54 protein-coding genes, 4 tRNA genes and 1 pseudogene (2 of these 59 only partly in view) are annotated in these 56,090 nt (G+C 64.8%); 35 read left to right on the top strand and 24 right to left on the bottom strand.

What is annotated here, in order from left to right; all coding sequences use genetic code 11:
* A protein-coding gene (locus BLU88_RS15490; RefSeq protein WP_092015865.1) for a helix-turn-helix transcriptional regulator crosses the window boundary here: on the bottom strand, positions 1-729 show its 5' portion. 153 nt of this gene lie to the left of the window's left edge; the window shows 729 of its 882 coding nt (coding positions 1-729); its start codon is at positions 727-729; the stop codon falls past the left edge of the window.
* A gap of 107 nt (positions 730-836) precedes the next feature.
* On the opposite strand from BLU88_RS15490, the gene BLU88_RS15485 reads away from it, so the two are divergent.
* The 3 genes from BLU88_RS15485 (at position 837) to BLU88_RS15475 (ending at position 3,102) form a co-directional block, all read left to right on the top strand.
* Entirely contained in the window at positions 837-1,178 is a 342-nt protein-coding gene (locus BLU88_RS15485) for a DUF485 domain-containing protein (protein WP_092015862.1), read from the top strand.
* Positions 1,175-2,827, top strand: coding sequence for a solute symporter family protein (locus BLU88_RS15480; protein ID WP_197678148.1), 1,653 nt, complete (start codon positions 1,175-1,177; stop codon positions 2,825-2,827). Before BLU88_RS15485 ends, BLU88_RS15480 begins: the two co-directional genes overlap by 4 nt.
* A gap of 204 nt (positions 2,828-3,031) precedes the next feature.
* Positions 3,032-3,102 (top strand) — tRNA-Gly (locus BLU88_RS15475).
* Between the two features lie 39 nt (positions 3,103-3,141).
* Here BLU88_RS15475 and BLU88_RS15470 read toward each other — a convergent pair.
* On the bottom strand, positions 3,142-3,804 hold the full coding sequence (locus tag BLU88_RS15470) for a potassium channel family protein (RefSeq protein ID WP_092015860.1): 663 nt from the start codon (positions 3,802-3,804) through the stop codon (positions 3,142-3,144).
* Entirely contained in the window at positions 3,797-5,215 is a 1,419-nt protein-coding gene (locus BLU88_RS15465) for a TrkH family potassium uptake protein (RefSeq protein WP_231939739.1), read from the bottom strand. The genes BLU88_RS15470 and BLU88_RS15465 overlap by 8 nt, the downstream gene beginning before the upstream one ends.
* 59 nt (positions 5,216-5,274) lie before the next feature.
* On the opposite strand from BLU88_RS15465, the gene BLU88_RS15460 reads away from it, so the two are divergent.
* The 14 genes from BLU88_RS15460 to ccsB all read left to right on the top strand — a co-directional run bounded on the left by BLU88_RS15460 (position 5,275) and on the right by ccsB (position 19,580).
* Positions 5,275-6,471, top strand: coding sequence for an acetoin utilization protein AcuC (locus BLU88_RS15460; RefSeq protein WP_092017560.1), 1,197 nt, complete (start codon positions 5,275-5,277; stop codon positions 6,469-6,471).
* A 168-nt stretch (positions 6,472-6,639) separates the two neighbouring features.
* Complete coding sequence (locus tag BLU88_RS15455) at positions 6,640-6,738, top strand: 30S ribosomal protein bS22 (RefSeq protein WP_009882927.1); 99 nt, start codon at positions 6,640-6,642, stop codon at positions 6,736-6,738.
* 72 nt (positions 6,739-6,810) lie between these two features.
* Positions 6,811-7,056 (top strand): glutaredoxin family protein, encoded by a 246-nt coding sequence (locus BLU88_RS15450; protein ID WP_092015854.1) that lies wholly within the window; start codon positions 6,811-6,813, stop codon positions 7,054-7,056.
* Positions 7,057-7,083: 27 nt separating this feature from the next.
* The gene (locus BLU88_RS15445) at positions 7,084-7,779 is read left to right on the top strand and encodes a redox-sensing transcriptional repressor Rex (RefSeq protein WP_092015851.1); all 696 of its coding nucleotides are present in this window, start codon (positions 7,084-7,086) and stop codon (positions 7,777-7,779) included.
* Positions 7,776-10,253, top strand: coding sequence for a glutamyl-tRNA reductase (gene hemA / locus BLU88_RS15440; protein ID WP_092015848.1), 2,478 nt, complete (start codon positions 7,776-7,778; stop codon positions 10,251-10,253). Before BLU88_RS15445 ends, hemA begins: the two co-directional genes overlap by 4 nt.
* A complete protein-coding gene (locus BLU88_RS15435; protein ID WP_092015845.1) occupies positions 10,250-11,854 on the top strand; it encodes a bifunctional uroporphyrinogen-III C-methyltransferase/uroporphyrinogen-III synthase in 1,605 nt (534 codons plus the stop codon). The genes hemA and BLU88_RS15435 overlap by 4 nt, the downstream gene beginning before the upstream one ends.
* A 1-nt stretch (position 11,855) precedes the next feature.
* Positions 11,856-12,884, top strand: a complete 1,029-nt coding sequence (gene hemB / locus BLU88_RS15430) for a porphobilinogen synthase (protein ID WP_092015843.1) — start codon at positions 11,856-11,858, stop codon at positions 12,882-12,884.
* Positions 12,884-13,351, top strand: coding sequence for a MarR family winged helix-turn-helix transcriptional regulator (locus BLU88_RS15425; protein ID WP_092015840.1), 468 nt, complete (start codon positions 12,884-12,886; stop codon positions 13,349-13,351). Before hemB ends, BLU88_RS15425 begins: the two co-directional genes overlap by 1 nt.
* Positions 13,352-13,420: 69 nt before the next feature.
* Positions 13,421-14,782 carry a glutamate-1-semialdehyde 2,1-aminomutase gene (gene hemL / locus BLU88_RS15420; protein WP_092015837.1) on the top strand — a complete coding sequence of 454 codons (1,362 nt, stop codon included), beginning with the start codon at positions 13,421-13,423 and terminating at the stop codon, positions 14,780-14,782.
* Entirely contained in the window at positions 14,779-15,420 is a 642-nt protein-coding gene (locus BLU88_RS15415; protein ID WP_092015834.1) for a histidine phosphatase family protein, read from the top strand. The genes hemL and BLU88_RS15415 overlap by 4 nt, the downstream gene beginning before the upstream one ends.
* Positions 15,417-16,016, top strand: coding sequence for a TlpA family protein disulfide reductase (locus tag BLU88_RS15410; protein ID WP_092015831.1), 600 nt, complete (start codon positions 15,417-15,419; stop codon positions 16,014-16,016). Before BLU88_RS15415 ends, BLU88_RS15410 begins: the two co-directional genes overlap by 4 nt.
* The gene (locus BLU88_RS15405) at positions 16,013-16,777 is read left to right on the top strand and encodes a cytochrome c biogenesis CcdA family protein (RefSeq protein ID WP_092015828.1); all 765 of its coding nucleotides are present in this window, start codon (positions 16,013-16,015) and stop codon (positions 16,775-16,777) included. The genes BLU88_RS15410 and BLU88_RS15405 overlap by 4 nt, the downstream gene beginning before the upstream one ends.
* Entirely contained in the window at positions 16,777-18,444 is a 1,668-nt protein-coding gene (gene resB, locus BLU88_RS15400; protein ID WP_231939458.1) for a cytochrome c biogenesis protein ResB, read from the top strand. Before BLU88_RS15405 ends, resB begins: the two co-directional genes overlap by 1 nt.
* A 131-nt stretch (positions 18,445-18,575) precedes the next feature.
* Positions 18,576-19,580 (top strand): c-type cytochrome biogenesis protein CcsB, encoded by a 1,005-nt coding sequence (gene ccsB, locus BLU88_RS15395; RefSeq protein WP_092015825.1) that lies wholly within the window; start codon positions 18,576-18,578, stop codon positions 19,578-19,580.
* Between the two features lie 294 nt (positions 19,581-19,874).
* Here the strand turns inward: ccsB and BLU88_RS15390 are convergent, their stop codons facing one another.
* The gene (locus BLU88_RS15390; protein ID WP_092015822.1) at positions 19,875-20,306 is read right to left on the bottom strand and encodes a PLD nuclease N-terminal domain-containing protein; all 432 of its coding nucleotides are present in this window, start codon (positions 20,304-20,306) and stop codon (positions 19,875-19,877) included.
* 84 nt (positions 20,307-20,390) lie between these two features.
* On the opposite strand from BLU88_RS15390, the gene BLU88_RS15385 reads away from it, so the two are divergent.
* Positions 20,391-20,681, top strand: coding sequence for a DUF4229 domain-containing protein (locus BLU88_RS15385; protein WP_092015819.1), 291 nt, complete (start codon positions 20,391-20,393; stop codon positions 20,679-20,681).
* Positions 20,682-20,745: 64 nt separating this feature from the next.
* Here the strand turns inward: BLU88_RS15385 and BLU88_RS15380 are convergent, their stop codons facing one another.
* Genes BLU88_RS15380 through BLU88_RS15370 form a run of 3 tightly spaced genes read right to left on the bottom strand, consistent with a single transcriptional unit; the run spans position 20,746 to position 23,886 of the window.
* Positions 20,746-21,678 carry a 1,4-dihydroxy-2-naphthoate polyprenyltransferase gene (locus BLU88_RS15380; RefSeq protein ID WP_092015816.1) on the bottom strand — a complete coding sequence of 311 codons (933 nt, stop codon included), beginning with the start codon at positions 21,676-21,678 and terminating at the stop codon, positions 20,746-20,748.
* Positions 21,679-21,716: 38 nt separating this feature from the next.
* The gene (locus tag BLU88_RS15375; RefSeq protein WP_092015813.1) at positions 21,717-22,952 is read right to left on the bottom strand and encodes an AMP-binding protein; all 1,236 of its coding nucleotides are present in this window, start codon (positions 22,950-22,952) and stop codon (positions 21,717-21,719) included.
* Positions 22,953-22,965: 13 nt separating this feature from the next.
* Positions 22,966-23,886, bottom strand: coding sequence for a 1,4-dihydroxy-2-naphthoyl-CoA synthase (locus tag BLU88_RS15370; protein ID WP_092015810.1), 921 nt, complete (start codon positions 23,884-23,886; stop codon positions 22,966-22,968).
* A 113-nt stretch (positions 23,887-23,999) separates the two neighbouring features.
* Between BLU88_RS15370 and BLU88_RS15365 the strand changes: the two genes are divergently transcribed.
* Complete coding sequence (locus BLU88_RS15365) at positions 24,000-25,166, top strand: o-succinylbenzoate synthase (protein ID WP_092015807.1); 1,167 nt, start codon at positions 24,000-24,002, stop codon at positions 25,164-25,166.
* Between the two features lie 6 nt (positions 25,167-25,172).
* On the opposite strand, the gene BLU88_RS15360 is transcribed toward BLU88_RS15365, so the two are convergent.
* A complete protein-coding gene (locus tag BLU88_RS15360) occupies positions 25,173-25,877 on the bottom strand; it encodes a hypothetical protein (protein WP_092015804.1) in 705 nt (234 codons plus the stop codon).
* A gap of 15 nt (positions 25,878-25,892) precedes the next feature.
* The gene (locus BLU88_RS15355; RefSeq protein ID WP_092015802.1) at positions 25,893-27,419 is read right to left on the bottom strand and encodes an alpha/beta hydrolase; all 1,527 of its coding nucleotides are present in this window, start codon (positions 27,417-27,419) and stop codon (positions 25,893-25,895) included.
* Between the two features lie 59 nt (positions 27,420-27,478).
* Here BLU88_RS15355 and menD point away from each other — a divergent pair, with 59 nt between their 5' ends.
* Positions 27,479-29,257, top strand: a complete 1,779-nt coding sequence (menD, locus tag BLU88_RS15350; RefSeq protein ID WP_231939457.1) for a 2-succinyl-5-enolpyruvyl-6-hydroxy-3-cyclohexene-1-carboxylic-acid synthase — start codon at positions 27,479-27,481, stop codon at positions 29,255-29,257.
* A 44-nt stretch (positions 29,258-29,301) separates the two neighbouring features.
* Here menD and BLU88_RS15345 read toward each other — a convergent pair whose 3' ends face one another.
* A complete protein-coding gene (locus tag BLU88_RS15345) occupies positions 29,302-30,672 on the bottom strand; it encodes an isochorismate synthase (protein WP_092015798.1) in 1,371 nt (456 codons plus the stop codon).
* Between the two features lie 82 nt (positions 30,673-30,754).
* On the opposite strand from BLU88_RS15345, the gene BLU88_RS15340 reads away from it, so the two are divergent.
* The 3 genes from BLU88_RS15340 (at position 30,755) to BLU88_RS15330 (ending at position 33,887) form a co-directional block, all read left to right on the top strand.
* A complete protein-coding gene (locus BLU88_RS15340) occupies positions 30,755-31,483 on the top strand; it encodes a demethylmenaquinone methyltransferase (protein ID WP_092015795.1) in 729 nt (242 codons plus the stop codon).
* A 2-nt stretch (positions 31,484-31,485) separates the two neighbouring features.
* Entirely contained in the window at positions 31,486-32,811 is a 1,326-nt protein-coding gene (locus tag BLU88_RS15335; RefSeq protein WP_092015792.1) for a geranylgeranyl reductase family protein, read from the top strand.
* A 65-nt stretch (positions 32,812-32,876) separates the two neighbouring features.
* Positions 32,877-33,887 carry a polyprenyl synthetase family protein gene (locus BLU88_RS15330; protein WP_092017554.1) on the top strand — a complete coding sequence of 337 codons (1,011 nt, stop codon included), beginning with the start codon at positions 32,877-32,879 and terminating at the stop codon, positions 33,885-33,887.
* 238 nt (positions 33,888-34,125) lie between these two features.
* On the opposite strand, the gene BLU88_RS18430 is transcribed toward BLU88_RS15330, so the two are convergent.
* Positions 34,126-34,266 (bottom strand): hypothetical protein, encoded by a 141-nt coding sequence (locus tag BLU88_RS18430; RefSeq protein ID WP_197678147.1) that lies wholly within the window; start codon positions 34,264-34,266, stop codon positions 34,126-34,128.
* Between the two features lie 46 nt (positions 34,267-34,312).
* Between BLU88_RS18430 and BLU88_RS15325 the strand changes: the two genes are divergently transcribed.
* Positions 34,313-34,837: a hypothetical protein gene (locus BLU88_RS15325; RefSeq protein ID WP_197678146.1), complete on the top strand. Its 525-nt coding sequence runs from the start codon at positions 34,313-34,315 to the stop codon at positions 34,835-34,837.
* A 41-nt stretch (positions 34,838-34,878) separates the two neighbouring features.
* Here BLU88_RS15325 and BLU88_RS15320 read toward each other — a convergent pair whose 3' ends face one another.
* From BLU88_RS15320 to rarD, 4 genes are all read right to left on the bottom strand, one after another.
* A complete protein-coding gene (locus BLU88_RS15320) occupies positions 34,879-35,622 on the bottom strand; it encodes a hypothetical protein (protein ID WP_092015789.1) in 744 nt (247 codons plus the stop codon).
* Complete coding sequence (locus BLU88_RS15315) at positions 35,619-36,530, bottom strand: ABC transporter ATP-binding protein (protein ID WP_092015786.1); 912 nt, start codon at positions 36,528-36,530, stop codon at positions 35,619-35,621. Before BLU88_RS15315 ends, BLU88_RS15320 begins: the two co-directional genes overlap by 4 nt.
* Before the next feature lie 3 nt (positions 36,531-36,533).
* Positions 36,534-36,935 (bottom strand): GntR family transcriptional regulator, encoded by a 402-nt coding sequence (locus tag BLU88_RS15310; protein ID WP_092015783.1) that lies wholly within the window; start codon positions 36,933-36,935, stop codon positions 36,534-36,536.
* A gap of 200 nt (positions 36,936-37,135) precedes the next feature.
* Entirely contained in the window at positions 37,136-38,047 is a 912-nt protein-coding gene (gene rarD, locus BLU88_RS15305; RefSeq protein WP_092015780.1) for an EamA family transporter RarD, read from the bottom strand.
* A gap of 181 nt (positions 38,048-38,228) precedes the next feature.
* On the opposite strand from rarD, the gene BLU88_RS15300 reads away from it, so the two are divergent.
* Together BLU88_RS15300 and BLU88_RS15295 are read left to right on the top strand one after the other, a co-directional pair.
* Complete coding sequence (locus BLU88_RS15300; RefSeq protein ID WP_092015777.1) at positions 38,229-39,647, top strand: FAD-dependent oxidoreductase; 1,419 nt, start codon at positions 38,229-38,231, stop codon at positions 39,645-39,647.
* A 200-nt stretch (positions 39,648-39,847) separates the two neighbouring features.
* The gene (locus BLU88_RS15295) at positions 39,848-40,774 is read left to right on the top strand and encodes a GTP pyrophosphokinase (protein ID WP_092015774.1); all 927 of its coding nucleotides are present in this window, start codon (positions 39,848-39,850) and stop codon (positions 40,772-40,774) included.
* 27 nt (positions 40,775-40,801) lie between these two features.
* Here the strand turns inward: BLU88_RS15295 and metE are convergent, their stop codons facing one another.
* The 3 genes from metE to BLU88_RS15280 form a co-directional block, all read right to left on the bottom strand.
* Positions 40,802-43,153 (bottom strand): 5-methyltetrahydropteroyltriglutamate--homocysteine S-methyltransferase, encoded by a 2,352-nt coding sequence (gene metE / locus BLU88_RS15290; RefSeq protein ID WP_092015770.1) that lies wholly within the window; start codon positions 43,151-43,153, stop codon positions 40,802-40,804.
* Positions 43,150-44,190: a methylenetetrahydrofolate reductase gene (locus BLU88_RS15285; protein WP_092017552.1), complete on the bottom strand. Its 1,041-nt coding sequence runs from the start codon at positions 44,188-44,190 to the stop codon at positions 43,150-43,152. The genes metE and BLU88_RS15285 overlap by 4 nt, the downstream gene beginning before the upstream one ends.
* 235 nt (positions 44,191-44,425) lie before the next feature.
* Positions 44,426-44,917, bottom strand: coding sequence for a YajQ family cyclic di-GMP-binding protein (locus BLU88_RS15280; RefSeq protein ID WP_157689155.1), 492 nt, complete (start codon positions 44,915-44,917; stop codon positions 44,426-44,428).
* 160 nt (positions 44,918-45,077) lie between these two features.
* On the opposite strand from BLU88_RS15280, the gene BLU88_RS15275 reads away from it, so the two are divergent.
* Together BLU88_RS15275 and BLU88_RS15270 are read left to right on the top strand one after the other, a co-directional pair.
* Positions 45,078-45,159: transfer RNA gene (locus tag BLU88_RS15275), tRNA-Tyr, on the top strand.
* Between the two features lie 139 nt (positions 45,160-45,298).
* Complete coding sequence (locus BLU88_RS15270) at positions 45,299-45,829, top strand: DnaJ family domain-containing protein (RefSeq protein ID WP_092015764.1); 531 nt, start codon at positions 45,299-45,301, stop codon at positions 45,827-45,829.
* A 229-nt stretch (positions 45,830-46,058) separates the two neighbouring features.
* Here BLU88_RS15270 and BLU88_RS18195 read toward each other — a convergent pair.
* From BLU88_RS18195 to BLU88_RS15255, 3 genes and pseudogenes are all read right to left on the bottom strand, one after another.
* Positions 46,059-46,715, bottom strand: a pseudogene (locus BLU88_RS18195) (acyltransferase family protein); the annotation flags it as partial.
* 285 nt (positions 46,716-47,000) lie between these two features.
* Positions 47,001-48,215, bottom strand: coding sequence for a M20 metallopeptidase family protein (locus BLU88_RS15260; RefSeq protein WP_092015758.1), 1,215 nt, complete (start codon positions 48,213-48,215; stop codon positions 47,001-47,003).
* Between the two features lie 40 nt (positions 48,216-48,255).
* On the bottom strand, positions 48,256-49,428 hold the full coding sequence (locus BLU88_RS15255; RefSeq protein WP_092015755.1) for a hypothetical protein: 1,173 nt from the start codon (positions 49,426-49,428) through the stop codon (positions 48,256-48,258).
* Positions 49,429-49,632: 204 nt separating this feature from the next.
* Here BLU88_RS15255 and BLU88_RS15250 point away from each other — a divergent pair, with 204 nt between their 5' ends.
* The 7 genes from BLU88_RS15250 to BLU88_RS18425 all read left to right on the top strand — a co-directional run bounded on the left by BLU88_RS15250 (position 49,633) and on the right by BLU88_RS18425 (position 53,665).
* Entirely contained in the window at positions 49,633-50,433 is an 801-nt protein-coding gene (locus BLU88_RS15250; protein ID WP_092015752.1) for a glycerophosphodiester phosphodiesterase, read from the top strand.
* Positions 50,434-50,567: 134 nt separating this feature from the next.
* A tRNA-Thr gene (locus BLU88_RS15245) sits at positions 50,568-50,640 on the top strand.
* A 27-nt stretch (positions 50,641-50,667) separates the two neighbouring features.
* Positions 50,668-50,741 (top strand) — tRNA-Met (locus tag BLU88_RS15240).
* A 588-nt stretch (positions 50,742-51,329) separates the two neighbouring features.
* Positions 51,330-51,698, top strand: a complete 369-nt coding sequence (locus BLU88_RS18835; RefSeq protein WP_231939456.1) for an amidohydrolase family protein — start codon at positions 51,330-51,332, stop codon at positions 51,696-51,698.
* A complete protein-coding gene (locus BLU88_RS15230) occupies positions 51,688-52,878 on the top strand; it encodes a M20 metallopeptidase family protein (protein WP_092015749.1) in 1,191 nt (396 codons plus the stop codon). The genes BLU88_RS18835 and BLU88_RS15230 overlap by 11 nt, the downstream gene beginning before the upstream one ends.
* Entirely contained in the window at positions 52,811-53,137 is a 327-nt protein-coding gene (locus BLU88_RS18830) for a hypothetical protein (RefSeq protein ID WP_231939748.1), read from the top strand. Before BLU88_RS15230 ends, BLU88_RS18830 begins: the two co-directional genes overlap by 68 nt.
* Positions 53,138-53,257: 120 nt before the next feature.
* Positions 53,258-53,665, top strand: a complete 408-nt coding sequence (locus BLU88_RS18425; RefSeq protein WP_197678145.1) for a hypothetical protein — start codon at positions 53,258-53,260, stop codon at positions 53,663-53,665.
* A 48-nt stretch (positions 53,666-53,713) separates the two neighbouring features.
* Here BLU88_RS18425 and BLU88_RS15220 read toward each other — a convergent pair whose 3' ends face one another.
* The 3 genes from BLU88_RS15220 to BLU88_RS15210 all read right to left on the bottom strand — a co-directional run.
* Complete coding sequence (locus tag BLU88_RS15220) at positions 53,714-54,295, bottom strand: hypothetical protein (protein WP_092015746.1); 582 nt, start codon at positions 54,293-54,295, stop codon at positions 53,714-53,716.
* 185 nt (positions 54,296-54,480) lie between these two features.
* Positions 54,481-55,737 carry a serine hydrolase domain-containing protein gene (locus tag BLU88_RS15215; protein ID WP_231939455.1) on the bottom strand — a complete coding sequence of 419 codons (1,257 nt, stop codon included), beginning with the start codon at positions 55,735-55,737 and terminating at the stop codon, positions 54,481-54,483.
* Positions 55,738-55,861: 124 nt separating this feature from the next.
* Positions 55,862-56,090, bottom strand: the 3' portion of a protein-coding gene (locus BLU88_RS15210) for a biotin carboxylase (RefSeq protein WP_231939454.1). 1,517 nt of this gene lie beyond the right edge of the window; the window shows 229 of its 1,746 coding nt (coding positions 1,518-1,746); its start codon lies off the right edge, out of view; the stop codon is at positions 55,862-55,864.

Here is a 56,090-nt window from a genome sequence, read left to right as displayed (position 1 = left end):
GACATGCGAGAGGATGTCGGTCTCCCTCGGCGACAGCTTGACGGCGGGGACAGGCGTCTGGAATCTCTCCGGGTTGTGTCCGGAGAGGATATCGGCCAGGCGCGCCTCGACGCCGGTGAGCTTCTCCCGGGTCTCCTCATCGACGATGTCGGAGCGGATGGCACGAAGCTCTGCATAGGTGTGTCGCAGAGCTTCGCGACCCGACGGATCCAGATCCGGGTAGAGCGGTTCCTCCTTGACCGGGACGCGTGGTTCCTGCCGGTAGCCGAGCCGGCCGAGATCGACCGAGAGCTGTCGCACCCGCCGGACGAGATCTCCCGTCTGCGGGGCGGCGGCATTGTAGTCCGCGCGGTGGCCGCAGTAGACCATGCCGGTGACCTCACCGCCGTGCAGGGTGGGGACGGCTACGAGGACGCGGATGCCCTCACCGAGCACCTCCTCGTCGTAGTGATGGGTGATGAGAGGGTCGATCTCGTAGTCGCGGGTGAGCTGCGGAGTGCCCTCGGTCATTGCCCGCCCTCCGAGTCCGCGCCCGGTGCTGACGATGAGGGACGAGAGAAGGTCCTTGTCGGCGCCGGCGACGGCTTCGACAGCCACCGAACCCTCTTCGACCATGCCTCCGAAGACGACGTCACCTGTGCCGCTCTGGTGCAGGGAGTCGACGGCTTCGACGAACAGGCGACGGGTCTCGACTTTGAGAGCCCGCGTTTCCTTGGCGTGCGCATTCATGTGAACAAGCTACCAACTTTCGGTGGTATTCCCTAGCGCATGCTGAACGTTACCTTTGGGTCATGTGATTCAGAACACTGATGTTCTGTCCAATCAAAGGAGAAAGAATGAATGACCCCGTCAACACCGGTGTTGACTTCCTCGCAGAGGAGGAGAAGCCGGAGTTCAAGGCCCTCAAACGCAAACGCTTCTCGGTGGTGATCCCGCTGTCGATCGCGTTCCTCGTCTGGTACTTCCTCTACGTCATCCTCAGTACGTACGCGCATGACTTCATGTCGACGAAGGTCGTGGGGGAGATCAACGTCGGACTCGTATTCGGGCTGCTGCAGTTCGTGACGACCTTCGCGATCACGATGTTCTACGTCTCGTTCGCCAACAAGAAGCTCGACCCTCCCGCGGAAGCGATCCGTGAACGACTGCAGGCCGAATTGGAAGGACACCGCCCATGAGCATTCTGGCAATCGGAGACTTCGTCGCTTCGGGAGTCGACCTCCTCGGCGCAGCGACCACCGAGGTGGAGAACAACCCGGTCCTCAACATCACGATCTTCGCCGCATTCGTCGCGGTCACGATGTTCATTGTTCTGCGGGCCAGCCGCAACAACAAGTCCGCTTCGGACTACTACGCAGGCGGACGGTCGTTCACCGGACCGCAGAACGGTTTCGCCATCTCGGGTGACTACCTGTCTGCCGCGTCCTTCCTCGGCATCTGCGGTGCGATCGCCGTCAACGGCTATGATGGGTTCCTCTACTCGATTGGCTTCCTCGTCGCCTGGCTCGTCGCTCTGCTCATCGTCGCCGAGCTCATGCGCAACACCGGCAAGTTCACCATGGCTGATGTGCTGTCCTTCCGCCTCAAACAGCGCCCCGTGCGCATGGCAGCAGCCCTGTCGACGCTGGCGGTCTGCTTCTTCTACCTGCTCGCGCAGATGGCTGGCGCCGGCGGACTCGTGTCTCTGCTCATGGGCATCGATGGCAAAGTCGGCCAGTCGCTGGTCATCGCCGTCGTCGGCGCGCTGATGATCATCTACGTCCTGGTCGGCGGAATGAAGGGCACCACTTGGGTGCAGATCGTCAAGGCGATCCTGCTCATCGCCGGTGCCTTCGCCATGACCGTCTGGGTACTCGCACTCAACGGCTTCAATCTCTCGACGCTGCTGGCCTCCGCCGTGGACAACGCAGCCGAAGGAGTCGGGGAAGGCGTCCTCAACCCGGGTCTGCAGTACGGTGAGAATCCGCTCGACTTCATCTCCCTGGCACTTGCGCTCGTGCTGGGCACGGCGGGTCTGCCCCATGTGCTCATGCGCTTCTACACCGTCCCCACGGCTAAGGAAGCTCGCCGATCCGTGGTGTGGGCGATCTGGCTCATCGGTGCGTTCTACCTCTTCACCCTCGTGCTCGGCTATGGTGCGGCCGCACTCGTCGGTGCCGACACGATCAAGAACGCTCCTGGCGGCGTGAACTCCGCGGCACCGCTGCTGGCGCTCCAGCTCGGAGGGCCTCTGCTCATGGGCTTCATCTCCGCGGTCGCGTTCGCCACGATCCTTGCGGTGGTGGCGGGCCTGGCGATCACCGCGGCGGCCTCGTTCGCCCACGATATCTACGCCAACGTCATCAAGAAGGGCAAGGTCGAGGACTCCGAGGTGGAGGTCAAGATCGCCCGCCGCACCGTCGTCGTCATCGGTGCTGTCGCGATCATCGGCGGCATCGGAGTGCAGGGTCAGAACATCGCATTCCTCGTGGCCCTCGCCTTCGCCGTCGCCGCCAGTGCGAACCTGCCCACGATCGTGTATTCGCTGTTCTGGAAGCGCTTCACCACTCGCGGTGCGGTGTGGTCGATCTACGGCGGACTGATCTCGGCGATGGTGCTCATCGCGTTTTCGCCGGTCGTCTCCGGCTCTGAGACCGCCATGATCCCCGGTGCCGACTTCGCGATCTTCCCGCTGTCGAACCCGGGCATCATCTCGATTCCGCTCGGCTTCATCCTCGGCTGGATCGCCTCGATCACGGACCGGACAGTGGAGAGCCCAGAGCTTGCCGCAGAGATGGACGTTCGTGCTCACACCGGTTTCGGCGCCGAGGAGGCTGTCGAGCACTGAGTCATCCGCCGACCGCGTGTTCGAAGTGCAGACGGCCTGATTCTGATCAGCGCGAATGCACCTCGAACACGCGGTTGTCGCTGTCTGCGGTCGACCGCTCGACCTTCGCTGCGTTGGAAAGCTGTAGACTGGTTCGAGTCGCCGGCTAAGGCATGTCAGCATCGAGTCTGCTCCTGGTGCATGCCTGCTGACCAGCGGTGGCATGCGGGCGTAGCTTAATGGTAAAGCTTCGGCTTCCCAAGCCGATGACGCGGGTTCGATTCCCGTCGCCCGCTCTCCTGTCGCCTGTCGAAGTGCCCTCGAAGCCCCACAGCCTAGGGGCGACCGGCGAAGCGGCCGAGCAGCTCGACGTGCCCGGCGACGATGAGCAGGTCCTGTTTGCCCACTCGAGTCGTCGGATCGGCGTAGGTGAAGTCGCGGCCGGGACTCTTGATGCCGACGATCGTCACTCCGTACTTGTCGCGGACACCGGACTCGCTGAGGGTGAAGCCCTGGATCTCCCGCGGCGGACGCATCTTCACCACAGCGAAATGGCCCTCATCGAACTCGATGTACTCCATCATCCGGGAGCTGACCAGGTGAGCGACTCGGCGGCCGGCATCCGACTCCGGGTAGAGCACATGGTGGGCGCCGATGCGGTGGAGGATCTTGCCGTGCGACGGAGAGATCGCCTTCGCCCACACCTGCGTGACTCCCAGGTCGACGAGGTTGGCGGTCGTGAGGACGCTGTCTTCGATCGAGGTTCCGATGCCGACGACGGCGGTCGAGAAGTCACCGGCGCCCACCTGGCGCAGAGCATCGATGTTCGTCGAATCGGCTTCGACGACGTGCGTGAGCTTTCCGCTCCAGTCCTTGACGAGCTCGGGATTGTGCTCGATGGCCATGACTTCGCGACCCAGACGGGCAAGAGTCGCCGCAGTCGAGGACCCGAAGCGCCCCAGTCCGATGACCAGGATTGAAGTGTGTTCGTTAGCCAACGACCGGCCTTTCTTCGGGGTAGCGGTACAGGCGCACTGAATCCTGCATGGACAGTGCAGCCGCCAGTGTAATCGTACCGAGGCGACCGATGAGCATGATCACCGACAGAACATAGAGTCCCGTGTTCGGTGAGGTCGCCGACACCCCTGAACTCAGACCCACGGTGCCGAAGGCCGAGATCACCTCGAACAGCACGCGATCGATTGGCTCCGCACTGATCTGCAGCATGGTCAGGGTGCCGAGGAAGACGATCATCGCACCCGTGAGCAGGATCGAGATCGAGAGCTTGATCGTCGACGACGTCAGCCGCCGGCCGAAGACGTGCACATCCTGCAGGCCCCGGGCCTCGGCGTACGCGGCGAGGACGAGCACTGCCACCGTCGTCACCTTGATTCCGCCGGCCGTCGACGACGATCCGCCGCCGATGAACATCATCAGATCCATGAGCAGATGCGAGGCCTGACTCATGTCCGCGATCTCCATCGTCGCGAACCCGCCGGATCGGGGCATGACCGCCATGAACAGCACTTCGACGAAGGTGTGGCCCGCGTTCTTATCGCCCAGGGTCGCCGGGTTGGCCGACTCGAACAGCGCCAACAGCAGCAGTCCGATGGCCAGGATCGTGGTCGTGGTCGTCAGCGTCAGCTTCGTATGCAGGTCCCATCGGCTGGGCCGGTTCCAGAACATTGCGACCATGAGCACGACCGGGAAGCCCAGCGACCCGACGAACACCCCCGCCATGAGCAGGGACAGAATCCACGGATCCGAAGCGAAGTAGGCCGCCCCGCCCTCGTGGATGGTGAACCCGGCGTTGTTGAACGCCGAGATCGAGTAGAACACCGAATACCAGATGGAGTCGCCGAGTGACTCTCCGCGGATGAGGAACCGCGGGAACAGCAGTACCGCGAGGATCGATTCGGCGGTGAAGATGGTGATGACCACGGTCTTGAGCAGCGAACCTACCTGACCCAGATTGAGCGCCGAGGTGGCCTGCTGAGCAATCAGGCGCTGCCGCACTCCCAGCCGCCTGGAAACCGCCATGCCCAGCACCGAGGCGAGGGTGAGGATTCCGAGACCGCCGACCTGGATGCCCGCGGTGATGACCGAGATTCCGAAATCCGACCAGTACTGCTCCGTGACGACGGGGGTCAGTCCGGTGACGCACACGGCCGAGACCGCCACGAACACGGAGTTCGCGATGTGCGTGGCCTGATCGACCGAACCGGGGTCGCGCATGCTCGCCGGCAGCATCAGCAGAATCGCAAACGCCGCGACGACGGCGACGAAGGACCCGATCGCCAGACGCGCCGGTGAAGCCACGGCGAGGTCGTCGACGAAGTCGCGGACCCACCGGCCCGGCTTCAGCAGCCGGTCGTAACGAGGCGAGGAATTCTTGGGCACATGCACCATGGTAGAGCCGGTGGCCCCGGAATCGGCGCAAGTGAGCTGCGCCATATAGCATGGTGGGCATGGCCGAAAATGATGTGTATGTCGTTTGGGACGACGAGGTGACCGGTTACAACTTCGGTCCCAGCCACCCCATGCACCCCCTCAGGCTCGACCTGACAGCGAAGCTCGCCATGGACTTCGGCCTCTTCGAAGCGGAGAACGTCCACGTCAATCCCATCGGTGAGATCGATGAGGCGAAGCTCGCGCGCCTCCACGACTCCGACTACATCGCCGCGGTCAGGCAGGCCGGCACCGAGGAGGGCCTCGACGAGGAGGACGCGAACAGGTATGGGATCGGCACCGAGGATGTCCCGGGGTTCGAGAACATGCACACCCCCTCGGCACTGCTGTTCCAAGGCAGTGTCAACGCCGCGAATGCGATCATCTCCGGGGAATATCGGCGCGCGGTGAACTTCTGCGGCGGAATGCACCACGCGATGCCGGGCAAGGCCAGCGGCTTCTGCGTCTACAACGACGCCGCAGGTGCGATCACCGAATTCCTCGACTCCGGATATGAGCGCATCGTCTACCTCGATACCGACGCCCACCACGGTGACGGTGTGGAGACCTTCTTCTGGGACGACCCGCGAGTGCTCACGATCTCGATCCACGAATCGGGGAAGTTCCTCTTCCCCGGCACCGGATTCCCCGCCGATATCGGGGGACTCAAGGCGGCCGCCTCGGCGGTGAATATCGCCCTGCCCCCGCGATCGGGGGACGCGGACTGGCTGCGCGCCTTCGACGCCACGGTCCCGCAGGTCGTCGCCGCCTTCGAACCTCAGGTCATCGTCTCCCAACACGGCTGCGACGGACACCGCACTGACCCTCTGACCCATATGCGTCTGAGCGTGGACGCCATGCGGATCGCCGCCGAACGCATCCGCGACCTCGCCGTCGAACATGCCGACGGACGCTGGCTGTCCGTCGGGGGAGGGGGATACGCGATCATCGACGTCGTGCCCCGCGCCTGGACGAACCTCCTGGCTGTGGCAGCCGGACGCGATATCGATCCCGGTGCTCGGATCCCCGGGCGGTGGGCCGCCTATGCGCAGACGAAGACCGGACGGGAAGCACCGCTGTCGATGACCGACGGATTCGACGGCTCCTTCGAACCCTGGTCGAAGGGATTCGACCCCGAAGCCGAACTCGACCGGGCCGTGATGGGCACCCGGAAGAACATCTTCCCCTTCTACGCCCTCGACCCCTACTTCGATTGAACTGAGCCGAACCCGATCCCCGCGCCCTCGCGGATCGTCTGCCACCGTCGTTGTGGATCTGGACACAGTTTTGGGAAAGCAGGCGGCCAAGCGATAGAATTGCACGGTTAGTTCAATGGGTGGGCACCTGAAGTTCACCCTCCACCGACAAGCACAAGGGGTACCCGAGTGGGCTCAGTCATCAAGAAGCGCCGCAAGCGTATGTCGAAGAAGAAGCACCGCAAGCAGCTTCGCAAGACACGTCACCAGCGTCGCAACAAGAAGTAAGACCCAACGGTCCTACGCCCCCGCTCGAGTGATTTCTCGGCGGGGTTTGTTGCACCCGATGAGGAGTGAGCCATGGTCGACCTGACCTTTCTCACGCGTGTCGACTGCCATCTGTGCGCCCAGGCGCTGCAGACCGTCACCGAAGTGGCCGCGGGCAGAGACGTGACCGTGACCGAGATCGACATCGACACCGATGACGATCTGGCCGCGCAGTACGGCTGGGATGTTCCGGTCGTTCTTCTCAACGGGCGACAACACAGTTTTCATCGAGTCGATGAGAAACGGCTGTCCAAGGCGCTCGACGCCTTGGGCGCATGAGATCGATTGAAGGAGTGAGGCGGATTCGTGGGCGAGATTCTGTCCGCCAACAGGATTGAGGGTGTCGTTCGCAAGGACGTACCCGAGCGCGTGATATCCCGGCTCCCGATCTATCTGCAGACCGTCGAGACCATTGCCGCCACGGGCCAGGACACAATTTCGTCGGAGGACCTCGCCGCACGCAGTGGTGTGTCCCCGTCGATTCTGCGTAAGGACCTGTCCCAGCTGGGGCGTTCGGGAACTCGCGGCGTCGGCTACTCCTGTCCGGAGCTGGCCGCGACCCTGCGGACGTTCCTCGGCCTCGACCGAGATCGCCGCGTCGCCATCATCGGCGCCGGACGCCTCGGTTCGGCGCTGGCCGACTACGCCGGATTCCGGCGCCGCGGTCTGCGCCTGAACGCCGTCTTCGACATCGACGAGGAGAAGATCGGCACTGCCATCGGTGCTCTGACCGTCTCTTCTCTGGACGAACTGCCCGCCTGGTCCGAACACATCGACCTCGTGGTCATGGCCGTCCCCGCAGCCGCGGCACCTGCGGCGGCCCAGAAAGCCGTCGAAGCAGGTGTGCGCGGCATTCTCAATTTCTCACCCACCGTGCTCGACACACCGGATACCGTTCGTGTCCATCAAGTCGACTTGGCCAGTGAGCTGCAAGTACTCGCATACTATTCGGCGCTGGACACGGCACCGCTCAACCCTGGTTTTGAGGAGCACAGGAATTGACTCTCTTGGTTCTCGGCATTTCACATCAGTCGGCTCCGATCGACATGCTCGATCGGATGGCCTTCGGGGCCGGTGAAGTCGGCACTCTGCGACGGGACGCCCTGGCCGGAGACAACATCGAGGGACTCGCGGTACTCTCGACATGCAATCGCCTCGAACTCATCGCCGACGTCAACGCCTTCCACGGCGGACTGGCAGACCTCGGCAACGCGCTCGTATCCTCGATCGACAAAGAGTGGTCGGACATCGCCGGGCACTTCTACGCCCATTACGACAATCAGGCCATGGAACATCTGCTCAGGGTCGCCTGCGGCCTCGACTCGATGGCCATCGGCGAGGCCCAGATCTTGGGCCAGCTCCGCTCTGCCTTCACGGATTCGCAGTCGGACAAGGCACTGACGTCCGAGCTCTCCCAGGCAATGCAGCAGGCGCTGCGTGTGGGCAAGCGCGCCCATTCGGAGACCGACCTCGGAGACGTCGCTCGATCCCTCTTCGGCGCCGGTCTCGAAGCTTCGGCCGCTCATATCGGATCCTTGCGCGCCGCTAATGCATTGGTCATCGGCGCCGGAGCCATGTCGGGCCTCGTCGTGTCCGGACTGCACAAGGAGGGCGTCGCCCACATCACCGTGCTCAACCGCACCCTCGACAAGGCTGAGCGCCTCGTCGCCGAGGTGGGCGGACGCGCCCGCGAACTCACCCCGCGCATCATGGCCGAAGAGATCGCCGACGCCGACCTCATCGTCTCCTGCACCGGTGCCCGCGGAGTCGTCGTCAGCCGCGACGACATCGTCGCCGGTCTCGCGCAGAACCCCAAGGGCGCCGCGAACAAGGCCTTCATCGATCTCGCCCTTCCGCACGACATCGACCCCAGCGTCCGCGAGTTCGAGAACGTCGCCCTCTTCGGCCTGGGGGAGATCCGCGAACTGCTGCGTGGCTCCGACCGGGAAAGCGATGCGAAGGTCGTCGGCACCATCGACGAAGTCCGCACCATCATCTCCGCAGAACTTGAGAACATCGCCACCGGAAACAAGGAACGGTCCGTCGCCCCGACCGTGACCGCCCTGCGCTCCCACGCCAAAGACGTGCTCGCCTCGGAGACCCAGCGTCTGGAGAAGAAGCTCGGCGACTCCGTCGACGAGAAGGCGTTCGCAGAGATCCGCAAATCTCTGCACCGGGTGGCAGAGAAGCTCATCCACACCCCGACCGTGAAGGTCAAGGAACTCGCAGTGACCGAATCCGAAGTCGACTATGCTCAGGCGCTCATGCAGCTCTTCGACCTGCCCGTGAATAAGGCCGCCCATGCCAAGACCACACCGGAGACGAAGGTCGCCACGGCCGCCAGCGCACACCATGTCGAGGCCGACGGAGTCCGCCCGGTCGCCGATCACACCCTCGACATCGTCGAACCCGAACACTTCACCGGCCGCACCGTGCGTCTGGGCACCCGCCGGTCCCAGCTGGCCCGGTCCCAGTCCACGGCGATCGCTCACCAGATCGCGGCACTGACCGGCTGGCGCGTCGAGATCGTCGAGGTCGTCACCGAAGGCGACGTCAACATGTCGCCCCTGGCCGGCTTCGGCGGCACCGGAGTCTTCGTCTCCGCCGTCCGCCAGGCCCTCCACCAGGGCAAGATCGACCTGGCCGTGCACTCGCTCAAGGACCTGCCCACCACCCCCGAGGCGGGGATCCAGATGGCAGCCATCCCGCCGCGCGTCGATCCGGCAGATGTCCTCATCGGCCGTGACGGGCTGAGCCTGAACGACCTGCCCGCCGGGTCGGTCATCGGCACTGGTTCGCCGCGCCGTGCCGTGCAGCTGCGTGCCGCACGTCCCGATATCGAAGTTCGCGGTGTGCGCGGAAACGTCGACACCCGCATCGCCCACGTCCGCGACGGCCGACTCGACGCCGTCGTCCTCGCCGCTGCCGGCGTGCGTCGCATCGGGCGCCTCGCCGAAGCCACCGATTCGCTCAACTTCGACGTAATGCTCCCGGCCCCGGGCCAGGGCGCCCTGGCCGTTGAGACCCGCAGCGCCGACAGCGGTTATGCGACCACTGCGGACATCCTCGACGGCGACGCCGAGGTGCGGGCCGCTCTGCGTCAGATCCACGATCAGACCACTGACCTCGCCGTAACCTGCGAACGTGCGATCCTCTCCCGCGCCGAAGCCGGCTGCTCGGCACCCATCGGCGCGCTGGCGAAGATCGAAGGCACCGAGTTCATCGTCGACGCCGTGATGGCCGATGATGACGGCAAACTCGCTCGCACCCGTCAGAGTGCTGAACTGCCTGCCCTGCTCGACGCGGACTGGAGCACCGGCAGCGATCAGCAGCTGTCGGTGACCGCGAAGGAACTGGCGCGAGTCGCCGATGAACTCGGCACCGCCGCAGCCGAGGACCTCTTGGGACGCCTCGGCATCGACCCGGCCGCCAGCGCCGATCACCTCACCCCAGTCAAGGTTCAGGAGCAGGGATGAACAGCCAACCGACAACGGGCCAGGTGCAGCCGCGCCGACTCCTGCCGGCAGCACCACGTGTCGTCTTCATCGGCAGCGGACCCGGCGAATCGGGTCTGATGACGATGCGCGGCGCCGAGATCCTCGCCACCGCCGAGACCGTCGTCTACGACGCCGGTGTCCATTCCGAGATCGTCACCGCCTATGTTCCGCAGGCCGCGACCCTCATCGATGCCGCCGACCTCGGAGTCGCCGCTTCCACCCGCGGCCGACGCATGGCCGAACTCGCTCGCCCGGACAAGACCGTGGTGCGGCTGAGCTCGGACGACGGAATCATCTTCACCACTACGACTGCGGAAGCCGGAGTCTGCCGCAAGGAACAGGTCGAGGTCGAGATCGTGCCCGGAGTCGGACTCTCCGCCTCGACGGCGGCCTACACGGGAACCGCTCTGACAACCAACCGCGTCCGGTCCGTGCGCTTCATCGAAGCCGGACCGCAGACCCATGTCGACGTCTCCCGCCACCGCAACACTACGCATGTGCTCACCGGCAGCGCCTCTGCCCACGAACAGGCCATCGAGGCTCTTCTGGGCGACGGCTGGGACGAAGATACGAAGGTCCTCCTCGGGTGGGGAATCTCCACCATCGAGCAGACGAGCGTGGAGACGACCTTGAAACAGGCGCTGTCCATGGCGCAGTCAGGAACTGATCGTATGGTGGTGATCATGGGGCAGGGAGTGGAATCCAGAGGAGAACTCAGCTGGTTCGAATCCAAACCGCTCTTCGGCTGGCAGGTGCTCATCCCGCGGACGAAGGAACAGGGAACCTCCACAGCAGAGGCCCTGGCCGAACTCGGCGCCGTCGGCACTGTCGTCCCGACCATAGCCGTCCAGCCTCCGCGCACACCGACGCAGATGGAGAAGGCGATCCGCGGCCTCGTCGACGGATCCTACGAATGGGTCGGCTTCACCTCGGTCAACGCCGTGCGCGCCGTGCGCATGTGGTTCGAGGACTTCGGACTCGACTCCCGCTCGATGGCCGGAGTCAAGGTCGCAGCCGTCGGCGGTCGTACCGCCGCGGCACTGGTCGACTGGGGAATCACCCCCGACCTCGTCCCCGACGGGGAGCACTCCGCACGTGGACTGGCCGCAGCATGGCCGGACTTCGTCGATGACATCGACCCGATGAACACGGTGCTGCTGCCGCGCGCCGACATCGCCACCGAGGTGCTCGTGGCCGGGCTGCTGGAGAAGGGGTGGGACCCCGACGACGTCACCGCCTACCGCACCGTGCGTGCTTCGCCGCCGCCGGCACCGATCCGAGAATCGATCAAGGCCGGCGACTTCGACGCCTTCCTCTTCACCTCCTCATCGACGGTGCGCAACCTCGTCGGCATCGCCGGCAAACCCGCTCCCACCTCGGTGATCTGCTGCATCGGTCCGGCGACGGCGAACACCGCGGTCGAACACGGGCTGCGCGTCGACGTCCTCGCGGAGGAAGCCAACCTCACCTCGCTCATCGACGGTCTCGTCGAATTCGCACTCACCCAACGCGCCGAAGACGTGGAAGCCGGGATATCCCCGCAGCGTCCGAGTCAGAAGCGGCGCAGAAGGAAGGCCTGACATGTCATTGGTTCCCGGATCCGTCCGTCCCCGCAGGCTGCGGTCGACCCCGGCCCTGCGTCGCCTCGTGTCCGAAGTGCGACTCCACCCCTCGGACCTCATCCTGCCGATGTTCGTCAAGGAGGGCTTGAGCGAACCGCTGCCGCTGGGCGGAATGCCGGGAGTCGTCCAGCACACGCTCGACTCCCTGCTCGAGGCCGCTCGGGAGGCGGTCGCGGCCGGAGTCGGCGGACTCATGCTCTTCGGCATCCCCGAGCACAAGGATGAGATCGGCTCCCAGGCCGACGACCCCGAGGGCATCCTCAACCGGGCGCTTTCGCTGCTGGCTCGCGAGCTCGGCGATGACACGGTGATCATGGCGGACCTGTGCCTCGACGAATTCACCTCCCACGGCCACTGCGGAGTCCTCGACCAGGCCGGGGGAGTCGACAACGACGCCACCCTCGATCGCTACGCCTCGATGGCACTGGCCCAAGCTCGCGCCGGGGCCGAGGTGCTGGGACTGTCGGGCATGATGGACGGCCAGGTCGCCTACTGTCGTGAGGCGCTCGACGCTGCCGGATTCACCGACACCGTCGTCATGGGCTACACCGCGAAGTACGCCTCCGCGTTCTACGGTCCCTTCCGCGAAGCCGTCGACTCCGAACTCAAGGGCGACCGCAAGACCTACCAGCAGGATCCGGCGAACGGACGCGAGGCGCTGCGCGAACTCGGTCTCGACCTCGCCGAAGGCGCCGACGTGGTCATGGTCAAGCCCGGGCTGCCGTACCTCGATGTGCTCGCCGAGGTGGCTCAGGAATCCATCGTGCCCGTGTGGACGTACCAGGTGTCCGGTGAGTACGCGATGATCGAATTCGCGGCCGCCGCCGGCGCCATCGACCGGGAGAAGTCAATCGACGAATCCCTCATCGCCTTCAAACGTGCCGGTTCCGATGCGATCCTCACTTACTGGGCCACCGAGGTCGCCCAGCGTCTCCAAGCCGAGGCCGCAGGTCATCTGCCGAACCGCAATGCAGTCGGAGGCCGGTGATGACCGAACCTCGCTGGCTGTCGGCCGTCGACCAGAAGGCCTGGCGCAGCTACCTCAACGGCTCTCAGCTGCTCAGCACGCAGTTGGACAAGGAGCTGCGTGAGAATCACGGAATCGGCCTGCCCGAATACGAGATCCTCGTGCGTCTGTCCGAGCACGAGGACCGGACGATGCGGATGGCGCTGCTGGCCACAGACACGACCATGTCCCGGTCACGACTGACCCACAGCGTCGCACGGATGGAGAAGCGCGGACTGCTCGAGCGCTCCGCGATCCCCGAGGACGGCCGCGGCGTCAACTGTGTGATGACCGAGGCCGGATGGCAGCTGCTGCGGGATGCCGCCCCCGATCATGTCGCCGGAGTCCGCAGCCACCTCGTCGATCTCCTCGACCCCGAGGAGATGGAGACCCTGGGTCGGATCTTCACCAAAGTCTTCGACCATATGACAGACAACAACGGCTCCTGAGCCGCCCCCATGCGTAACTGAGAACGATCCGGGGACGAAACCCGACCCGCGAAGAATCAGAGGAGAACCATGACGACAGCAGAGACGAACGGTCACACCACTGATCGGTCCGCCGCCCTCTTCACCCGCGCCGAGGCGGTCATCCCCGGCGGAGTGAACTCCCCGGTCCGCGCGTTCAAGGCCGTGGGCGGCACCCCTCGTTTCATCACCGAGGCGACTGGTGCGTGGCTGCGCGACGCCGACGGCAACGACTACATCGACCTCATCGGGTCGTGGGGTCCGATGATCATGGGCCACTCCCGTCCCGAGGTTGTCGCCGCCGTCCAGGAAGCCGCTGTCAAGGGATTCTCCTTCGGCACCCCGTCGACCGGTGAGGTCGAACTCGCCGAGAAGATCGTCAACCGCGTCGATCCCGTCGATCAGGTCCGCCTCGTATCCTCGGGCACCGAGGCGACGATGTCGGCGATCCGCCTGGCCCGCGGCTACACGGGCCGGTCCAAGGTCGTGAAGTTCGCCGGCTGCTACCACGGTCACGTCGACTCGCTGCTGGCACAGGCCGGCTCCGGACTGGCCACCTTCTCCTTGCCAGACACCCCCGGAGTCACCGGAGCCCAGGCACAGGACACGATCGTCGTCGACTACAACGATGCCGCCGGACTCGAAGCCGTGTTCGCCGAACACGGAGCGGACATCGCCTGCGTCATCACCGAGGCCAGTCCCGGCAATATGGGCGTCGTGCCTCCCCGCGACGGCTTCACGAACACGATCCGCCGCCTGACCAAGGCCCACGGTGCGCTGATGATCAGCGACGAGGTGATGACCGGATTCCGCGTCTCCGCCGCCGGCTGGTACGGCTATGAGGCTGAGAGCCTCGGCTACCCTGAAGGTCCCGCCGACCTGTTCACCTTCGGCAAGGTCATGGGCGGCGGCTTCCCGGCAGCGGCCTTCGGAGGTCGCGCCGACATCATGGGCCACCTCGCACCCTCAGGGCCCGTCTACCAGGCCGGAACGCTCTCCGGAAATCCGGTGGCCACGGCTGCGGGACTGGCCACGCTGAAGCTGACCACCGAACTCGATGTGTACTCGCACATCGGTCGAGCCGCGGACATTCTGCGCCCGGCCGTCGCTGCGAGCCTGGAGGCCGAAGGCGTCGCCCACGTCATCCAGTCCGCGAACTCGATGTTCTCCGTGTTCTTCACCGACACCGACGTGACGAACTACGACCAGGCTCGGGCCCAGAACGTCGACCGCTACACCGCGTTCTTCAACGCCATGCTCGACCAGGGCATCCACATGCCTCCGAGCGCGTTCGAAGCCTGGTTCCTCTCCTACGCCCACACCGATGAGATCCTCGACCGGATCATCAGCGCCCTGCCTGCGGCGGCCAAGGCCGCGGCTGCGGTTCCGGAGACCGGGAAGGCGCAGTCATGACCACCATCCACCTCGTCCGACACGGCGAAGTCGACAACCCCGACGGCATCCTCTACGGCCGTCTGCCGCATTTCGGTCTCACCGAGCGCGGACACGAGATGGCCGCCCGCGTGGCCGAGCACTTCGCGTCGGCCCAGAACCGGCCGGTCGAACTCGTCGCCTCTCCGCTGCTGCGGACCCAGCAGACGATCGCACCTCTGTCCGAGGCGCTCGGACTGCCCGTGTTCGACGACGACCGCGTCATCGAAGCGGCGAACTCCTTCGAGGGGCAGAAGCTCAACGCGCGGCGCCTGGCCGAACCGAAGAACTTCGTGCGTCTGTACAACCCGCTCATCCCGTCCTGGGGAGAGCCGTACAAGCAGATCGTGCTGCGCATGCGGGCCGCGATGGCCAGTCTGCGCGCCAAGCTCGACCTCCACGGTCCGGACGCCGAGGGAGTCATCGTCTCCCACCAGCTGCCGATCTGGATGATCCGCCTGTCGGGGGAGGGTCGCTCGCTCGTCCACGACCCGCGCAGGCGTGAATGTGACCTGGCTTCTATCACGAGTTTCACATTCGATTCCTCCATACTGGTGTCCGTGAGTTACGAGAGCATCTGTGCGGATCTGCAGCCGGGCACCGCGGTGGCAGGAGCATGAATTTCGGACGCCAGCCGCTCAATCGTCGCGCTCTCTTCACCTCCGCAATCGCAGCCGGCACCGCCGTGGTGCTCAGCGCCTGCAGCGAGAACGATGAGCTGGCCGATCAGGCCGGTTCCGACCAGGGCTATGTCTCCGGTTCGGGAGTCGTCTCACGGGTGCCTGCCGAGGACCGCGGCGAACCACTCGACCTGAGCTTTGAGACCCTCGACGGGAAATCGATGTCGCTGGCAGATCTGCGTCCCACTCCGGTCGTCGTCAACCTCTGGTACGCGGCCTGCCCGCCGTGCCGGAAGGAAGCCCCGGACCTGAAGTCCGTGTCCGAGGAATTCGGGGACAAGGTCCAGTTCATCGGTGTCAACGTCCGCGACCAAGAGGCCGCGGCCAACGCGTTCATCCAGAACTACCAGGTGCCGTACCCGAACATGCTCGATTCGAACGGTGAGATGGTCTCCCTGCTCTCCGGCGTACTACCCCCGCAGGCCACCCCCTCGACGGTGGTCCTCGACGCGAAGGGCCGGGCCGCGGCCAGAGTCGTCGGAGAAGTCGACGCGTCGACGCTCAAGGGACTCATCGAGGACGTGCAGTCCGAGTGAGTGGCCTCGGGGCGGACTTCGCCCAGACCGTCCTCTCGGGACCGCTGCTGCTGGCTGCCGGCGCGGCGGCCCTGGCCGGACTCGTCTCATTCGCCTCACCCTGCGTTCTGCCGCTGGTGCCAGGCTACGTCGGGTACGTCACCGGACTCTCCGGATCCTCACTGAAGGACAAGCAGACATGGCGAGTGGTCGTGGGCATCAGCCTGTTCGTCCTCGGCTTCACCGTCGTCTTCGTGCTGCTGGGAACCAGCTTCTCAGCGCTCGGTGCGCTGTTCTCCCAATGGCAGTCGATCATTCTGCGCGTCCTCGGCGTCATCGTCATCGTCGCCGGTTTCGTGTTCATGGGCGGATTCGGCCTGCTCCAGAACGAGCACCGCATCCGCGCCAGACCGAAGGCCGGACTCTGGGGCGCCCCGGTACTCGGAGCGACGTTCGCCCTCGGCTGGGCGCCCTGTGTGGGACCTACTCTGTCGGCCGTGCTGAGCATGTCGGTGAGCTTCGGCGGCGACGGCATGATCTGGCGCGGAGCACTGCTGGCCTTCGTCTACTGCTTGGGTTTGGGCATCCCGTTCATCCTGCTCGCGCTGGCGATCCACAAGGGCGCCGGACGACTCGAATGGGTGCGGAAGCATCAGACACCGATCGTGCGCGCCGGGGGCATCATGCTCATCATCCTCGGTGTGCTCATGGCCAGCGGCGTATGGAATATGTGGATGACCTCTCTGCAAGGTCTCATCAATGGATTCGAAGTGGTGATCTAGTGGCGGGCTCAACCGAAGGCTCGGAGAAGACGCAGCCGAAATCGGGTGCGAAGTCGACCGCGAAGAAGGGCGACAAGCCTGCCGCGAAGTCGACCGTGAAGCAGCCGCAGCTCGGGTTCCTCGGCATGTGCCGGTGGGCCTGGACGCAGCTGACGACGATGCGTGTGGCCCTGATCCTCCTGCTCATCCTCGCCCTCGCCGCGATCCCCGGATCTCTGCTGCCGCAGCGGATCCAGGACCCGGGCCGTGTCAACACCTTCCTGGAGAACAACGGCGCCTGGGGGCAGTTCCTCGACACCATCCAGATGTTCGACGTGTACTCCTCCGTTTGGTTCTCCGCGATCTACCTGCTGCTGATGATCTCGCTCATCGGCTGCATCATCCCGCGGACGAAGCAGCACTGGAAGGCGATGCGCTCGACCCCGCCCAAAGCGCCGAGGCGGCTGTCCCGGATGCCCGGATATTCAACCTTCGCCTCGGCGCAGGGAGACGCGGAGACCCGTGAGGATGCTGACGAGGCGTTCCTCGACGCCGCCGAAGCTCGGGTGAAGAAGTCCGGGTACCGGATCAACCGGCAGTCCGATCACATCGCCGCAGAACGCGGATACCTTCGCGAGACCGGCAACCTTGTCTTCCACATCGCCCTGCTCATGGCGACCCTGACGATGGCGATCGGATCGCTGTTCGGCTACGAAGGACAGCGCATCCTCGTCGAGGGTGAGACGTTCTCGAATTCGCTGGTCGCCTACGATTCCTTCGAACCCGGCTCCTACTACGATGCGGACAATCTGCCGGAGTTCCGGCTCAAACTCGATTCCTTCACCTCCACCTTCGACGATCAGGCGACGGGTAACCAGTTCGGTCAGCCGCGCACCTTCGATGCGAAGGTGACGACGACTGCGGACGGGAAGACCGAATCGCACGTCCTCAAGGTCAACGAGCCGGTGCGCGTGGGCGGCGTCGGCGTCTATCTCACCGGCAACGGCTACGCCCCCGAGGTGACCGTGCGTGATGCGAAGGGCGATATCGTCCAGTCCGGTCCGCAGGTGTTCATCCCGGACGGCGGGGACCCCGGATACACCTCCGAAGGCGTCATCAAGGTTCCGGATTCGGCCGGCACGCAGATGGGCTTCGTCGGGGTGTTTCTGCCCACCGCTGCACAGAATCAGGACGGTGATCTGGTCTCGAGCTTCGCCGAGCTGCGCAACCCCTACCTCGTGATGAGCGGGTACACCGGTGACCTCGGCCTCGATTCCGGAGTCCCGCAGTCCGTGTACTTCCTCGACGCCGAGAACATGACGGAGATGACCGATGAGTCGGGCGATCCGCTCGTCATCCAGCTCGCCGAGGGGGAAACGCAGAAGCTGCCCAACGGAGGTTCGGTGACCTTCGACGGAGTCAAGAAGTACATCGCCGTCGACATCTCACAGGACCCGACTCAGGCGCTCATGCTCATCAGCGCGATCCTTGTTCTCGCAGGGCTCGGCCTGTCTCTGTTCATTCCTCGCCGTCGCGTCTGGGTGCGGATCAAGAACGGCGACGCGGAAGTGGCCGCCCTGGCCCGTGGTGAAGATCCGATGGTCGAACGCGCCGTTGCCGAGCTGGTCAAAGACTTGCGCGACTCGGACCCCGATGAGGGTGAGTACGGCAAAGAGAACGAAAGATGAACTCGAAGTACTACGCGGAGTAGAATAACCGAGGAGTGCGCGTCGCCTTCGGTCTCCGCGCGGAGTCGGACGGGGCGCGCAGACAGACAACAGCATGCGATAGAAGAGCACTTCAACGGTGCGGAGGATGAATGGACATCAACACAGACCTCGCAATGTGGTCGAACCAGTTGATCATCTCGGCGATGATCGTCTACGCCGTCGCCATGATCTTCTACGCCTTCGACCTCTTCGGCGCGCGTGAGCTCAAGACCTCGGAGACCGAGGTCGCCACCTCCGCCAAGGCCAGCACGGTGCGCCGGACGAACCGGAAGACGGCGTCGACGGCCGTCCTCGACCGGCCGGACGACGACGATTCCGTGACGGTGAAGTCGTCGCGGAAGAACCGGCATCGCGGAGCCCGCATCGGCACCTCGCTGCTCGTGCTCGCTATGCTCCTCCACGTCGGGGGCGTGCTTACCCGTGCCCTGTCCGTGGCCCGTGTGCCGTGGGGCAACATGATGGAGTACGTCCTCACCGCCACCGCGATCACCGTCATCGTCTACCTCGTGGTGCTGACGAAGAAGGACGTGCGGTACCTGGGAACGTTCGTCTCCGGCGGCGTGCTCCTATGCCTGGGCCTGGCGATCACCGTCTTCTACACGCCTGCCGCGAAGCTCATCCCGGCTCTGGACTCGTACTGGATCGCCATCCACGTGCCGATCGCGATCCTCTCGACCTCTCTGCTCTACATCTCTGCGATCCTCGCGGTCTTCCAGATCCTCAAGAGCGTGCACGAGACCAAGAACCCGAAGTGGCTGCGGTTCCTGCACCGTCTGCCCTCGAGCACGGACCTCGAGCGGATTTCCTACCGGATCGCGGCCGTCGGCTTCATCACGTGGACATTCACCCTCATCGCCGGCGCCATCTGGGCCGAGGTTGCCTGGAGCCGCTATTGGGGCTGGGACTCGAAGGAGATCTGGACGTTCGTCGTCTGGGTCATCTATGCCGCGTATCTGCATGCTCGTGCGACTCGAGGTTGGGGCCCGACGAAGGTCGCCGTGCTCAACCTCATCGGCATCGCCTCGGTGATCTTCAACTTCACCGTCGTCAACATGTACTTCAACGGACTGCACTCGTACTCCGGCCTCGATTGAGTTGCGGGAGCGGGACGGCCTCAAATGAAGCGCGGATGCAGGCCGACCTCGAATGACGCTCTCGAGCGGGCCGGCCGCGGCACGCACGCGCAGGGGTCGAGAGGGCTTGCTGCGATCTGCAACTCAGACTCCGGCACCTGCTTTCGGCATCGTCCTGAGGATTGGCATACTCCGCTCTCAATTGGCCACCGTAGAAACTGAGCAGTCCAGAAGAAGCTGTACCAAAGCGATTGTCGGGGCCCTTGACCGGGTTGCACGCGCCGACTGACAGGAACTCTGGGGCAGGGAAGGAGTTCAGTTGGAGCGGCCGCGGCCGTCGCCTTTGGTTCCCCGGTCATCAGTGTCGGCGGAGGAATCGGCGGGGTCGCTCTCGTCGTCCGACTTGCCGGAGTCTTCGCGCGGGGAGTTCTTCTCATTGTGGTCCGTGGCAGGAGGAGCGTGCTTGCCGAGTTTGAGTTCGCGATCGACCTGACGCAGATAGTCCGGGTCGTCATCGGGAGCGACCTGCCCGCGAGGGCGTGTGCCGCGCGTGGGCTTGTCTTCGGTACCGCGTCCGAACAGGTACCAGAGGATGAACCCGACGACGGGGATGAAGAGGATGATGAGTGCCCACGCAGGTTTGGGCAGGACTCGAATCAGACCGCGATCGCGCAACAGGCAATCGAAGAGTCCGTACAGTGTCACCGCAGCCGCCAGGACGATCGCGGCAATGAGTAGTCGAGCCATGCGTCAAGGATAGTCCACCAACCTGAGCGCGGCCTCCAGCGGGCGGTGACAAGACTGTCACGATCAGAGGCTAAAATGTGTTCAATGCGCACCTTCTGGCTCTACACTCTCGCTCGCTTCGGCCTCATCATCGCCGTCGGCCTCGTTCTGTTCCCTTTCCTCGGCCTCAACCTGGTGATGGCGATCGCCGCCATCGCCATCGGGGCGCTGCTGAGCTACCTGTTCCTGGGCAAGATGCGTGCCCAAGTGGCAACCGAGATCGAAGCGAAGGTCGCCAAGCGGGCGTCTAGGCCCAAGAAGGTCGGTGCCGATGAAGCGGCAGAGGATGAGATCGTCGAAGAACGTCTCGGAGAAGACGGCGACCAGTCCAGATGAACTGAGGCTGAATCGCTTCAGCAAGCCTCGGTTTCAGACGGCCTCGGCCCCAGAGTCCCGCGCCTCAGAGCGCCAGGCCGAGGCCCATCAGTGCGGAGAAGGCCAATCCGGTCAGTCCCGTGGACTTGATCGGCGGAATCAGTCCCGGACCCGTCGTTCCGCTGAGCACCGTCTTGAGCGGATTGAGCGCGGGGACGAGGGCGAGGATCGCCAGCGCCACGGCGGGATGACCGTCGAGGATCGCCAGAGCAAGCAGCGAGAACGGCAGCAGCACGAGTACCGCATAGGCGATGCGTGCGGCATTGTCGCCCATCCTCACGGCCAGGGTGATCTTGCCAGCCTCGATGTCGGTGGGAATGTCGCGCAGGTTGTTGACCATGAGCACCGCCGAGGCCAGTGATCCGATCGACACGGCTCCGGCCCAACCACTGAGGCTGAGGTGACCGACCTGCATCCACATCGTGCCCAAGGTCGCTACGAGGCCGAAGAACACGAAGACGAAGACCTCGCCGAGGCCCATATAGCCATACGGTCGTTTGCCGCCGGTGTAGAACCAGGCGGCGGCGACGGCGGCGGCTCCGACGACGAGGAACCACCATGCCTGCGAGATGAGGATGAGCACGATGCCCGAGACACCGGCCAGGCCGAAGAAGATGAAGGCCGCCCGTTTGACTTCGTGAGGTTCGGCCAGCCTGGTCGCCGTCAGACGGACGGGTCCGACGCGTTCGTCGTCGGTGCCGCGGATGCCGTCGGAATAGTCATTGGCGTAGTTCGAACCGATCTGCAGGCACAGCGAGACGAGGAGGGCGAGGAATCCGCGCAGCAGGATCTGCCCGAAGCTGACGTGGTCGCCCTTGCCGGAGATGTCGTCGAGGATGAAGGCGGTGAATCCGCCGAGGGAACCGATAGCGGCTCCGGTTCCGATGAGGACGGGTGCGAGAGCCAGGGGCAGAGTTCGCAGTCGAGCTCCAGAAATCCACTGGGCGGCATCAGCCATAGGTCTCGCTCACCTTCCTGTCGAATTGTGGAGCCGTCTTATATTATCGGTTGTTCACCAGTATGGGTATTTGCCTCATGCGCTATGAGATCGGCCGCGATCCGGGCCGCAGCCCTGCGATCTGGTTTGCCGATCGACCGGTTCGGAATCTCGGCGACCGGGAAGACGAGCTGCGGCAGCAGCTGCCCCGTCATCCCGTGGTCGAGGGCATTGAGCCTCTGTGCCGATTCTCGTGGATTCTCCGCTATGACTCCACCATTATCGGCGAGGCGTACGAGCGCGACGATGAGCTTGCCCCATTCCTCGTCGGGCACCCACGTCACGAGCATCTCGGCGATTCCCGCTTTCTGCCAGCTCGGCAGCAGCCCGGCCTCCAGAGCGTGCGGGGAGACGTTCGTGCCTCCGGAGACGATGATGTCATCGACGCGACCGAGCACACTGAGCACACCGGAGTCGATCCGGCCCAGGTCGCTGGTGTGCATGATCCGTCGCCCCGCCTCGTCGACGGTGAGAGCGGGGGAGTCGACCGGTGCGATCGTCCCGTCAGGGGCGATCTCAACGTAGCCGTCGGCCACGACGGGTCCGGACAGGTCGATCGTGCCCGCCTCGGTGATGGTCACCTCGACCTGGTCGAAGGGCACCCCGTCATAGACGCAGCCACCCGCCGTCTCGCTCATCCCGTAGGTCCGCACGATCTTAAGCCCCGCGGCGTCGGCGCGGTCGAGCAGGGAGGGTGAGATGGCCGCTCCGCCGAGGAGGATGTGCGAGATCCGTCCGGCCGCCTCGGTGGCGGGGGAGTCCTCGAGGATCCGGTGGAGTTGGGTGGGCACGATCGAGGTAAACGTCGGGCGGTCGCCCGCCCGCTCGATCAAGGCGTTGACATCGGTGGCGAAGGACTGTGCGGTGAACTTCGCCGAGGCGGCCCTGACCGGGGCGCGGCCCGCCAAGCGGGCGCGCAGCTCGACCTGGAAGCCGGCGATGTGGTTGACCGGCAGGCACAGGTGCCAGTCGCCGGGTCCGGAGAGGAACCGTTCGGTCGCCCGCGCCGAGGCGGTCAGCGCATGAGCGGACAGGGCCACGGCCTTCGCCTTACCTGTCGACCCGGAAGTGAAGAGGATGAGGGCTGGGGCTGTGCCGTGACCGGCCCACACGCTGGGGGCCACCTCGGTGACGGCGCCGTCCCGATCCGACGGGAGGATGAGGATCGACGTCCCGTTCAGTGCCCGATCGACGGCCTCGGGCAGCTCGGCAGGGAGAAGTTCGCGTGCAGTCATGCGCCGGGTCGATTCAGTAGTACCAGGGGAACGGCGACCAGTCGGGGGCGCGTTTTTCGAGGAAGGCATCGCGGCCTTCGACGGCTTCGTCGGTCATATAGCCCAGTCGGGTGGCCTCTCCGGCGAAGACCTGCTGGCCGACGAGTCCGTCGTCGACGAGGTTGAAGGCGAACTTGAGCATGCGCTGCGCGTTCGGGGACTTGCCGAGGATCTCACGCGCCATCTGCAGGGCGGCGGTCTCGAGGTCGGCATGGTCGACGACTTCGTTGACGGCACCCATATCGGACATCTCCTGAGCGGAGTAGGTGCGGCCGAGGAAGAAGATCTCACGAGCCTTCTTCTGACCGACCATCTTCGCCAGATAGGCGGAACCATAGCCGGCGTCGTAGGAGCCGACATCGGCATCGGTCTGCTTGAACTTTGCGTGCTCGCGGGAGGCGATCGTCATATCGCAGACGACGTGGAGGCTGTGTCCGCCGCCGGCAGCCCAGCCGGGGACGACGGCGATGACGACCTTCGGCATGGTGCGGATGAGGCGCTGGACCTCGAGGATGTGAAGTCGTCCGGCGCGTGCCGGGTCGACGCTCTCTCTGGTCTCACCGGAGGCGTACTGGTAGCCGGAGCGGCCGCGGATGCGCTGGTCGCCGCCGGAGCAGAACGCCCAGCCGCCGTCCTTCTCGCTCGGCCCGTTGCCGGTGAGCAGGACCGCGCCCACGTCGGAGGTCTGGCGGGCATGATCGAGGGCGCGGTAGAGCTCATCGACCGTGTGCGGACGGAAGGCATTGCGGACCTCTGGGCGGTCGAAGGCGATGCGCACACAGCCGATGTCATTGCCGGTGGCAGGGTCGATTGCCCGGTGGTAGGTGATATCGGTGAAGTCGAAGCCGGAGACTTCACGCCAAGCAGTGGGGTCGAAGATTTCTGAAACCGTCATGGCCCCCAGCCTAGCGCTTGGTCGTTGAGGTGAGGCTCGGGGCCGGGCGGCGGACGGTTAGGTTCCGAACGACAGACAGGAGCGGCAGGGTCGGCGGAGGCTAGTCTGGGCTCATGGTCGATTTTGCACGTTCGCACACTGGCGCACTGGACTCAGAGGCTTCGGCTGCCGCACCGCTCGATCTGCCCGAACGCTTCGACGAGGTCATCGAGGACCTGCATGTCGTGCGGCTGCCGATGGTCACCCGGTTCAGGGGGATCACGGAGCGGGAAGTGGTGCTGTTCTCCGGTACCGCCGGGTGGGCGGAGTTCTCTCCGTTCGTGGAGTACGGCACCGAGGAAGCCAGCCGGTGGCTGCGCGCCTCCCTCGAATTCTCCGGGCTGATCCCGCGGCCAACCGCCCTCGCCGAGGCGGCTTCCTCCACCGACTCCGTGCGCGGTTCCGCTCCGGCTGCGGAGGCGAACGGTGAGACCGTCGCCGTCAACGGCACACTGCCCGCCTGTCCACCGGATCAGGTCGAATCGATTCTGTCTCGATATGGCCGGGTCGGCACCGTGAAGGCGAAGGTCGCCGAGCACGGTTTCGCCTCCCTCGACGAAGATCTGGCGCGACTGCGGGAGTTCCGCAAGCTCTTCCCGGACACGACTCTGCGCCTGGACGCGAACGCCGGATATACACCGAGCGAAGCCATCGAGGCCTGCGAAGCCTTCGCCGATTTCGGCCTCCAATACTTCGAACAGCCGGTGCCCGAGGTCGAGCAGCTCGCAGACCTGCGCGAAGAACTCGCCCGGCGAGGACTGCCGATCGTCATCGCCGCCGACGAATCCATCCGCAAAGCCGAGGACCCGCTGCGCGTGGCCGAACTCGGTGCCGCAGAAGTCATCATCGTCAAGGTTCAACCGCTGGGCGGAATCGGTGCCGCCCTCGACGTCATCGGCGCTTCGGGCCTGCCTGCTGTGGTGTCCTCGGCTCTCGAGTCATCCGTCGGTCTGGCCGCCGGAGCCGAACTCGCTGCCAGACTGCCGCGCACCGATCGCAGCCTGGACATCCTCGGTGATCGGGTGGCCTGCGGTCTGGGCACCGGTCGCCTCTTCACCGCCGATGTTGTCGCGGAGGACGAGGCCCTGACTCCGGTCGACGGCGCCATCCCGGTCACGCGAATCGTCCCGGACCCTGACCGCCTGGAGCAGTTGGCGGTGGATCCGGGACGATTCGAGTGGTGGGCTGAGCGGTTGCAGAACTGCTGGAGCGCCGTGCGTGACCTAAAAGTTCGCGGCTGAACCGAATCAGCCGGCCTTCTTCACTTCCTCGACGAATGTGCTGGCGGCCTGTGTCACTGTTGCTTCTTCGACATCGGCGAGATTGGTGACGGAGACGAGGTTGTTCTCGGCCCGGGCGGTGACGATGCGAATCTCCGTGGCAGTCTGTCCTCCGGCTTCGACAGACGCGACGACTCCGCTGGTCTCATCGGCTCCGGCCACCTCGGCGTCGAAGGTCGAGTATTTCAGCGACATCTCCATGCCCGCGGTCTTCATTTTCACGTCACTGCACTCTTCGGCGATCTTCGCAGTGCCGTCGAGCTGTGACTGGGCGTCGTCGACGCTGTCGAAGCTGGACAGGCCCGCAGACAGGACGTTGTCGCTTGAGGCTCCGGCCACAGTGGTGCCGCCCGAGGCGATATTCGAATTGATCAGATCGAGAGTGATGTCCTTGCACTTGGCAGGCTCGAATTCCGAGCTCTCCAGCGCCTTGGCCATCTCACCATTGGCATCCCCGACACCGTCGACGGCCTTGAACGACTGGCCGTCGACCTTCGTCGATTCGAGGACCTTCTTGAGCTGAGCTTCATCGATCTTCTTGGCCTCCGGCTGAGCCTCGGCCCCCGGTGATTCGCCGCCGCCGTCAGCCTGGTTCGGCTTGTCTCCTCCACTCGTGCAGCCGACAAGGGAGAGTCCGGCGAAAAGAGCGATGGCTGGGAGTATGCGTTTCATTGTTGACCTCTCGAGTCAGCGTTCTGCAGAATCAGCGGCCGACGATTCGCGACCGCTCTCAATATAAACGCCAGCCGGATCATCTGCGGATTCTGTCTGTGACGGATCTGACACATCGCCTGTGGGCCGTCGTCCGTCGACCGTCGCATCGACCGGTGCCGAGGAGATCCTCACCGTGGTCACCTCGTCCTGTCCCAGCCTAGCGAATTGCGCAGTGCGCTTTCCGGGGATGATCGGATCGTGCATGGCCGCAGCCAACCGACCGGTGAACGTCAGCCGTCCTTTCTTGTCAGCCTTCTGCTGGTAGGCGTTGTCCCCGCTGGGACCGGACACATTGATGTCATAGCGGCGTCCGGGGTCGAAGAGGCCTGGAGTGCGCACGCGGAAGCTGCCGGTCCCGCTCAGAGAGAATCCGGAGGCGCTGACGGCGTCGAAGCGCACGAGCTGTGCGCGACGACGGGAGATCTCCACTCGCCACCCGTGGATATCGAAGAGGGCATGACCGGTGAGGAAGGTGAACTCTCCGCCATCGGCCACCCGGTCGATCCGCCCGCGATCAGAACTCGCATATTCGCGCCGTTTGGCGAGTGTCTTCAGCCATGCTCCGAGTTCCCTTTCCCAGCTCGTCCAGTTGTGCAGACCGCTGGTGCGCGGAAACCAGGAATGGCGAATGCCCAGGGAGTTGAGCCGGGCGGAGAAGCGCTCGCCCTGAGAACTGATCATGGTCTCCAGCAGGTCTCGGTCCTTCGCCCCTTCGAGGCTGCCGGACCCAGCGCTGAACCACAGGTCGAGGCCACGGAGATTCTCGGCCAGTGCGTAGGGCGAATTCGCCAGCCATTCGCTGCGGTCGAGTCCGGGATCACCGAACAGGCTCAGCGAGCGTGCGCCTTCGCGCATCGCGATGATGTCGAAGGCAGGAACCGTCGACAGCGGATCCAGGGGAGAGGAGAACGCGGCGGCCGATCCGTATCGATCAGGATGCCAGGCCGCGTACTTCATCGCCCCGTACCCGCCCATCGACAGTCCCGCCAGCAGCTGGCTGCCGGGCGCCCAGTCGACGGAGAAGTTCGCTTTGAGGAAGGCGGGGATCTCCTCGGTGTGGAAGCGCGGCCAGTCGTGGACCTCGCTGCCGACTGCCAGGCGCGAATAGGTTCCCGCTCCGCCGTCGGGCATGACGACGAGGTATGGGGAGTCGAGGGTGAGCTCCTCGGCGGATCCGAAATCCGTCCACGACCGGAAATCGTCGCCGCCTCCGTGGAAGAGGTGGATGACGGGGCTGACCTCAGAGGGAATCCCCGGCAGCAGCACGCGCACGCCGACGGTGCGGCCGAGCGCGGGGGAGAAGAGGAAGAATTCGCGCAGCCTCGGCGAGAGTTTCCGTTTGTCCCGGATATGCCAGGTCCGGGCGTCCTTCCCGCGGGGCTCGGGGCCGAGGAAGGAGGTGGTCTGGTCGCGGGCGGGATAGCGTCCGCGGTGGGAGCGGGCCGCGGTCAGAGTGCGGATGGCACGTGCTCCCATCGCGATGATCAACGAGCGGCGCATTTCTCGAGGTTAGAGGGCAGAGGTGAACCACAGGTGGTCAGGTGGTTGAATATCAGGTGATGTCGAATTCGAGCGCGGTGGCGCAGCAGATTGCCCGAAGCCTGGTCCATGCCGGGGTCAGTGATGTCGTCTTCGCCCCAGGCTCACGGTCCGCGCCGTTGGTCTATGCCCTGGCTCCCCTCGCCGAGGCGGGGCTCATCCGCACCCATGTGCGCGTCGATGAGCGTGATGCCGCCTTCCTCGCCCTCGGTCTGGCCCGCGGTCTGCGTGCGCGCGGCAGTGAGTCCGTGGTGGCGGTCGTGACGACGTCCGGATCGGCCGTGGCCAATCTCCATCCTGCCGTCCTCGAGGCCTCATACGGGCACCTGCCGCTGCTGGCACTCACCGCGGATCGTCCCGCCAGGCTGCGTGGAACCGGAGCCAACCAGACCATCGACGACCAGTCGCAGGTGCTCTCCGACGTCCGTGCCCGCTTCGATATCCCCGCAGGTGCCACCGCCGAGGCGGTCGACCGATCGGTGTCAGATGCCGTGGCCTCCGCATCGGGCCAAGCTGGTGGAACCGACGCTGAGGTGGCAGGCCCCGTCCAGTTCAATGTGCAGTTCGACGTCCCCCTGGTTCCTACGCCGGACGAGTTGGGCGCGTGGAAGAGCGAGATCGGCGAGTTGGCTGAGAATGGGGCCGAGCATCGTCGTGCCGAGTCCGGCGCGGGGAACCGTCGGCAGACATCTGTCGAAGTCACTGTCACCGAGGGGACGGTCATCGTCGCCGGAGACGCAGGCGGGTATCCGGCCGATTCTCTGCGTACGTTCGCCGCTGATTATCAGCTTCCGGTGCTTGCCGAGCCCTCGAGTCCGCTGGCCCGCACCTCTGTTGATTCGTCGAACTCATCTGCCTCCGGAGCAGTCGACCTGTCGACGGTTGTGCCCGCCCATGCCCGAGTGCTCAGCGATCACCCCGAACTGCGAGAGGCGATTCGCACCGTCATCGTCCACGGAAAACCAACCCTGACCAGGCCTGTCGCAGCACTGCTCGTCGACGAAGCCGTGACCGTGCAGCGCATTCCCGACGCCGTCGATGCATTCGACCTGACCGTCCGCGACGAGAGAACTGTCGCGGACGACGAGACGGCTGCGGGCGAGACGCAGGGCGCCGCCGCCTCGGAGCAGACCTGGGTGCGCGCCTGGATCGACGCCGGGACGTCGCTGGTCGCAGCCGCACGAACAGGGCGGTCTGCGGAACGATCCCCGGAACCGAGCACGGGAGAGACCTCGGGTGCCGCCTCGGCGGAGGATTTCCAGGCGACGGCACGGACGATCACCGAGCACCTGGCCGCCCAGGACATCATTCTCTTCGTCGCCAGCTCGAACTCGGTGCGCTACCTCAGCGACGCCACCGACATGCGCGCCCGCGTCCACGCCTCACGCGGACTCGCCGGAATCGACGGGCTGATCTCGACGGCCACAGGACTGTCACTGGGGTTGGGCGAGCCCGTCGTCCTGCTCATCGGAGATATCGCCATGCTCCACGACATCGGCGGGCTTCTGACCCCGAGCGCCGAGGATGCCGGTGACGTGACGATCGTGGTGCTCAACGACGACGGGGGAGCGATCTTCTCCGGGCTCGAGCATTCCCAGCCCCACCTCGAAGGATTCCTGGAGCGCTATTTCACCGTCCCCCACGGTCGCGGATTCCACGAGTTCGCCGCAGCGTACGGGTGGGAGCACGTTCAAGTGACCGATGCGGAGGAATTCGAAACGCCCCTCGGCCTGAACGACGGAGGTCGGACCGCAGCTGCTCGCCGGATCATCGAGGTGACCGCACCGCAGCAGAGGTAGGAATGTCCGCTGCCCGGAGCGCCGGTCAGGCCGCCTCCGAAAGGTCAGCCGCGGTCGAGGCCGAGCGCACGACGCATCGGAGCGAGCTTCGCATTCGTCTCGGCCACCTCGGTGGCGGGATCCGAATCGGGCATGATCCCGGCACCGGCATACAGCCGGATCCGGTTGCGATCCTCGAGCTGGCCGCAGCGCAGAGCGATGCCGAACTGGCCGTTGCCGCGCCCGTCCATCCACCCGACGGGACCGGAGTAGCGGCCGCGGTCGAGGGGTTCGAGCTCATCGACATGAGCGACTGCGCTCGCCTGCGGGTATCCGCCGACGGCGGCCGTCGGGTGGACGGCAGCGGCGACGTCGAGGGCATTGAGGCCCGAATCGGAGGCCAGTGCAGCCTGTGCATCTGAAGCCGAATGGATGACATTGGCCAAGGGCAGCAGGTGGGGTCGCTCATCGACGGTGACATCCTCGGCGACCGAACCCAGACTGCGCTGCAGGGAGGCGATGGCGAACGCATGCTCGGTGCTGTCCTTGTGCGCGCTCAGCAGCTTCCGCGCCGCCGGCATCTCCTCCATCGGGTTCTTCTCCACCCGGTAGGTTCCGGCCAGCACGCGTGAGGTCACCTTGTTGTCCTCGACCCCGATGAGCAGCTCCGGAGTCGACCCGATGAGACCGGCGATGTCGAAGGTCCAGCAGCTCGGGTAGCTGCGGTTGAGAGCGCCTAGCACCGCACGCACGTCGATGTCATCGTCGGTGGTGACGACCTCATCGCGGGCGAGGACGATCTTGCGCAGAGTCGGATCGTCCGAGAACGCATCCACCTCCGCCGAAGTGTCGATCGGGGTGAGCATGTCAGCGACCTGCTCGACGAGCCGGGACCACCTTTCGGGGTCGAGTTCCCCGGCCTCGGCGCGCGCCGACTGCACGCGCTGCAGGGGTTCGGCCTGGAGGATAGGCGGCAGCGGAGGCACCTCGGACGTCGAGATCGAGGTCAGCCACACGCGGCCGCCGCGGCGGCCGAGTACGAATTCGGGGACGTGGATGATCGAATCGACCGCGGATTCGCCCGAATACGCGACCGTGGCGAAGCACACGAGTCCGGAACCGAGCAGATCGACCTCATCTTCGACCTCGGCCACCTCGGTGATGGCTTTCCACGCATCCGAGAGTTCGGTGAACCGCTTCGGGCCGCGGGCGCGGATGCGCAGGGTGCGTCCGAAGCCGATGAGACCGGAGGTGTCACGGACCCAACAGGAGAAGCCGTCGGTCGGCAGCAGCTCGAGCGTCTGCTCCACGGTCGTGGGAAGACCCGATTCGAAAGGGAAGCCGGGCCCGGGGTCGACGTCGTCGACGAAACGGGACCGCACATGCAGGCGCGGCGGGGCGGAGAGGATGTCGGAAGTGCCGAAAGTGGTAGTCATGTCGCCTCGATTCTAGACGAGGATCGCAGGCGTCTGGGATCCGGATTCGCCCTCCCGGTTGAGGTGTTGAGAGAATAAGGTCATGAATCGTGCCAAGCTGGACAAACAGCCCGCCGACGTCGCGTCGATGTTCGATGATGTCGCCTCCCGCTACGACCTCACGAACGACGTCCTTTCCTTAGGTTTTGCTCGCGCCTGGAGGCGCACCGTCGCCCATTCCGTGGCCGCCGGGCCCGGTGAGCGCGTGCTCGATCTGGCTGCCGGCACAGGCACCTCCTCGATGACGTTCACACACCACGGCGCCGAGGTGGTAGCGGGGGACATCTCCACCGGAATGCTCGCCGAGGGGCGCCGCCGGCACCCGCAGATCGACTTCATCTACGCCGATGCGATGGACCTGCCCTTCGCCGATTCGAGCTTCGACGTCGTCACGATCTCCTTCGGCATCCGCAACGTCCACGACGTCGACCTGGCACTGGCGGAGATGCTGCGCGTGCTCAAACCGGGCGGACGCCTCGTCATCTGCGAATTCTCCACTCCGACGCTCGATGCCTTCAGCCTCGTGTACAAGGAGTACCTGATGAGGGCTCTGCCGCCCCTGGCCCGTGCGGTGTCATCGAACCCCGAAGCCTACGTGTACCTCGCCGAGTCGATCCGTGCCTGGCCGAACCAGGACGCCTTCGCCCACCAGATCCTCGACGCCGGGTTCGACCAGGTGAAGTACCGCAACCTCACCGGCGGAATCGTCGCCGTCCACCATGCCCTCAAACCCGCCGAGGCGACCGACACCACGGAGCCGGCCAAGCCTTGACGATGAATGAGTTCGATGCCGAAGTCGTCGTCGTCGGTGCCGGTCCGGCCGGCTCGGCGATCGGCGCCTACCTCGCCCAGGCCGGGCACGAGGTCATCATCCTGGAGAAATCCGGTTTCCCGCGCGACAAGATCTGCGGCGATGCCCTGACCCCGCGTGCGGTCAAGGAAGCCGGCTTTCTCGGAATGGACCTGCCGGAATTCGACGGCTGGCACAGGAACAAGGGGCTGCGCCTCATCGGCGGTGGCCACCGCCTCGAACTCGACTGGCCCGAGATCGATGGGACCCCGAACTACGGGGTTACCCGCCCGCGCATGAGCATGGACGAAGCCTTCGCCCGTCACGCGCAACGCAGCGGGGCCCGGCTCTTCGAGCAGGTTCGCGCTATGTCCCCGGATATCGGCGACGACGGGTGGATCCGCGGCGTCCACGCCTCCGGAACCGATCACCGGGGTCGCCGAGTGGGACCCGGAGCCCACTTCCGGGCACCGATCGTCATCGCCGCAGACGGAGTCTCCTCCCGCCTGGCCGTGTCCATGGGACTGGAGAAGCGTGACGACCGTCCGATGGGAATCGCCGCTCGCGCCTATCACACGACACCGCGTCACGCCGACGACTACATCGAATCCTGGGTGGAGATGCGGTCGACGAATGAGGCCGGGGAATCCGAGACGCTGCCCGGATACGGGTGGATCTTCCCCCTCGGCGACGGCACAGTGAACATCGGTGCCGGGCTGCTCGATTCCTCACCCCAGTTCAAGTCCGTGGATCTGCGCAGAATGATGAACCAGTGGATCGCTGACATGGGGCATGAGTGGGGCATCGACGAGACCACCTCTCTGGGACCGATCAAATCCGCGGCCCTGCCGATGGCCTTCAACCGCACACCGCACTTCCACCGCGGTCTGCTGCTCGTCGGCGACTCCGGCGGAATGGTCAACCCGTTCAACGGCGAAGGCATCGACTATGCGCTGGAATCCGCGCGTATCGCCGCCGAGGTGATCTCCACCTATTCGCGCTACCCGCAGGCTGTGATGCGGCGTCGACTCGAAGAGTACCCGGCTCTGCTCGGCGACTCTCTGGGCGGCTACTTCACCCTGGGACGCGTTTTCGCCTCGATCATCGGCCATCCTGCGCTTATGCAGTTCGGAATCAAGTACGGTATGGGTGTTGACGTTGTGATGGAGTTCGTCGTCAAACTGTTGGCGAACCTCTACCGCGACCCGAAGGTCTCCGAGGCCGATCTCATCGACAGGATCATCTCGACCCTGACCCGAATCGTCCCGGCCACCAGCAATGGCACACGGAAGACGCTGAGACCACAGTGAAGAACTCTGAGCGCAAGGGCTGCGACAACGGCATGCCGACACCGACTACGACGAATGACGAGGACATGAGCCACCCAGCCTCTCCGGCCACCTTCACCGGTGACGACGCCCAGCTCGCAGCAGACATCTCGACTCAGTTGGAAACAGTGGAGGCCCGTCTCTACGAGGTTACCGAACAGACCCGGAGACTGCCGGACGAGACCTCGAAGCACCTGCTGGCCGCCGGCGGAAAACGCGCCCGTCCGAACCTCGTGCTGCTCACCGCCCGCCTCGGTGATGCGAACAACGACGACATCATCGACGCGGCCGTCGCCGTCGAACTCATCCACCTCGCCTCGCTGTACCACGACGACGTCATGGACGACGCTCCGGTGCGCCGCGGAGCACCGGCCGCTCACGAGGTGTGGGGCAATTCGGTGGCGATCCTCACTGGCGATCTGCTGTTCTCCAAGGCCTCCGGCGTCACCGCGAAGCTCGGCCCCGACGCCGTGCGCATCCAGGCCGAGACTTTCGAACGCCTTGTCCTCGGTCAGCTCAACGAATTCGCGGGCCCACCCGAAGGCGCTGATGAGATCGAGCATTACATCCAGGTGCTCGCCGATAAGACCGGATCGCTCATTGCGACCTCGGCACGCTTCGGCGTCATGTTCTCCGGAGCCGATTCGGCTCTGGCCGAGCCCGTTCGCGTCTTCGGCGAACGCGTCGGCGTGGCCTTCCAGCTCGCCGATGACATCATCGACCTCACCACCACATCCTCGGAGTCGGGCAAGACCCCGGGCACGGATCTGCGCGAACGCGTCCCCACCCTGCCTGTGCTCTATGTGCGGGCCGCTGCCGCTGACGGTGATGCCACCGCCGCTGAAGTGGTCGATCTCCTCGACGCGGATCTGACCTCCGATGACGCCTTGGAAGCCGCCCGTGCGGCGCTGGCCGCCCATCCGGTGACAGAGAAGGCCCGGGCAGAGGCGTCCCGCTGGGCCGATGAGGCCAAGGCCGCTCTGGCCCCGCTGCCGGAAGGCAGGGTCAAGGAGTCGCTGTTCGCCTTCGCCGATTCGGTCGTTGCCCGCACTTCCTGAGCTCATGCCCCGCATCGTCTCTCTTGACTGTCTTTCAGCCGTTTCGGCTCGTGCACAATGGACATTTCGAGATGACGCACACTTCGGCTTCGGCACCGGTTCGGACTCCGCGGAGGCTCAGCGCCGCCGATTGAATCGGACTCGGTGTGCTCGCACTGCTGCTCGTCGCGGCGGCCGTCGATGCTCTGGTGCCGCGTGACTGGCTGCTGAGGCTGCTCAATCGTTGAAGCCACACCGGTCAGTCCCTCGTCGGGGCGGTTTTGTCGATGCCGTCGATGATGTGCACCTGCTGTGCGGCACCGGTGGCCGCCGGCCTGCGGGATTTCGGTGTGCGACATTCGGCCGCTCTCGGCTGCTGGGTGGGCAATCCGCTGCTCAACCCCGCGGTCCTCATCTCCCTTTTCCTAGTCCCTCCGTGACAGTACATGGCCGTGCGCATCGTCTTCGCGCTCCTCATCGTTGTCGGCGCCGCTGCCTTCATCGGTCGGTGGGTGAGCGGTCCCGCCGAGGTGGTACCCGAGCCTGCGGCCGCCTCGGCGAACTTGGCAGCGCTTCCCCTCCGTTTTCTGCGGTCCCTGGCCAGATTCACACTCATCTTCGTCCCCGAACACCTTGCTCTCGTATTCGTCATTGGGCTCATCGCGCCGTGGCTGACCGGGGTCTTCGGGCTCGAGGCCCAGTTGGGTGCCGGTGCCGTCCTCATCGCGGCGGTCGCAGCGACCCTGTTGGTCATCCCCACCGGCGGAGAGATCCCGATCATCCTCACCCTCGTGCCTCTCGGCGTCGGAACCGGTGTCACGGGTGCACTGCTCATCGCCCTGCCGGCGCTGAGCATCCCCTCGATGGTCATGGTCGGGAGAGCCATGGGGTGGAAGACGACCGCGGCGATGGGCACGGCCGTGGCCGTGGCCGCAGTGCTCGCCGGGGGAGTGCTGGCACTGCTCAGCTGAGCTGCTGACCGCGGCGCCGCCCCGGTGAGGTCGATTGCGGACTATGTCGTCAGGCGGCGCAGGGTGAGGTATGAGCCCAGGGCGAAGATCGCTGTCAGTCCCAGCGCCCACAGGGCCAGACCGATCGCCTGCGTGTCCGCCAACCACATCCACAGCTCGCCCCAGGCCTGCTTGAAGCTCAGCCGAGCGGCGCCTGCCAATAGCACCAGGGCGATGACGATGAGCGAGAGTGTGAGGATGAGTGCCCCGAAGCGCTTGTTGACGATGGCGAACCAGAACCCGAGGATGAACCACAGCATCGTGAGGACGAAGTAGACGATCCCGGCGGCGAGTGGTCCGCCTTCCCAGACCCACGGCAGGTAGGCGAAGTAGCCGCCCATTCCATAGCCGCCCGTCGCCTGTTCGATGACTCCGAGCGCGACGAAGACGGCGGAGACCCCCACGGCGCTCATTGCGGCCGCGAGCAGCGAGCCGAGGTAGAATTCACGCCGGGTCAGGCTCATGGCCTGCGAGAAGTAGAACGTGAGGTTCATCGCCTGGGCCCCGACGACGGCGAAGTACCACAGCGGGGCCTGTGATCCTCCACTGTACATCGGCCCGTCGACGCCCGAAGCCGAGATGATCCAGTAGATGGTGAGGGTGATCAGCCAGACTCCGACGAGCACCAGGACGGGGACCCAAACGAAGGTCTGAGTGTTCGTGAACTGGAGGCGGACGACCCCCAGGGTGCGGTTCTTCGGACGGGAAGTCGGTGAATGGGGCGAGTGGTCGATTGCGGCGGTCATGACTGCAGGCTCCTGACTTCGATGTCGTCGGCGGGCTGGTCGTCTGCCTGCGTGCTGCGCACAATGAGCTGCTGCAGGGAGACGGGAGTGAGGTCGAGATTGGCGTCGGCGATGAGTTCGCGATCGGCATTGCTGAGGTGGCCGAGCATCGTCACCGAGGCGACTCGCCCGAGGGACTCGCGGTGGATGACCTCGCGACCGGCGACGAGCCGATTGATCGCGTCGGCATCACCGACGACGTTGACCGCGCGATTGCGGACCTCCTCGGTGGTCTCATCCATGATGATGCGGCCACGGTCGATGACGATGACATTCTCGATGAGATCGGCGACCTCGTCGATGAGGTGGCTCGAGAGCACGATGGTGCGCGGGTGCTCGGCGTAATCGGCGATGAGGCGGTCGTAGAAAGTCTGCCGGGCGACCGCGTCGAAGCCGAGGTAAGGCTCGTCGAAGAAGGTGATTTCGGCGCGGGAGGCCAGCCCGATGATGACGCCCACGGCCGACTGCTGGCCCCGTGAGAGCTTCCTCGTCATCGTCTTCAGCGGCAGGCGGAACTCATCGACGAGTTCTTCGGCGAGGTCCTGATCCCAGTGAGGGAAGAACAGGCGGGCATTGGCCAGGGCATGTCCGGCATTGGAGTCATCCGGGTACTTCTGGCTTTCGCGGACGAAGCACATGCGGCTGAGCACCCGGGCATTCTCATACGGATCCTCTCCGAAGACTTCGACGTCGCCGCTGGTCGCGAAGTTCTGGGCGGTGAGGATCGACATCAGGGTCGTCTTGCCGGCGCCGTTGCGTCCGAGCAGTCCGTAGATCGAGTCCTTTTCGATGCTAAGGCTGACGTCTTCGAGTGCGTTAGCGGCCTTGTACGTCTTGGTGAGGTGGCGGACCTCGACGACGGAGTTCATGGGTCATCCCTTCGCTGCGGTCGGATCGAGTGCGGTGGTCAGATGGAGTTCTCGGGAGCGCTCTTCGATGAGCGCGATCACGTCCTTGGACCCCAGGCCGAGGCGGTTGGCCTCGCCCAACAGGGGGCTGATGAAGTTCTCGGAGAACGTGGTGCGGTGTTCGTTGATGAGCAGAGCGCGGGCGCCTTCGGTGACGAACATCCCGATGCCGCGGCGCTTCTCCAACACGCCTTTGTCGACGAGCCGGTTGATGCCCTTCGCGGCGGTGGCCGGGTTGATGGAGTAGAAGGATGCGAGCTCGTTCGTCGATGGTGCTCGGGAGAGCTCGGGCAGGGTGCCGTTGAGGATCGAGTCCTCGACCTTCTCGGCGATCTGAGTGAACAGGGGTTTGGCGTCGTCGATCACATTCGGCTCCATGTGAGTTGGTTAGTTACTTAACTAATGAACCACAGTGCCGGTGGTGGTGTCAATGGCCGGCGACGATTCGACCGTTTAATCTTGGGGCCCGCCCCAATTACTACCTGACGGCGGCTCAGCAACTTCGCGCAAGGTTGCTGAGCCGCCGTCAGGTAGCAATAGAGGAGTGTCGGGGGTTTCGTTCCTGGTCAGCGGTGGCGGCTGTGGCGGATCATGTCCGTACACAACAGGATCACGGCGACCCAGATGACGAAGAAGCCGATCCAGCGGGTCGTCGACATCATCTCCCCGAGCACCGTGACGCCGAGGGTGAATTGGATGGTCGGGGTGAGGTATTGGAGCATGCCCACCCAGGACAGGGGGATGCGGCGGGCGGCGGCGCTGAAGAGGATGAGCGGGATCGCAGTGGCAGGGCCGGTGATGATGATGACGAAGACGTGCCAGCCGCCGAAGCCGATGAACGTCTGCAGACCGAGCGAACCGAGGACGATGAGGTAGATCGCCGAGGGCACGGCGAGGACGAGGCTTTCGACGGCCATGCCCTCGAGGGCGCCCACTCGGCTGCCGACCTTGTTCTTCACCAGTCCGTAGAGGCCGAAGGACAGGGCGACGGTGAAGGCGAGGTAGGGGACGCGGCCGAGACCGATGCCGACGATGATGACGGCGAGCAGACCGAAGCCGACTGCCGTCCACTGCAGCGGTCGCAGTTTCTCGCCGAGGAAGACGACGCCGAGGCCGATGGAGATGAGCGGATTGAGGTAGTAGCCGAGTGAGATCTCGACGAGGTGGTTGGTCTCGACCCCAAAGATGAACGTCGTCCAGTTGACGGCGATGAGCACGGAGGCCAGAAGCAGGAGGCCGAAGAGGCGCGGTGAGCGCAGAATCTGCCAAGTGCGGAGGAATCCGCCGGTGAAGACGAGGAGAATGGCGCAGAAGCCCAGTGACCAGATGACCCGGTGGGAGACGAGCTCGAGGGCGCCGGTGGGTGCCGCGGCCGCGAAGAGCAGCGGCATCACACCCCACAGAAGGTAGGCGGAGAATCCGTTGATCAGGCCGGCACGGCGAATTGCGCTCTCATCGGGGGCAGGGTTCTGGCTCACAGGCTTCAGTCTAATGAAGCGGGCTGTCGCGGGTGCGGTGGGACCGACGGTGAGATGGCGTCGTGCGGGGGAGGCCGGCTGTCTGCTTGTCAGGCTGCGGCAATGCGAGTTTGGTCACGTCATTGTAAGGATGACCTACATTGACGATAGACTCGATGGGACTGAACAGAGAGGTGTGAGAATGACTCGTCCCTTCCGGGTGGCCATCGTCGGCGCCGGTCCCGCTGGGATCTACGCGGCCGATCTCATGACAAAGGCGGAGCGTGACTTCGATCTGAGCATCGATCTCTTCGATCGTCTGCCCACTCCATTCGGGCTCGTCCGCTATGGAGTCGCTCCCGACCATCCCCGGATCAAGGGCATCATCAACGCCCTGATCAAGGTCCTCGACCGAGGCGACATCCGCTTGTTCTCCAACGTCGAGTACGGAGTCGACCTCCACCTCGAAGAGCTCACCGACCGCTACGACGCGGTGATCTTCTCCACCGGATGTTTCGTCGATGCCGCACTCGATCTGCCCGGCATCGATCTGCCGGGATCCTACGGTGCAGCGGATTTCGTCAACTGGTACGACTCTCATCCCGACGTCTCACAGTCCTGGCCGCTGGATGCTCAGCGCGTCGCTGTCATCGGCAACGGCAATGTCGCACTCGACGTCGCCCGCGTGCTGGCGAAGCAGGCCGACGATATGCACACCACGGAGATCCCCGATCACGTGTACGAGGGGTTGAAATCCTCGCAGGTCACCGATGTCCACATCTTCGGACGCCGCGGACCCGCCCAGGCGAAGTTCACGCCGCTGGAGCTGCGCGAACTCGGTGCTGTCAAGGACGTCGACCTCATCGTCTACCCGGAGGACTTCGAGTTCGACGAAGGGTCGATGCAGGCGATCGAGTCGAGCAACCAGACCAAACAGGTCGCGAAGACGCTCACGGACTTCACCATGCGCGAACCCACCGGAGCGAAGCGCCGTCTCCACCTGCACTTCCTGCACGCACCGGTCGCCATCCTCGGCGAGGACAAGGTGACGGGACTGCGCACCGAACGCATGGAACTCGACGGCTCCGCAGGTGTCAACGGCACCGGCAGCTTCCACGACTGGGAGATCGATGCGGTCTACCGTGCCGTCGGATATGCGGGCACTCAGCTGCCGCAGCTGCCCTTCGACGATCGCAAGCGTGTGATCCCGAACCACGAGGGCCGCGTCGTCGACTGCGATGATCAGTCCACGGCCGCCGAAGCCGATGTCGTTCAGGGTGTGTACACCACCGGATGGATCAAGCGCGGACCCGTCGGTCTTATCGGCCACACGAAGGGCGATGCGCTCGAGACCATCGGCCACATCCTCGATGACCGCGCCGCCGGGGTGCTCACCGATCCGGTGTACCCGGACGAATCGGCCATCGTCGAGCTCCTCGAATCCAAGGGCGTCGACTTCGCCGATTGGGAGGGCTACCACCGCGTCGAATCGGCCGAGAAGGCTGCCGGTGAGGTCGAAGGCCGTGAACGGATCAAGCTCGCCACCCGCGAGGCGATGCTCGCCGAGGCGCGCGGACACGTCACCGCCGAGTCCGTCGGTCAGCCCTCCGCCGGCAGCTGAGCCCCCAGCGTCACCACCTACCTCGGGTCGCACCACGCCCCGGCAGTGTTTTCTCCTCCTGTTGCAATGGGAGGACGAGTCGCTGCCGGGGCGTTCTGCGTCTACCGCGTAGAGTCTGAACATGGAGTCCGGTGCGCATCAGGCACCGGGATCCACCGGACGTCCATGAGAATCCGCCGTCGGCAGGCAGGGGAGACCACGTGAGAAACGAATCGCTGCTCAAAACGATCGTCGAACGTGCCTATGTCGAACGCCTCGATGCCTGGCAATTGGCGGCTGTGCGGATCAAGCACTGGCTGACCGAACAGCAGAAGGGGCTGCTGAAGGACAAGGACATCTCCCGCCTCGACGTCGACGGCCATCGGATCAAGGACGCGGCACGGACCCTGGCGAAGCTGACGGAGAAGACCGAAGACGATCCGCAGCTGACGATCACCACCACCGAGGATGTCGAAGACCAGATCCGCGACATCGTCGGCATCAAGGTGCTGTGCAAATCACCTCGCGACCAGTCGATGATGTTCGCCGCACTGCGCGATCCCGAACAGCTCGGCAGCTTCGAACTTATCGAGTGGAAGGACTACACGGACCCGCCGAAGGCCAGCGGCTACCGTGCCTGCCACGTCACTCTGCGCATCCCGTCTGACCAGGGGGCGCCGGTCTTCGCCGAGATCCAGGTCAAGACCCGACTCCAGGACGCCTGGAGCGAATTGACCCACGAGGACATGTACAAACCCGGCGCGGCGATGAAGCCGAGCAAGCTGCATGGCGAATTCGCCCGTGCCATGGCGAACATGCTCGCCACTGTCGATGACATGGCCGACACCCTGGCCGTCGAGCTCACCGCGCTGACGAACCCGGAACCCGTCGTCGAGATCGACGAACTGCGAGAGCAGGATTCGGGAATCGACGTCCGGGTCCGTGCGACCGGCCCGAAGTACGCGCTCGCCGTCGACGGATCGGGACGGCAGGGCCTCATCCCCGCCTTCGCAATCCGCCGCCTCAGCAGTCAGAAGGGCACGATCAAGGTCAACGACTTCATCCATCTCGATGATCGGCTCCGGGCCAGTGTCGAGGAGGACTCGAAGGGCCTGTATTATATTCCGCTCGAGCTCCCCGAACACTGACCCGGCCCGCACGGACCCGGCTGTCGCTCACCCGGCCCTCACCGAGGCGGCTCCGACGGTGACCCGGGCCGATTCCAATACCTCCTGCCGCGCAGCGACGAGATTGGCCAGGGAAGCGCGTACCTCCGGGTAGTCACGCGTCTTCAGACCGCAGTCCGGGTTGATCCACAGACGGTGCGCGGGAACATGTTCAAGCGCCGCCTCGATGAGTTCGCGCAACTCCTCAACGCTCGGTACGCGCGGGGAGTGGATGTCATAGATTCCGGGACCGATGCCGCGGGCGAAACCGAAGCCGTCGATATCGTCGAGGACCTCCATCCGTGACCTAGCCGCCTCGATGCTGGTGACATCGGCGTCGAGGGCATCGATCGCCTCGATGATCTCGCCGAACTCCGAATAGCACAGGTGCGTGTGGATCTGCGTCTGTGGGGAGACGTGGGCACTGACCAGGCGGAAGGCACGTACCGACCAGTCGAGGTATTCGGCGCGGGCCCGGCTGCGCAGAGGCAGCAGCTCTCGCAGCGCTGGCTCGTCGACCTGGATGATGCCGATTCCTGCCGCTTCGAGGTCCGCGACCTCATCGGCCAGCGCCAAACCGATCTGGTCGGCGGAGACCCGCAGGTCGACATCATCGCGGACGAACGACCACGCCAGGATCGTCACCGGACCGGTGAGCATGCCCTTGACCGGACGCGAAGTGCGGGATGCGGCGAAGTCTGACCAGCCCACGGTGATCGGCTCGGGGCGGGACACATCACCGAAGAGAATCGGCGGGCGAGTGCATCTCGAACCGTAGGACTGCACCCAGCCGTGCTCGGTGGTCGTGAAGCCGTCGAGGTGTTCGGCGAAGTACTGGACCATGTCGTTGCGTTCGGGTTCACCGTGGACGAAGATGTCGAGACCCAGCTCCTCCTGCAGGCCGATGACCCGGTCGATCTCGGCCCGCATCGCCTGCTCATAGGCGGCGGCATCGAGGCGTCCGGAACGGTGGTCTGCTCGTGCCCGGCGCACCTCGGCGGTCTGCGGGAAGGAGCCGATGGTCGTCGTCGGCAGGTCCGGGATACCCAACGACTCTTGGGCGGCGATCCGTGTCGCGGCGTCGGTTCGGAAGCCGTCATTGGATGCCTCGGCGGCGGTGCGGGCAGCCACTTCGGCGTTGTGGACTCGGGTCGACGAAGCGCGCGTGCGCCGGACGCGGTCGGCTCGGTTGAACGCTTCCAGGCGGGCCTCGGGGCCGCAGGTGAGAGCTGCGGCCAGGGCCTCGATCTCGGTCACCTTCTCCTCGGCGAAGGACAGCCAGGAGGCGACGTCGACGGGCAGCGAGGTCTCCTGGGAGACCGTATAGGGCACGTGCAGCAGCGAGGTGGAGGTGGATACGCTCACCGACTCCCGACCCAGACCGGTCAGCACATTGAGGCTGGAGACCAGATCATCGGCCCAGACATTGCGTCCGTCGACGACACCGGCGACGAGGCGGACGGACGTGGGCACGGTCGCTGCCAACCTGCGCGGGTAGTCCGGGTCGATTCTGCGTGTCGCAGCGGACAGGTCGACTCCCAGCGCGTCGATGCCGGATTCGGCGAGTGCGGGCAGACCATTGTCGAGGCTTCCGTAAGGGGTGGTGACGAACAGCTGCGGACGAACGACGGCGGTTGCCAGCGTCGCATAGCTGCGTCGGGCCGCCTCGGCGAGCCGAGCGTCGGGGACGCCGGGGATGTCGGCGACGAGGGCCGGCTCATCGAGCTGCACCCAATCGACACCGGCGTCGCCCAGAGCCGTGAGGATGTCTCGGTAGACATCGGTGAACTCGTCGAGACGATCGAGCGGCAGAGTCGTGGCGCCGGGAGCGGGCTTGGTCAGTGCGAGCAGGGTGACGGGTCCGACGAGGACCGGCCTGACCAGGTGGCCTGCGGCCTTCGCCTCGGCGACGAGGGAGAGAAGCTGCTTCGGGTGGGCGGTGAAGGTCGTCGATTCAGCGAGCTCGGGGACGAGGTAGTGGTAGTTCGTGTCGAACCATTTCGTCATCTCCAGCGGAGGGCACTGCGCCGTTCCGCGGGCGAGAGCGAAGTAGTCCTCGAGGCTGCTGGCAGAGTCCGCGTCGGTGCCGTCTTCGGTGGCAGCGGGGATGAGGCCGACGGCCAGAGCTGTGTCGAGGACATGATCGTAGTGGCTGTAGGTGGCGGGGATCGCGTAATCCTCGCCCAGCCCCAGCTGGGCCAGACGGCGGTAGGTGTCGATTCGCAGTGTGTGCACCGATCGGGTGAAGTCCGCGGCGTCGATGCGGCCGGCCCAATAGGCTTCCAGGGCCCTCTTCTGTTCGCGGCGGGCGCCGATGCGCGGGTAGCCGGTGATGGTGGCCGTCGGGAATGGGGTGGTCATGCGTGGTTCTCCTTCGTTGTCGGTTTAGTGTGAACGGTCGATGGCGGCCATCTCCGAGGAGGCGGCTGGGGTGAGAATGAGCTCATTGAGATTCCTTTCTGTTCGAGTGCGGTGAGCAGGTCTTCGGTCGTGTTCTGGTCGTTGAAGGTGTAGAAGTGCAGTCCGTCGGCGTCGTGTTCGAGGATCGCTGCGGTGTGTTCGGCGGTGATGTCGAGGCCGATGCGCCGCGCCGAGGCGGGGTCGGAGATTCCGTTGAAGCGCGCGAGCAGACCGTCGGGGACGGGTAAGCCGGAAAGACGGGCCATCGTGTGCAGGCGGCGGGGATCGGTGATCGGCAGGATGCCGGGAATGATCGGGATGACGATGCCGGCATGTTCGGCACGTCTGCGCAGCCGGGAATAGGAGGCGGGGTCGAAGAAGAGCTGAGTGATCGCGAAATCGGCGCCGTTGCGCTGTTTGGCTGCGAGTACGTCGAGGTCCTGTTCGGGTCCGGTCGACTCCGGGTGCCCAGAGGGGTAGGCGGCGACGCCGATGCCGAGGCGGCCGGCAGCCAGGCAGGCGACATTATCGTTTTCGATGCGGCGGAGAAGGGTGACGAGAGCATCGGCGTGGGGGAGGTGCCCTGCCGGGACCGTCGACTGTCCTTCGGGGATGTCGCCGCGGATGGCGAGGAAGCCGCGCACACCGACGCCGAGGAGATGGTCGATCCAGGTCAGCAGTTCGGCCTCTGTTCCCGCGGTACACGCGAGGTGAGCCAAAGGCCGCAGGGTGGTCGTGGCGGTGACCTCGGCGATGAAGTCAGCGGTGCCCTGCAGCCAGTTGCTGGTGGCAGAGGAAGTGACGGCCAGGTAGTCGGGACCGAGTGTGTCGAGGAACCTCAGCAGCCTCGGCATCCGCGCGGCTTGGGCCGCGGACCGGGGTGGAATGACTTCGAAAGACAGCGCTCGCCGGAGTCGGCGTCGGTCGACGGGCAGCCGGTCGGGTGCACTGTCCGGGGCTGAGGCGGAGAGCCGCGAGGTGACGAAGGTGGATGACATGTCGCCATCCTGGCCGGTGACTGCTGTTGAGAGCGTCGGCAGCCGATGATCTGTGTCACGCCCCGTCACAAGCGAGTCAAGGAACGTCAGCTGGTGTCGGATGAGGACGTGTTCCGACACATTCGACGGGTGAGTCGACGCCGGGCTCCTGCGAGCTGCAGTGTCACGGGCAATGACAACGCTGGCCCGGTGCACACTCAGCAGTGCGGACCGGGCCGGCGTTTGGTGATTGTGATCAGCGGTAGTTCGTGAACTGCAGGTCGACCTCGAGGTCCTGGCCCTTGAGCAGAGCGATGACTTCCTGCAGGTCGTCACGCTTCTTCGAGCTCACACGCAGCTCGTCGCCCTGGATCTGGGCCTTGACGCCCTTGGGGCCTTCGTCGCGGATGATCTTCGAGATCTTCTTCGCGTTGTCCTTGTCGATGCCCTCCTTGAGGGAGGCGTCGATGCGGTGCTCCTTGCCCGAGGGGTAAGGCTCGCCGTCTTCGAGGGACTTCAGCGAGATTCCGCGCTTGACCAGCTTCGATTGGAAGACATCGAGGATAGCCTTGACCCGGTCCTCGCTGTTGGCTTTCATCTGCACGGCTTCGCCGCTCCAGGCGATCGTCGCATCGGTGCCGCGGAAGTCGTAGCGGGAGTTGATCTCCTTCGCGGCCTGGTTGAGTGCGTTGTCGGCTTCCTGACGGTCGACCTTGCTGACGATGTCGAATGAGGATTCGCTGGCCATGAATGCTCCTTTGTCTGCGATCGGTGGTGCCCGTAGAAAACGGGCTTGGCTGTTGCCTCCGAGTCTAGTCGAGGACCTGAATTGTGATCTGTGTCTATCGAGTTGGTGATTCGGGGCCGGGCCTTGTATTCTTTTCAGGTGCTCATCGAGCGCCACCTGCGGCAGATTGCCCGAGCGGCCAAAGGGAGCTGACTGTAAATCAGCCGGCATTGCCTTCGAAGGTTCGAATCCTTCATCTGCCACGCAGAACGGAGAAGCTCCGTGACCGAGAGGTCACGGAGCTTCTCGCGTTTTCCGCCCAGATCCCTTGCCCTGCGGCCATTCCGGCGCCTACCGTGTGAGGAAATGGGCGGGAGTTCTCCGCCGAGGAGGGACGAGCCGATGAGCGATGACACGGACGATGCGCAGTCGCCTCGGCGATTGAATTCGCTTGAGGATCGCAACGCCGTCGTCGAATCCGCCCTCGACAGAGCAATCAAACGCGGTGATTTCGATGATCTGCCGGGCCTCGGCAAACCGCTGTCCGGATTGCACAGCTCGTCCGATCCCGATTGGTGGATCAAGCAGAAGATGGACTCTGAAGGCATAAACGGCGTCGCCCCGGCTGCGTTCCAGCTGCGCAAGGAGAACGCCGTCCTCGAAGACACCGTCGACGCCTTCTCCACCGAATCCGATGTCCGTGACTACCTCTCCGGCTTCAACGCCCGGGTACGGGAAGCCGTGATGGATCTGCGCGACGGCCCGCCCGTGTTCACCCCGCCCCGCGACGTTGAGAAGGAAGTCGTCGCATGGCGGCAGCGGCGGAATGCGAAGAAGAACGACACCGGCACCGAGGCGGAACCGGGGGAGCAGCGCACCGACCCGGAGTCGGTGGGATCACCTCGGCGATGGTGGCATCTCTTCCGTCGCTGATTCGGGGACGCGGGGCGCGCGGACGGTCGGTTTCCCTTCGGTGAGGTTGACCGCGATCGTGGTGCACACGAGGCTGAGGACGGCCCGCGGAAGGTCGAGTCCGTAGCTGGAGATCGCCAGGGAATGGAAGGCGAATAGGGCGATGACGGTGACGGCAGCGGAGGGCCACCTCGGGGAGAGGGTCGGCTGGGGGGCTCTCCCAGCGTTTCGTGATTGTCGAGATCGCCCACACGATGAGCAGGACGGCGACGACGAGGATCGGACGGGTCAGCCACCAGGCTCCGGTGCCGGGATCGGGCATCGGCAGCCACAGCAGTCGGATTCCGGTGAGAACGACGATCGCCGGAACGTGCCACAGATAGACGGACATGAGGCGGCTGCCGAGGAAGAACACGATGGCTTGGGCGGGTCGAGTCTCCATGATCGCAGTCAGCGGTCGGTGGAGCAGCGTCAGCAGGCCCGCCTGGATGACGGCCAGGACTGCCAGCGAAAGGTTCGGCGGCCATTGGTTCGTGAGCATGCTCGCCGAATATTCGCCGAGGATGACGAGAAGTCCCAAGCCGGCGAATCCGGCGACGATCATGACGAGATTCCACCAGCGGGCACGGGAGAACCAGCCGTCGCGCAAGCAGAAGCCGATCTGCTGGGCGAAGAGCCAGACGAAGGCGACGTTGGGCAGACCGAAGAGTTCCTCACCTATCCCATAGCCGTCGGCGGGGACCCGGTCGAGTCCGAGGCCCTGGACGCTGACGACGAGGCGGACGACGTCGACGAAGAACGCTCCGGCGAAGAGGACGACGAGGGCCAGCCACGGATTGCGTTCATGCCAGCGGATCATCCACGGTGCCAGGGCCTGGATGAGGGCGTATGCGGCGAGGAACCACAGGACGGAACCGACAGGGACGACGATGGCATCGGCATGATCTCGGCGATCCAGGCGGCTGGAGCGAACCAGCGCTCACCGGAGATCGGGTTGACGATGAAGGGTCAGCCATCGGGATTGCGGCCCACGCCGACGAGCACACAGACGACGCGTGCGAGGTCGGGTGTGAGATCGCGGTGGCGGGGGATCGAAGTGGTCGCATGACTCAGCGTAGACACGAATTGATGACGAATCGGTGCAGAGATGTGTCAGATCCGGTGTATAGGTTCAGTGATGACAATCAGTCAGCTAAGACGTTCCTGCTGCCTTCGCCAATCGGGCGATAGCGAGGTGAGCGAGGAGCGCGGCCTGGTCTCCGAGCACTGAATCGTCGAAGACGACATTCGGCGAATGGTTGTCAGCCTGTTCCTCGTCCGGGACATCAGCAGGTTGTGCGCCGAGCATCATATAAGTGCCGGGCACCCTCTGGAGGACGAACGAGAAATCCTCACTGGGCATGATGGGTTGGGACAGCTCTTCGACTCGATCCGGACCGAGCAGACCTGAGACTTCGCCGAGGACCCAGCGGGTCTCGTCCTCGTCATTGACGGTGACGGGGTACTGGACTTCGAAATCGACCTCAGCAGTACATCCATGTGCGGAGGCGATGCCTTCGGCCAATTGGCGCGATCGTGTGCGGACGATGTCGAGGGACGCCTTTGACAAGGTGCGGATGGTGGCTGCGAAACTCGCGGAGGCGGGGATGATGTTGACTGCGTCGCTTGCACTGAGCTGGGTGATGCTCATGACGATCGGGTCGAAGGTCTCGATACGACGGGTGATCATGTTCTGACAGGCCGTGATGAGTTCGGCCAGGGCCGGAACCGGATCGTCGGCGGCCTGCGGTTGGGAACCATGTCCGCCATTGCCGTGGATGGTGACGCGCAGGACGTTCGACCCGGCTTGGAGGGTGCCTGTCTTGGTGGACACGACACCTCGCGGACGGGTGGTCACATGGACACCGAAAGCTGCGATGGCTGTTTCGCCTGCGGCCGTGAGTACGCCTTCGTCGATCATCACAGAGGCGCCGTTGTAGCCCTCCTCCCCGGGCTGGAACATGAATACGACGTCCCCTTGCAATTGATCGCGATGCTCATGAAGCATCCGAGCCGCACCGACCAAACCAGCGGTGTGCAGATCGTGACCGCAAGCGTGCATGTTTCCGTTCGTCGCAGCGAAGGGCTCTCCGGTGTCCTCCTGCAGCGGCAGACCGTCCATGTCGCCGCGCAGCAGCACCGCCGGTGCGTCGGCAAGCCGGTCCGGGTGCGATCCACGCAGGACTGCGACCACCGAGGTCGTGTCCTGTCCTGTGGTCACCTCGAGATCGAGATCGGCCAGTGCAGAGATCACGGCCGCCTGGGTGCGCGGCAGATGGAGGCCGATCTCAGGGGTGGCGTGGAGGTCCCGGCGCAGTTCCTGCAGCGCAGGCAGCAGGGTTCTCCCGGCAGCGAGCAGCTCGTGCATAACGTCCTTTCGGGTGCGACTTCTGGGCAGTGAGGCAACGTCAGAGCAGACTGACCAGAACGCTGGCGATGACGACGGATCCGGCGCTGACCGAGGTGAACCCGCCGACGAGCATCGGCGGCAGCATGACGTTGAGCAGCGCTTCCTTCTCGTCCTCGTCGCGAGCGATGGAACGTGCTACCTCATTGGTGAGCAGATAGTCGGCAGGGAAGCCGTACATGGCGGTGAGTGCGACCGACATGCCGAGCCCGGATTTCCAGCGCAGCAGCTTCGTCGCGACGAATCCGCCGAGGACGATGCCTGCACCGCCGACGATGAGGATAGTCACGGTGGGGATGAACGCGTTGATGACGTCCTGAACCGAGGCGGTCACCAGTGGGGCCATGACGATGGCGATGACGCCGGCCATCGCGATGCCGAAGGAGTTCGACCGTTCCATGGCTCGGTCGGGGGACAGACCGACCGCGGTGGCAAGAATGCCGAGGATGAGCGCGAGGATGGATGAGGGGATGTGCGTCGGGACGGCCAGCAGCGTCGCGAGCGACCCGCCGACGAGGATGAGGAAGAGCATGAAGAGCTGATTGTCGACGAGGAACCCCGGCAGAGTGACGAGCTTCTTCTTCTGGGCGGCTGCCTCTTCCTCCTCGTGGTGGGCTTGAGCGAGTTCGTGCAGCTCTCCGCTGTCGCGGAGCGTCGTGGCATAGCGACGCAGGAGGAAGTTCGTCAGCGGCATCGACGGCAGGGACTGCAGCATGAGGACCAGGGCGGGGAGCACGATGATCGACGAGGCGGCGCCGTGCGCCGTCAGCCCTTCCGTCGTCAGGCTGGTGGCGACGATGCCGCCGGACAACGGCCCGGAGCCGGCGACGAAGGTTTCGAAGCCGAAGAGCGGAGCGACGATCGCCAGAATGAGCAGGACGGCCACGAGCATGCCGGAGACGGCGATGATGACCGACCGCCACTGCTTGAGCATCACTCGCAGCGGGATCAGTGAGCCCATGTGGAAGAGCAGGGGTGCAACGAGGAAGGTGTATGCCTGAAGCAGCAGTGAATCGTCGATCACCGTTTCAGGGACCACGCCGATCTTGGCGAAGACGAAGATGCCCAGCATGGCAATCAGGAGACTGGGAATCCGCGCTTTCGACCAGATTGAGACCAGCTCGCCGACGGCGATGAATGCGAGGACGATAGCGGCAGCGTAGATAGCTTCCATGGTGAACCTTCGTATCTAGGAAGTGAGGTTCCTCACAAGATATCCGCTGCAGTCGTGTCTGTGTCGAAAATGAGGTGAGTTCCCATCATCCGGGACACGTCCGCGGTGCGTTCCGTTCGCCGGCGGCGTTGCCTCCGTGGCTGACCCGTGGGATGCCGGCCGCCTGTCATGCGACTTTGTGCTCTCAAGGCATAGGCTGAACCCATGAGTTTTCAGCAGTTCCTCCATGAGCGGGGCATCGTCGGGCGCCCGGGATCCGGCAGCCGCCCACTGGTGATCGCCCACCGCGGCTATTCCGCCGTGGTTCCCGAGAACAGCCTCGCCGCGGTCGATGCCGCACGCGCCCTCGGCGTCGACCTCATCGAAGTCGACACCTCGACAAGCGCCGACGGGGTTCCAGTAATCCTCCACGACCCGGACCTGGACCGAACCACGAACCGGAAGGGCCCCGTCGTTAATCTCACCGCCGAAGAGCTGTCGTTCGTCGACGCCGGCTCGTGGATGGGGCCGGGCTTCCACGGAGTCCGCATCCCGACCTTGTCGGCCGTGATGCGAGATATCCAGCATCGAGGCGGTGAGCTGCTGCTCGAGCTCAAAGGAGAGTGGTCATCGGGTGCGGTAGCGAGGATCTCGGAGCTGGTGGTGGAGACCGGCATTGCCGACCGGATGGTCGTCCAGTCGTTCAGTCTCGAAACGCTTGAGACCTGCCGGGACATGCTGCCGATGGTGGCTCGCTTCCTCCTGCGTATGGTTCCCAAACTCGAGGACATCGAGATCGCTCGCGATCTCGGGGCGGTGGCGATCAACCCCTCGTACAAAGGGTTCTCCATGCGCAAATCCGTTGTCACCGAGATCATGGACAACGACTTCGGTGTCTTCGTCTGGACTGCCGACGAGATGAACGAATGGAGGGAGCTCCTCGGCGCCGAGGTCGACGGGATCATCACGAACCACCCCGGTCGTCTGCAGGGATTCCTTGCGGGACGATTCGACCCCGTGAAATGAGTGTCTTCGCTGCTGAGGGCGGTCCAGACTGGAGTTCTGCGTGAGGTTTCGCCGGAGATCGCGGGTCGTGTGAGTGACGTCACTGACATCCGATTTGCCCAGAGTGAGCGAACCCGTGTAAATTCTTACCTGTTGCCCCGATAGCTCAGTCGGCAGAGCATCTCCATGGTAAGGAGAAGGTCAAGGGTTCGATTCCCTTTCGGGGCTCTCGTGCCGCCTAGAATGCGGTGCTGGGGCGGGGTAGCTCAGCTGGTTAGAGCGCACGACTCATAATCGTGAGGTCGGGGGATCGAGTCCCCCTCCCGCTACCGATCAACTCCCTCATCAGGATGACGAATCCGATGGGGGAGTTTCTGCGTCCGGGAACTCCCTGAGACCGTGTTGCGCTATTCCTTCCGGCCGTGTCAGTCTTGCTCTGTGAGGTACGCCACAGACAGCAGAAGCGCAGTGACAACGTCGGCGAGAGCCTCTCTTCCCCACACACCCGGCAGCGACCGCCGACTCATCCTGCGGGGCGCCGCTCTCATCGATGGCACCGGTGGTGATGTTGTTCCCGATTCCGAGGTCGAAGTCGACGACGAATGCATCGTCCATGCCGGACCGTCTCGCGGTACCATCCCGCGAGGTCCGGCTGCAAACGGCGGTGCGTCGGTGGCAGATGGCGAGTCCGGAGCCGATGATGCCGCAGCGGTCGTCGATCTCGCCGGCAAGACCATCATGCCGGGGTTCATCGACGCCATTGCCCAGGGGGCGGAGGGCATCAAGGCGGCCATTCGCGGGGGCGTCGCCTCGATCGAACACGGCCACGGGACCTTCCTCGTGCCCACCTTGTCCAGTGCGCTGCGAATCCCGGATCCCCGGGACGTACCCGCCTATCTGTATGAGAAGAAGGTGACGTGGTCGGCGCTCGCACGCGAACGGGTGGCGGCGGCGCTCACGGCAGGGGTCCCCGGACGGCTCTCGGCACGGACTCGAGCGTATGTCCGCACGGACAGAACCTGCGGGAAGTCGTCCACGCGGTCGAACTCGGCCTCCGCCCGATGGAGGCCATCGTGGCAGGAACCCGCAATGCGGCAGAGCTCCTTCGCCTCGACAGAGACCTCGGCACTCTTGAGGCGGGCCGCCTGGCAGACCTCATCGTCGTCCGACCCGAGCATTGCTCTCACCATGAGCGCCTGAGCCGGCACGTTGCGGACAGCTCGCAGATCATGATCAGCCGAATCTCATCCCACGACCCAGAAGGACAGCCACCCGATGACCCCTGATTTCACCAGCGAAGCTCGATCCCTTGCCGGTGACCTGCGCGAACTGCGCCGCGAGCTCCATCGCAATCCCGAAGTCGGCCTCGACCTGCCAGAGACGCAGCGACGAATCCTCGACGCACTGGACGGCCTTCCGCTCGAGATCACCCTCGGTCAGGGGCTCAGCTCGATCATCGCCGTTTTGCGCGGAGCACACCCCGGCCCGACGGTGCTTCTGCGCGGGGATATGGACGCTCTGCCCGTCATCGAGTCGACCGGACTTGATTTCGCGTCGACGAATGGAAGCATGCATGCCTGCGGGCATGATCTCCACGTCTCAGGACTCGTCGGAGCCGCACAATTGCTGTCCGCTCATCAGTCCGAACTCTCCGGCACCGTGGCCTTCATGTTCCAACCCGGCGAAGAGGGTTTGGGCGGGGCGAAGATCATGCTCGAGGAAGGGATGTTCGACACCATCGGTCAGAAACCCGATGTTGCCTACGCGATCCACGTGGCCCCAGGGGTGCCGGGAACCTTCGTCACCAAACCGGGCACGATCATGGCCGGGGCGAACACGCTGCACGTGACGATGCACGGCAGCGGAGGTCACAGTTCGCGACCGGAAGATGCTGTCGACCCGGTCCGACCGATTCTCGAATTCGGACAGGCGCTGCAGTCGATGGTCACCGGATCGTTCAGTGTCTTCGACCCGATCGTCGCCCAGGTGACGCAGCTGGAAGCGGGGAAGGCAGTCAACGTCATCCCTGCCTCGGCGAAGCTCGGAGCCTCTGTGCGCACGCTCTCCCACGAGTCGACGCGAAGGTTCCCCGAACGCGCCACACGGTTGGCGGAGTCGATTGCGGCCGCACACGGGTGCACGGCCGAGGTGGTGTGGACCGAGCAGTATCCTGTCACGGTCAACGACGGCGGCGAGGCCGACTTCGCCCTCAGAGTTCTGGCCGATAGTTTCGGTACCGAGCGGGCAGTGCAGGTGCCGGATCCGCTCATGGGGTCCGAGGACTTCTCGTTCGTGCTCGAGCAGGTGCCCGGTGCTTTCTTATTCTTCTTCGTGACGCCCGAAGGCATCGACCCGGAGTCGGCGGCAACGAACCACTCGCCGGAGGTTCAGTTCGACGATGCGCACCTGCCCGACCAGGCCGCGGCGCTCGCATCCCTGGCCTGGGAGCGGTCGCTGCGCGAATGATCTCCGCGAGGCCGACGGACAATGGGCGGGTGGGTCCTTCTTCCCCTCCGACTTCGCGTTCGATGACGACCGGCCTCAACCCTGGACGGCGACGACCTGGGCGCTGAAGGACCTGCGCGAGTGGGGACTGGCCGCCTCGGCGTTGGAAGGAACGGCAGAGAAACTCGAATCCGCACGCTGGGAGTACGAGAACCTGCCCTATTGGGGTGGCGAGGTCGACGTCTGCATCAATTCGTGGACGCTGTCTAACGGGCTGTGACTTGGAGCCGATGTCGACGGCATCGTCGACTGGTTCCTGGACCACCAGCTCGACGACGGCGGCTGGAACTGCGAATGGGTCGAAGGCTCGAAGGTCTCATCGTTCCACTCCACCCTCAATGTGCTCGTCGCGCTGCTCGACTATCAGGTGGCTGCGGGCGACGCCGCACGTGTGCGGCAGGCTCGAGTCAGGGGAGAGGCGTACCTGCTGTCGCGGGACCTGTTCCGCAGGCGCAGCACCGGTGAACCCTTCGACGGCCGTGCCCTGGCGCTCTTCCATCCTCGTCGATGGTTCTACGGGATCCTGCCCGCACTCGACTACTTCCGCGAAGCGGCGAGCATCGACGGAACCGTCGTCGACCCTCGCATGGCCGAGGCTGTGGAGTCGGTCCGCTCGCGCAGAAGTGACGACGGCCGTTGGAACCAGGAACACCGACTCGACGGAGTCGTGTGGTTCCACACCGATGTGCCCTCCGGCGAGCCCTCGAAATGGGTGACTCTGCAAGCTCTGAGAGTCCTCGAATGGTGAGACGGATCAGGGAACGCCGCGGCGATCAGAGCGGAGCCGCCTCGGTGATCAGTTCTTGAAGTCGAAGTCGTCCTTGTTGATGCCGGGGAACATGAGTTCGTACTTGACCATCTGATCCTTGTGGTCGACGATCTTCACCGTGCCGAAGTACTTCTTCCTGCCTTTGTAGGCGTCCTTGTCTTTGACGGAGACCTGGCATGATTTGAAGCCGTACCATTCATGGAGCTCCATATCGGAGTCGCACTTGGCTTCCTTGACCTTCAATTCGAGCTTGTTCTCGAACAGATCGATGAGGTCGGCCTCGATCGAAGAGGCCGGTACGACTCCGTTGCCCTTCTTATCGATCTTCATCCCGTCGTCGCTGGCCCAGTTCGTCGTCTTTGCGGCATCGGCGAAGGGGTCGGTCGATTTCGTGTCGGTGGGCTCCGCCTCGGCGGATTCAGGTGCTTCCGATTCGACGGCTCCTCCGCCGAAGCCGCCCTTTTCGGTCTGAGCGGCTTCGGGCTTCTGATCCTCGGCGGGCTTGTCTCCACCGGAGCCTCCGCAGGCAGTCAGGGACAGAGCGAGTACGGTTCCTGCCGCCGCCGTCAGCAGGCGGGGCATCCAGGTGGACCGGCGAATCGGGGTCATCGTGTTTCTCCTACGCACTCAGGCGATCACAAACGTTGTCGATACGCCTTGATTCTGCCATGGCACAATGCCGCGGACGCTGGTTCGGTGTGCGGATCCGGCGACACCTGTGACGATTCGGGCACATTCTGGCCGGGGCGGGTCGCGGGCAACGGTGCGTGCTGCTACGCAAGGCCGCGCTCCACTTACTCCGCGGCGGGGGAGTTGACGGCCTTAGCGAGGGCCTCGAACGCGCGGATCGTCGGGAACAGCTTCGCCGCATCCTGTGGCAGCCCCCAGCTCGAGAGCTTGACGCCGAGGACGTTGGCACCCGGGTTCATATAGATCATCTGCCCGTGGATGCCAAGGGCGAGGAAGGCATGCGAATCGGGGAACGGGAACCAGAACTGGTTGTGATACGCCCCGCCCGGCATCCGATTGTCTCCGGGCCCATCGGCGAACGCCTGACGCACATCCTCGGAGGTGGTGAGCGTATCGCCGATCCACGTCGTCGGAGCCACCTGCTGCCCGGTCAGCGACTGGCCGCGGTTGGTGTAGACATAGCCGAACCGGGCGAGATCACGCAGAGTCGTGTTGATGCCTCCGTCGAACATCCCGACCCCGTACTGGTCGGTGGCGATGATCGCATCCTGCTCGGCTCCGATCCGTGACCACAGCACCCGTGACATGAGTGACTGCATGCGCTCGCCGGCGATCTTCTCACACACCCATCCGAGCACATCGGTCTCACACGACCGGTACTCGAAGACCCCGCCGTGCTCGGACTTCGCCTCGAGCGTGGTGAGGAACTCGTACATGCCGATGCCCGGGTTCTCCCTCTTGGCCTCGGACCAGCCGATCGACTCCTCGATCTGCCTGACTTCGGACTGCGGGTCGAGGTAGTCCTCGAAGAAGCGGATGCCCGAACGCATATCGAGGACATGGCGTACGGTCGCCCCGGCGTAGCCGGACTCGGCGAGCTTGGGGACAAAGTCGGTGACGAGGCGGTCCGGGTCGAGGTCACCGGAGCCGGCGAGGACACCTGCGACGGTGCCGACGAGCGACTTGGACACCGACATGAGCAGATGCTCGGTCGACGCGGTCATCTCTCCGAAGTACTCCTCGGTGAGCACTGTCCCGTTGTGCATGAGCATCCAGGCATCGGTATCGGTGGACTCGATGACGCTGCGGACGCTGCGTGCTTCCGAGTACTCCGTCGCGGGAACCTCGACCTCGCCGAGGTCCTGCAGATCGGCGGGCAGTTCGGCCACCGGACCCGTGCCCCGGGAGATCGGCGTCGTGGGAAGGACCCTTGCGACGTTCTGGAACGACCAGCGCACATTGTCGGGATCCTGCCAGTTGTCCCGGTCGATTCCGGCTGCCGGATCGACGGGCGCCGATGGGGCCACGGTCGGGTCTGCCGGGGGAGTGGCTGCGGTCTGCTCTGGTGACGGTTCGTTCACTCTTCACCTCTGATTCTCGCATCGGTCTGTCCGCGGAACGGGTCCGCAGACGGCGGAAGGGCGCCGCCTCGGGTCGTGTTGAGGCTATCACCGAGGCGGCTCTGCCCTACGTGCATATGCGGGTTCAGTCGCCCTTGGCCCCGGGCCCGCCCAAGGCCGGTGCCGGATCGTCCGCGACGACCGGAACGCCTGCGTACATCGCCCGGATCGAATCGATGAAGTGCTTGGCACGGATGCTCAGCGCATCGGATCCGCCGACGTTCGTCTGCAGCGGATTCTTCGTCACCAGCACTCCGAGGTCCGCGCCCTTCCACCGGTAGTCACCGGCGCCGAAGATGCGCAGGAAGAACACC

The organism is Brevibacterium siliguriense (assembly GCF_900105315.1).
In the GTDB taxonomy this organism is placed as follows: domain Bacteria; phylum Actinomycetota; class Actinomycetes; order Actinomycetales; family Brevibacteriaceae; genus Brevibacterium; species Brevibacterium siliguriense.
The sequence above is the reverse complement of the archived record's forward strand: the minus strand, read 5'-3'. Positions and strand labels throughout refer to the sequence as shown.

Bases quoted from the DNA above. Each gene is read 5' to 3' on its own strand.
- BLU88_RS15330 (WP_092017554.1), top strand. From the start codon at position 32,877: ATGAGCCACCCAGCCTCTCCGGCCACCTTCACCGGTGACGACGCCCAG.
- BLU88_RS15380 (WP_092015816.1), bottom strand. From the start codon at position 21,678: ATGGCTGATGCCGCCCAGTGGATTTCTGGAGCTCGACTGCGAACTCTG.
- BLU88_RS15335 (WP_092015792.1), top strand. From the start codon at position 31,486: ATGAATGAGTTCGATGCCGAAGTCGTCGTCGTCGGTGCCGGTCCGGCC.
- BLU88_RS15260 (WP_092015758.1), bottom strand. From the start codon at position 48,215: ATGCACGAGCTGCTCGCTGCCGGGAGAACCCTGCTGCCTGCGCTGCAG.
- BLU88_RS15375 (WP_092015813.1), bottom strand. From the start codon at position 22,952: ATGACTGCACGCGAACTTCTCCCTGCCGAGCTGCCCGAGGCCGTCGAT.
- BLU88_RS15390 (WP_092015822.1), bottom strand. From the start codon at position 20,306: ATGGCTCGACTACTCATTGCCGCGATCGTCCTGGCGGCTGCGGTGACA.
- BLU88_RS15285 (WP_092017552.1), bottom strand. From the start codon at position 44,190: ATGTCATCCACCTTCGTCACCTCGCGGCTCTCCGCCTCAGCCCCGGAC.
- BLU88_RS15255 (WP_092015755.1), bottom strand. From the start codon at position 49,428: ATGGAAGCTATCTACGCTGCCGCTATCGTCCTCGCATTCATCGCCGTC.
- BLU88_RS15340 (WP_092015795.1), top strand. From the start codon at position 30,755: ATGAATCGTGCCAAGCTGGACAAACAGCCCGCCGACGTCGCGTCGATG.
- BLU88_RS15280 (WP_157689155.1), bottom strand. From the start codon at position 44,917: ATGGCCAGCGAATCCTCATTCGACATCGTCAGCAAGGTCGACCGTCAG.
- BLU88_RS15370 (WP_092015810.1), bottom strand. From the start codon at position 23,886: ATGACGGTTTCAGAAATCTTCGACCCCACTGCTTGGCGTGAAGTCTCC.
- BLU88_RS15415 (WP_092015834.1), top strand. From the start codon at position 14,779: ATGACCACCATCCACCTCGTCCGACACGGCGAAGTCGACAACCCCGAC.
- BLU88_RS15355 (WP_092015802.1), bottom strand. From the start codon at position 27,419: ATGCGCCGCTCGTTGATCATCGCGATGGGAGCACGTGCCATCCGCACT.
- BLU88_RS15300 (WP_092015777.1), top strand. From the start codon at position 38,229: ATGACTCGTCCCTTCCGGGTGGCCATCGTCGGCGCCGGTCCCGCTGGG.
- BLU88_RS15465 (WP_231939739.1), bottom strand. From the start codon at position 5,215: ATGGTGCATGTGCCCAAGAATTCCTCGCCTCGTTACGACCGGCTGCTG.
- BLU88_RS15345 (WP_092015798.1), bottom strand. From the start codon at position 30,672: ATGACTACCACTTTCGGCACTTCCGACATCCTCTCCGCCCCGCCGCGC.
- BLU88_RS15480 (WP_197678148.1), top strand. From the start codon at position 1,175: ATGAGCATTCTGGCAATCGGAGACTTCGTCGCTTCGGGAGTCGACCTC.
- BLU88_RS15250 (WP_092015752.1), top strand. From the start codon at position 49,633: ATGAGTTTTCAGCAGTTCCTCCATGAGCGGGGCATCGTCGGGCGCCCG.
- BLU88_RS15270 (WP_092015764.1), top strand. From the start codon at position 45,299: ATGAGCGATGACACGGACGATGCGCAGTCGCCTCGGCGATTGAATTCG.
- BLU88_RS15385 (WP_092015819.1), top strand. From the start codon at position 20,391: ATGCGCACCTTCTGGCTCTACACTCTCGCTCGCTTCGGCCTCATCATC.
- menD (WP_231939457.1), top strand. From the start codon at position 27,479: ATGTCGAATTCGAGCGCGGTGGCGCAGCAGATTGCCCGAAGCCTGGTC.
- BLU88_RS15365 (WP_092015807.1), top strand. From the start codon at position 24,000: ATGGTCGATTTTGCACGTTCGCACACTGGCGCACTGGACTCAGAGGCT.
- BLU88_RS15485 (WP_092015862.1), top strand. From the start codon at position 837: ATGAATGACCCCGTCAACACCGGTGTTGACTTCCTCGCAGAGGAGGAG.
- BLU88_RS15230 (WP_092015749.1), top strand. From the start codon at position 51,688: ATGACCCCTGATTTCACCAGCGAAGCTCGATCCCTTGCCGGTGACCTG.
- BLU88_RS15315 (WP_092015786.1), bottom strand. From the start codon at position 36,530: ATGAACTCCGTCGTCGAGGTCCGCCACCTCACCAAGACGTACAAGGCC.
- hemB (WP_092015843.1), top strand. From the start codon at position 11,856: ATGTCATTGGTTCCCGGATCCGTCCGTCCCCGCAGGCTGCGGTCGACC.
- BLU88_RS15425 (WP_092015840.1), top strand. From the start codon at position 12,884: ATGACCGAACCTCGCTGGCTGTCGGCCGTCGACCAGAAGGCCTGGCGC.
- BLU88_RS15320 (WP_092015789.1), bottom strand. From the start codon at position 35,622: ATGACCGCCGCAATCGACCACTCGCCCCATTCACCGACTTCCCGTCCG.
- BLU88_RS15450 (WP_092015854.1), top strand. From the start codon at position 6,811: ATGGTCGACCTGACCTTTCTCACGCGTGTCGACTGCCATCTGTGCGCC.
- BLU88_RS15325 (WP_197678146.1), top strand. From the start codon at position 34,313: ATGGCCGTGCGCATCGTCTTCGCGCTCCTCATCGTTGTCGGCGCCGCT.
- BLU88_RS15435 (WP_092015845.1), top strand. From the start codon at position 10,250: ATGAACAGCCAACCGACAACGGGCCAGGTGCAGCCGCGCCGACTCCTG.
- hemL (WP_092015837.1), top strand. From the start codon at position 13,421: ATGACGACAGCAGAGACGAACGGTCACACCACTGATCGGTCCGCCGCC.
- BLU88_RS15360 (WP_092015804.1), bottom strand. From the start codon at position 25,877: ATGAAACGCATACTCCCAGCCATCGCTCTTTTCGCCGGACTCTCCCTT.
- metE (WP_092015770.1), bottom strand. From the start codon at position 43,153: ATGACCACCCCATTCCCGACGGCCACCATCACCGGCTACCCGCGCATC.
- BLU88_RS15410 (WP_092015831.1), top strand. From the start codon at position 15,417: ATGAATTTCGGACGCCAGCCGCTCAATCGTCGCGCTCTCTTCACCTCC.
- BLU88_RS15460 (WP_092017560.1), top strand. From the start codon at position 5,275: ATGGCCGAAAATGATGTGTATGTCGTTTGGGACGACGAGGTGACCGGT.
- BLU88_RS18830 (WP_231939748.1), top strand. From the start codon at position 52,811: ATGCGCACCTGCCCGACCAGGCCGCGGCGCTCGCATCCCTGGCCTGGG.
- ccsB (WP_092015825.1), top strand. From the start codon at position 18,576: ATGGACATCAACACAGACCTCGCAATGTGGTCGAACCAGTTGATCATC.
- BLU88_RS15220 (WP_092015746.1), bottom strand. From the start codon at position 54,295: ATGACCCCGATTCGCCGGTCCACCTGGATGCCCCGCCTGCTGACGGCG.